The 56,472-nt window shown below is 60.3% G+C and carries 52 protein-coding genes, 1 tRNA gene and 2 pseudogenes (2 of these 55 cut by a window edge); 41 read left to right on the top strand and 14 right to left on the bottom strand.

The window, feature by feature from the left end; translation table 11 throughout:
• Positions 1-1,214, bottom strand: the 5' portion of a protein-coding gene (locus ACILSI_RS02290; protein ID WP_395720214.1) for a sulfatase. 214 nt of this gene lie to the left of the window's left edge; the window shows 1,214 of its 1,428 coding nt (coding positions 1-1,214); its start codon is at positions 1,212-1,214; its stop codon lies beyond the left edge, outside the window.
• A 175-nt stretch (positions 1,215-1,389) separates the two neighbouring features.
• On the opposite strand from ACILSI_RS02290, the gene nusA reads away from it, so the two are divergent.
• From nusA to secA, 5 genes are all read left to right on the top strand, one after another.
• Complete coding sequence (nusA, locus tag ACILSI_RS02285) at positions 1,390-2,649, top strand: transcription termination factor NusA (RefSeq protein WP_395720213.1); 1,260 nt, start codon at positions 1,390-1,392, stop codon at positions 2,647-2,649.
• Positions 2,650-2,738: 89 nt separating this feature from the next.
• Positions 2,739-4,985, top strand: a complete 2,247-nt coding sequence (gene infB, locus ACILSI_RS02280) for a translation initiation factor IF-2 (protein ID WP_395720212.1) — start codon at positions 2,739-2,741, stop codon at positions 4,983-4,985.
• Positions 4,986-5,055: 70 nt separating this feature from the next.
• Entirely contained in the window at positions 5,056-5,430 is a 375-nt protein-coding gene (gene rbfA / locus ACILSI_RS02275; protein WP_395720211.1) for a 30S ribosome-binding factor RbfA, read from the top strand.
• A 97-nt stretch (positions 5,431-5,527) separates the two neighbouring features.
• Entirely contained in the window at positions 5,528-5,785 is a 258-nt protein-coding gene (locus tag ACILSI_RS02270; protein ID WP_395720210.1) for a hypothetical protein, read from the top strand.
• Positions 5,786-5,869: 84 nt separating this feature from the next.
• The gene (gene secA / locus ACILSI_RS02265) at positions 5,870-9,094 is read left to right on the top strand and encodes a preprotein translocase subunit SecA (RefSeq protein ID WP_395720209.1); all 3,225 of its coding nucleotides are present in this window, start codon (positions 5,870-5,872) and stop codon (positions 9,092-9,094) included.
• A 231-nt stretch (positions 9,095-9,325) separates the two neighbouring features.
• On the opposite strand, the gene ACILSI_RS02260 is transcribed toward secA, so the two are convergent.
• From ACILSI_RS02260 to ACILSI_RS02250, 3 genes are all read right to left on the bottom strand, one after another.
• Positions 9,326-9,401 (bottom strand) — tRNA-Phe (locus ACILSI_RS02260).
• An 85-nt stretch (positions 9,402-9,486) separates the two neighbouring features.
• Entirely contained in the window at positions 9,487-9,861 is a 375-nt protein-coding gene (locus tag ACILSI_RS02255) for a DUF423 domain-containing protein (protein WP_395720208.1), read from the bottom strand.
• 78 nt (positions 9,862-9,939) lie between these two features.
• Positions 9,940-11,841 carry a potassium transporter Kup gene (locus tag ACILSI_RS02250; protein ID WP_395720207.1) on the bottom strand — a complete coding sequence of 634 codons (1,902 nt, stop codon included), beginning with the start codon at positions 11,839-11,841 and terminating at the stop codon, positions 9,940-9,942.
• Positions 11,842-12,033: 192 nt separating this feature from the next.
• Here ACILSI_RS02250 and ACILSI_RS02245 point away from each other — a divergent pair, with 192 nt between their 5' ends.
• The 30 genes from ACILSI_RS02245 (at position 12,034) to map (ending at position 32,895) form a co-directional block, all read left to right on the top strand.
• The gene (locus ACILSI_RS02245; RefSeq protein WP_395720206.1) at positions 12,034-12,813 is read left to right on the top strand and encodes a YdcF family protein; all 780 of its coding nucleotides are present in this window, start codon (positions 12,034-12,036) and stop codon (positions 12,811-12,813) included.
• 217 nt (positions 12,814-13,030) lie between these two features.
• Positions 13,031-13,738 carry a DUF1294 domain-containing protein gene (locus tag ACILSI_RS02240; RefSeq protein WP_395720205.1) on the top strand — a complete coding sequence of 236 codons (708 nt, stop codon included), beginning with the start codon at positions 13,031-13,033 and terminating at the stop codon, positions 13,736-13,738.
• Between the two features lie 189 nt (positions 13,739-13,927).
• Positions 13,928-14,554, top strand: a complete 627-nt coding sequence (locus ACILSI_RS02235; protein ID WP_395720204.1) for a DUF2726 domain-containing protein — start codon at positions 13,928-13,930, stop codon at positions 14,552-14,554.
• A gap of 7 nt (positions 14,555-14,561) precedes the next feature.
• Entirely contained in the window at positions 14,562-15,176 is a 615-nt protein-coding gene (locus ACILSI_RS02230) for a PIN domain-containing protein (protein ID WP_395720203.1), read from the top strand.
• A gap of 72 nt (positions 15,177-15,248) precedes the next feature.
• Positions 15,249-16,988 (top strand): DNA polymerase/3'-5' exonuclease PolX, encoded by a 1,740-nt coding sequence (gene polX, locus ACILSI_RS02225; protein WP_395720202.1) that lies wholly within the window; start codon positions 15,249-15,251, stop codon positions 16,986-16,988.
• Between the two features lie 252 nt (positions 16,989-17,240).
• Complete coding sequence (gene rpsL, locus ACILSI_RS02220) at positions 17,241-17,645, top strand: 30S ribosomal protein S12 (RefSeq protein WP_395720201.1); 405 nt, start codon at positions 17,241-17,243, stop codon at positions 17,643-17,645.
• Between the two features lie 33 nt (positions 17,646-17,678).
• A complete protein-coding gene (rpsG, locus tag ACILSI_RS02215) occupies positions 17,679-18,152 on the top strand; it encodes a 30S ribosomal protein S7 (protein WP_395720200.1) in 474 nt (157 codons plus the stop codon).
• Positions 18,153-18,197: 45 nt separating this feature from the next.
• The gene (fusA, locus tag ACILSI_RS02210) at positions 18,198-20,345 is read left to right on the top strand and encodes an elongation factor G (protein ID WP_395720199.1); all 2,148 of its coding nucleotides are present in this window, start codon (positions 18,198-18,200) and stop codon (positions 20,343-20,345) included.
• Between the two features lie 38 nt (positions 20,346-20,383).
• A complete protein-coding gene (gene rpsJ, locus ACILSI_RS02205) occupies positions 20,384-20,692 on the top strand; it encodes a 30S ribosomal protein S10 (protein WP_294398955.1) in 309 nt (102 codons plus the stop codon).
• 36 nt (positions 20,693-20,728) lie between these two features.
• Positions 20,729-21,382, top strand: coding sequence for a 50S ribosomal protein L3 (gene rplC / locus ACILSI_RS02200; RefSeq protein WP_395720198.1), 654 nt, complete (start codon positions 20,729-20,731; stop codon positions 21,380-21,382).
• Between the two features lie 17 nt (positions 21,383-21,399).
• Positions 21,400-22,011, top strand: coding sequence for a 50S ribosomal protein L4 (rplD, locus tag ACILSI_RS02195; RefSeq protein ID WP_395720197.1), 612 nt, complete (start codon positions 21,400-21,402; stop codon positions 22,009-22,011).
• A 2-nt stretch (positions 22,012-22,013) separates the two neighbouring features.
• Entirely contained in the window at positions 22,014-22,307 is a 294-nt protein-coding gene (rplW, locus tag ACILSI_RS02190; RefSeq protein WP_395720196.1) for a 50S ribosomal protein L23, read from the top strand.
• 48 nt (positions 22,308-22,355) lie between these two features.
• The gene (gene rplB / locus ACILSI_RS02185; RefSeq protein ID WP_395720195.1) at positions 22,356-23,195 is read left to right on the top strand and encodes a 50S ribosomal protein L2; all 840 of its coding nucleotides are present in this window, start codon (positions 22,356-22,358) and stop codon (positions 23,193-23,195) included.
• A gap of 24 nt (positions 23,196-23,219) precedes the next feature.
• Positions 23,220-23,498 carry a 30S ribosomal protein S19 gene (gene rpsS / locus ACILSI_RS02180; RefSeq protein WP_395720194.1) on the top strand — a complete coding sequence of 93 codons (279 nt, stop codon included), beginning with the start codon at positions 23,220-23,222 and terminating at the stop codon, positions 23,496-23,498.
• A 23-nt stretch (positions 23,499-23,521) separates the two neighbouring features.
• A complete protein-coding gene (locus ACILSI_RS02175) occupies positions 23,522-24,301 on the top strand; it encodes a hypothetical protein (protein WP_395720193.1) in 780 nt (259 codons plus the stop codon).
• Between the two features lie 30 nt (positions 24,302-24,331).
• On the top strand, positions 24,332-24,766 hold the full coding sequence (gene rplV, locus ACILSI_RS02170) for a 50S ribosomal protein L22 (RefSeq protein ID WP_395720192.1): 435 nt from the start codon (positions 24,332-24,334) through the stop codon (positions 24,764-24,766).
• Between the two features lie 28 nt (positions 24,767-24,794).
• Positions 24,795-25,589 carry a 30S ribosomal protein S3 gene (gene rpsC, locus ACILSI_RS02165; RefSeq protein WP_395720191.1) on the top strand — a complete coding sequence of 265 codons (795 nt, stop codon included), beginning with the start codon at positions 24,795-24,797 and terminating at the stop codon, positions 25,587-25,589.
• Positions 25,590-25,635: 46 nt separating this feature from the next.
• Complete coding sequence (gene rplP, locus ACILSI_RS02160) at positions 25,636-26,058, top strand: 50S ribosomal protein L16 (protein WP_395720190.1); 423 nt, start codon at positions 25,636-25,638, stop codon at positions 26,056-26,058.
• Between the two features lie 20 nt (positions 26,059-26,078).
• Positions 26,079-26,297, top strand: coding sequence for a 50S ribosomal protein L29 (rpmC, locus tag ACILSI_RS02155; protein WP_395720189.1), 219 nt, complete (start codon positions 26,079-26,081; stop codon positions 26,295-26,297).
• A gap of 36 nt (positions 26,298-26,333) precedes the next feature.
• Positions 26,334-26,612, top strand: a complete 279-nt coding sequence (gene rpsQ / locus ACILSI_RS02150; RefSeq protein WP_395720188.1) for a 30S ribosomal protein S17 — start codon at positions 26,334-26,336, stop codon at positions 26,610-26,612.
• Positions 26,613-26,658: 46 nt separating this feature from the next.
• Entirely contained in the window at positions 26,659-27,027 is a 369-nt protein-coding gene (gene rplN, locus ACILSI_RS02145; RefSeq protein WP_395720187.1) for a 50S ribosomal protein L14, read from the top strand.
• Between the two features lie 4 nt (positions 27,028-27,031).
• Positions 27,032-27,316, top strand: a complete 285-nt coding sequence (rplX, locus tag ACILSI_RS02140) for a 50S ribosomal protein L24 (protein ID WP_395720186.1) — start codon at positions 27,032-27,034, stop codon at positions 27,314-27,316.
• 90 nt (positions 27,317-27,406) lie between these two features.
• Positions 27,407-27,988, top strand: coding sequence for a 50S ribosomal protein L5 (rplE, locus tag ACILSI_RS02135; RefSeq protein WP_395720185.1), 582 nt, complete (start codon positions 27,407-27,409; stop codon positions 27,986-27,988).
• A 24-nt stretch (positions 27,989-28,012) separates the two neighbouring features.
• Positions 28,013-28,402, top strand: a complete 390-nt coding sequence (rpsH, locus tag ACILSI_RS02130; RefSeq protein ID WP_395720184.1) for a 30S ribosomal protein S8 — start codon at positions 28,013-28,015, stop codon at positions 28,400-28,402.
• A gap of 23 nt (positions 28,403-28,425) precedes the next feature.
• Positions 28,426-28,965, top strand: coding sequence for a 50S ribosomal protein L6 (gene rplF, locus ACILSI_RS02125; protein WP_395720183.1), 540 nt, complete (start codon positions 28,426-28,428; stop codon positions 28,963-28,965).
• Between the two features lie 15 nt (positions 28,966-28,980).
• Positions 28,981-29,340, top strand: a complete 360-nt coding sequence (gene rplR, locus ACILSI_RS02120; protein WP_395720296.1) for a 50S ribosomal protein L18 — start codon at positions 28,981-28,983, stop codon at positions 29,338-29,340.
• Positions 29,341-29,362: 22 nt separating this feature from the next.
• Positions 29,363-29,974: a 30S ribosomal protein S5 gene (gene rpsE, locus ACILSI_RS02115; RefSeq protein WP_395720182.1), complete on the top strand. Its 612-nt coding sequence runs from the start codon at positions 29,363-29,365 to the stop codon at positions 29,972-29,974.
• Positions 29,975-30,009: 35 nt separating this feature from the next.
• The gene (rplO, locus tag ACILSI_RS02110; RefSeq protein ID WP_395720181.1) at positions 30,010-30,453 is read left to right on the top strand and encodes a 50S ribosomal protein L15; all 444 of its coding nucleotides are present in this window, start codon (positions 30,010-30,012) and stop codon (positions 30,451-30,453) included.
• A 94-nt stretch (positions 30,454-30,547) separates the two neighbouring features.
• Positions 30,548-32,050: a preprotein translocase subunit SecY gene (gene secY, locus ACILSI_RS02105; protein ID WP_395720180.1), complete on the top strand. Its 1,503-nt coding sequence runs from the start codon at positions 30,548-30,550 to the stop codon at positions 32,048-32,050.
• Positions 32,051-32,076: 26 nt separating this feature from the next.
• Positions 32,077-32,895, top strand: a complete 819-nt coding sequence (map, locus tag ACILSI_RS02100; RefSeq protein WP_395720179.1) for a type I methionyl aminopeptidase — start codon at positions 32,077-32,079, stop codon at positions 32,893-32,895.
• 123 nt (positions 32,896-33,018) lie between these two features.
• On the opposite strand, the gene ACILSI_RS02095 is transcribed toward map, so the two are convergent.
• The 6 genes and pseudogenes from ACILSI_RS02095 to ACILSI_RS02070 all read right to left on the bottom strand — a co-directional run bounded on the left by ACILSI_RS02095 (position 33,019) and on the right by ACILSI_RS02070 (position 41,425).
• A complete protein-coding gene (locus ACILSI_RS02095) occupies positions 33,019-36,096 on the bottom strand; it encodes a type I restriction endonuclease subunit R (protein WP_395720178.1) in 3,078 nt (1,025 codons plus the stop codon).
• 12 nt (positions 36,097-36,108) lie between these two features.
• A complete protein-coding gene (locus ACILSI_RS02090) occupies positions 36,109-36,306 on the bottom strand; it encodes a hypothetical protein (RefSeq protein WP_395720177.1) in 198 nt (65 codons plus the stop codon).
• Entirely contained in the window at positions 36,290-36,769 is a 480-nt protein-coding gene (locus tag ACILSI_RS02085; protein WP_395720176.1) for a hypothetical protein, read from the bottom strand. Before ACILSI_RS02085 ends, ACILSI_RS02090 begins: the two co-directional genes overlap by 17 nt.
• A gap of 15 nt (positions 36,770-36,784) precedes the next feature.
• Positions 36,785-38,119, bottom strand: coding sequence for a restriction endonuclease subunit S (locus tag ACILSI_RS02080; protein ID WP_395720175.1), 1,335 nt, complete (start codon positions 38,117-38,119; stop codon positions 36,785-36,787).
• On the bottom strand, positions 38,116-39,006 hold the full coding sequence (locus ACILSI_RS02075) for an Abi family protein (RefSeq protein ID WP_395720174.1): 891 nt from the start codon (positions 39,004-39,006) through the stop codon (positions 38,116-38,118). The genes ACILSI_RS02080 and ACILSI_RS02075 overlap by 4 nt, the downstream gene beginning before the upstream one ends.
• Before the next feature lie 142 nt (positions 39,007-39,148).
• Positions 39,149-41,425, bottom strand: a pseudogene (locus ACILSI_RS02070) (N-6 DNA methylase).
• 1,108 nt (positions 41,426-42,533) lie between these two features.
• On the opposite strand from ACILSI_RS02070, the gene ACILSI_RS02065 reads away from it, so the two are divergent.
• The 3 genes and pseudogenes from ACILSI_RS02065 to ACILSI_RS02055 all read left to right on the top strand — a co-directional run bounded on the left by ACILSI_RS02065 (position 42,534) and on the right by ACILSI_RS02055 (position 48,138).
• A complete protein-coding gene (locus ACILSI_RS02065; RefSeq protein WP_395720173.1) occupies positions 42,534-43,622 on the top strand; it encodes an efflux RND transporter periplasmic adaptor subunit in 1,089 nt (362 codons plus the stop codon).
• 1 nt (position 43,623) lies between these two features.
• Positions 43,624-46,710: pseudogene (locus ACILSI_RS02060) on the top strand (efflux RND transporter permease subunit); the annotation flags it as partial.
• The gene (locus ACILSI_RS02055; RefSeq protein ID WP_395720295.1) at positions 46,684-48,138 is read left to right on the top strand and encodes an efflux transporter outer membrane subunit; all 1,455 of its coding nucleotides are present in this window, start codon (positions 46,684-46,686) and stop codon (positions 48,136-48,138) included. The pseudogene ACILSI_RS02060 and the gene ACILSI_RS02055, both read left to right, overlap by 27 nt.
• On the opposite strand, the gene ACILSI_RS02050 is transcribed toward ACILSI_RS02055, so the two are convergent.
• Positions 48,113-50,362 carry a redoxin domain-containing protein gene (locus ACILSI_RS02050; RefSeq protein ID WP_395720172.1) on the bottom strand — a complete coding sequence of 750 codons (2,250 nt, stop codon included), beginning with the start codon at positions 50,360-50,362 and terminating at the stop codon, positions 48,113-48,115. The two genes, ACILSI_RS02055 and ACILSI_RS02050, sit on opposite strands and share 26 nt — an antisense overlap.
• Before the next feature lie 66 nt (positions 50,363-50,428).
• Positions 50,429-51,292, bottom strand: coding sequence for a ThuA domain-containing protein (locus ACILSI_RS02045; RefSeq protein ID WP_395720171.1), 864 nt, complete (start codon positions 51,290-51,292; stop codon positions 50,429-50,431).
• A gap of 144 nt (positions 51,293-51,436) precedes the next feature.
• Between ACILSI_RS02045 and aroE the strand changes: the two genes are divergently transcribed.
• Together aroE and ACILSI_RS02035 are read left to right on the top strand one after the other, a co-directional pair.
• Entirely contained in the window at positions 51,437-52,315 is an 879-nt protein-coding gene (aroE, locus tag ACILSI_RS02040) for a shikimate dehydrogenase (RefSeq protein WP_395720170.1), read from the top strand.
• A complete protein-coding gene (locus tag ACILSI_RS02035) occupies positions 52,312-52,611 on the top strand; it encodes a hypothetical protein (RefSeq protein ID WP_395720169.1) in 300 nt (99 codons plus the stop codon). Before aroE ends, ACILSI_RS02035 begins: the two co-directional genes overlap by 4 nt.
• Before the next feature lie 21 nt (positions 52,612-52,632).
• Here the strand turns inward: ACILSI_RS02035 and cobA are convergent, their stop codons facing one another.
• On the bottom strand, positions 52,633-54,156 hold the full coding sequence (gene cobA, locus ACILSI_RS02030; RefSeq protein ID WP_395720168.1) for a uroporphyrinogen-III C-methyltransferase: 1,524 nt from the start codon (positions 54,154-54,156) through the stop codon (positions 52,633-52,635).
• 104 nt (positions 54,157-54,260) lie between these two features.
• Here cobA and tilS point away from each other — a divergent pair, with 104 nt between their 5' ends.
• Entirely contained in the window at positions 54,261-55,223 is a 963-nt protein-coding gene (tilS, locus tag ACILSI_RS02025) for a tRNA lysidine(34) synthetase TilS (RefSeq protein WP_395720167.1), read from the top strand.
• 174 nt (positions 55,224-55,397) lie between these two features.
• Here the strand turns inward: tilS and ACILSI_RS02020 are convergent, their stop codons facing one another.
• Positions 55,398-56,472, bottom strand: partial view of a DUF1015 domain-containing protein gene (locus ACILSI_RS02020; RefSeq protein WP_395720166.1) — the 3' portion only. 161 nt of this gene lie beyond the right edge of the window; 1,075 of the gene's 1,236 nt are visible here — the last part of the coding sequence; its start codon lies off the right edge, out of view; it ends in the stop codon at positions 55,398-55,400.

The following is a 56,472-nucleotide window of genomic DNA, read 5'->3' as shown; positions in this document are numbered from 1 at the left end:
GTGGCCTTCGGGATGTCGGCGGGGAGCCCACGGTATGAATGGGGAAGCTGGAGCTTCCAGCGGCCGTCACCAGAGGTGATGGCCTGGAGCTGGTTTTGCTCGTAATAGTAGGCGTAGAAGTCGTGCGGGTTCTTCGCGCCGGATTCACCGGCGACGATGGGCCAGCAGTTGAGGCCGTCGATTTTGTGATCGGGCAGTTTGGCATCAATGACATGGGCGATGGTGGGCAGGATGTCGATGGTCATCATCAGGGTGTCAGTGGTGGTGCCAGCGGGGATCTTGGCGGGCCATTTCATGAGGCCAGCGACGCGGGTGCCGCCCTCCCAGCAGGTGCCTTTGCCCTCGCGCAGCGGCCCGGCGCTGCCGGCGTGGTCGCCATAGCTGAGCCAGGGGCCGTTGTCGGAGGTGAAGATGACCCAGGTGTTGTCTTCGAGGCCGTTTTTCTTCAGCGTGTCAACAATCTGACCGACGGACCAGTCCACCTCCATCATGACATCGGCGAAGAGTCCTTTGCCGGACTTGCCCTTGTACTTGTCGCTCACAAACAGCGGCACATGCACCATGCTGTGCGCGAGGTAGAGAAAGAAGGGCTTGTCCTTGTTTTTCTCGATGAACTGCACGCCGTGTGTGGTGTAGTCGGTGGTGAGATGTGTCTGATCTTCAGGGGTGATCTCTTCATCGACGACGCGGTCGTTTTCGACCATGGGAAGCTTGGGGTAAGCGCCTTTCTTCGCCTGCGGGTGGTAAGGCCACATGTCGTTCGAGTAAGGGATGCCGTAGTATTCGTCGAAACCGTGCTTTACCGGCAAAAACTGGGGCAGGGAACCGAGGTGCCATTTGCCGACGGCGGCGGTGGCGTAGCCTTTTTGCTTCACGAGCTCGGCGATGGTCATTTCAGTGGAGTTGATGCCGTGTTTGGCCGAGGGACCGAGTGCGCCGTGGATGCCGACGCGGTTCGGATAGCAGCCAGTAAGCAAAGCCGTGCGCGAGGCGCTGCACACCGGCTGGGCGACGTGGAAGTTCGTGAACTTGCGGCCTGAGGCGGCCAGTCGGTCGATGTTCGGCGTCTGGTAGCCCTGTGCGCCGAAGCAGCCCACATCGGCGTAGCCCATGTCATCCATGAAGATGATGACGATGTTTGGCTGGGCGGAAGCGGCCCGGCTTGAAATCGTAAGGATGAGGACGGTGAAAAATGAAAGAATGAACTGGAACATGATTGGAGGTGGATCATCCAAACGCTGGCTGACGCCTCGGAATTCCACCCTTTTTCCGCTTGCCGATTGAGATGATGCCCGTATGATCCGCGCCTTCCCGGACAGAATTAGCGTTTTCACGGCGAGAGTGGGGCCTTCCCCGCTCTTTTTTGTCTGCGGGTATCACGATTTTCTTATGATCAGCGAACTTAAAGCCCTTTTCGACTACTACGAGAAAGAGAAAGGAATCGACCGTGGCAAAATGGTCGAGGCCCTCTCACAGGCATTGCTCGCCGCCTCCAAGAAAAGCATCGGTCCCGCGCGTGAACTGCGCATCGACATTGATCCTGACAAGGGAACGATCAAGGCCTTCGCCAAGCTGCTTGCCGTCGAAACGGTCACCAACCGCTGGGAAGAGCTTCCGCTCGCCACGGCCAAACGCTTCAAAAAGGACGCGGTCATCGGTGACGAGATCGAAGTCGAGGTCACACCGAACAACATGGGCCGCATCGCCGCTCAGACCGCGAAGCAGACGATGCTGCAGCGCCTGCGCATGGCCGAGAAGGAGAATCTCTATGAGGAGTTCAAGGATCGCACCGGTGACGTCGTCAGCGGCGTGGTGCGTCGTTTTGAAAAGTCTGATGTGGTTGTCGATCTGGGCAAGTTCGAAGGCGTGATGACCTCCAAGGAGCGCGTCTCCACCGAGGATTACACTCCTGGCGACCGCATGCGCTTCTATGTCAAGGCGGTCGAAAAGGACAGCGGACGCGGGCCGGAGATCATCCTGTCCCGCGCGCATCCGAATTTTGTGCGCCGCTTGTTTGAGTTTGAAGTCAGCGAGATCGGCGACCGCACCGTGGAGATCGCCAGCATCGCCCGCGAGGCCGGCTACCGCACGAAGGTGGCCGTTCACAGCGGTGACGAAAAAGTGGACCCCGTCGGCGCCTGTGTGGGCCTGCGTGGCGCGCGTGTGAAGAACATCGTGCGTGAGCTGAACAACGAAAAGGTTGATATCATCCGCTGGAAGTCCGATCCCGCCGAGTTTGTCCGTGAAGCGCTCAAGCCCATCAAAGTGCTCACCATCCAGGTCAACAACGAGAAGAAAGAAGCCCGCCTCACTGTCAGCGAAGAAGACCTGTCGAAGGCCATCGGCCGTCGCGGTCAGAACGCGCGTCTGACCTCGCGTCTGGTGGGCATGGATTTGATCATCGAGAAAGACCAGCATGCCACCGAGGTCTTTGAAGGCCAGATGGGCAGCGCGGTGCATCATCTCGTGGACGCCCTTGGCATCACCGAGGAGACCGCACGTCTCTTGACCCAGGGTGGCATGGGCGACCTTGCCACGCTGACCTCCGGTGTGGACGTGGCGGACATCGCCGACGTCCTCGGCGGTGACAGCGCGCTGGCCGAGCAGATTTTCGAAAAAGCCAAGGCACATGCTTCCCCCGCGAAGTAGCTCCCGTGCCGCCATGAAGACATTCAACACCAACCTACAGCCGCACGAACCGCCAGCCCCCCGCTCCGCTCGCCTGACAAATTTTCCACATGCCCAGCAAGTCCTCATCCTCCAAGCCACGCAAAACCTCGGACGACAAAGTCGTTGAGGAGCCGGCATCTGTCGAAAGCACCAAGCCTCATAAAGCGGAGAAGGAAAAGGTGCTCTCGTTGATCGAGGATAAAAAGCCCAGAACCCGGGTGCCACGCAAAGACGGAGGCGGATTGCCGCCGCTGGGGGCCAAGAAGGCCGCCCCGGAGCCGAAAAAAGAGGACGTGCCCGCCGCCCCCGCGAAGCCCACGCTGGACGAGCGAAAAGCCGCCGCGTTGAACCTGTTTGAGGACGACGACAAGCCCAAGGTGCGCCGTCGTCCTGCTGATGCCGGCCAGCCGAGCGCCCTGCCGCCGATTTCTCTTCTGGCTGAGGACAACACGCCGAAACCGATCGTTCCGATTGTTCACGCCCCTCCTGCCGAGGTGCCGGTGCCAGAGTTCGAGGTCGGAGAGAGTGGTGAAAAGATCATCCATCTCAAGCCGCCCATCGTGGTGAAGGATCTGGCGGACAAAATGGGCCTCAAGCCCTTCAAGATCATCGCCGATCTCATCGCCTTCCAGGTTTTCGCCAGCGCGGACAAGGCCATCGACATCGAGATCGCTGAAAAAGTTTGCGAGAAGCACGGCTTCAAGCTGGAGCGTGAAAAGCGCGAGAAAGGCGGCGGCGTTCATAAGGTCGAGGAAGTCATCGTCGAGCCTGTCGCACAGGTCGTGGCGGAGGTTGCCGAGGACAAACTCGAACTGCGCGCCCCGATTATTACCTTCATGGGGCACGTCGATCACGGCAAGACCTCGCTGCTCGATGCCCTGCGCAAGACGCAGGTCACCGCCGGGGAGGCGGGGGGCATCACCCAGCACATCGGTGCCTACTGCATCTTCCACAACGGCAAGCCCATCACCTTCATCGACACACCCGGCCACGCGGCCTTCTCGGCCATGCGCGCCCGTGGTGCCAACGTCACCGACATCGTCGTGCTGATCATCGCCGCAGATGACGGCATCATGCCGCAGACGAAGGAGGCTCTCAGCCATGCCAAGGCCGCCGGCGTCCAGCTCATGGTCGCCATTAACAAGTGCGATCTGCCCACGGCCAACGTCCTGCGTGTGAAAAGCCAGCTTCAGGACATCGGCCTCGCGCCGGTCGATTGGGGTGGTGAGATTGAGTGCATGGAGGTCTCGGCCAAAAGCGGCCTCGGTCTCGACAACCTGCTCGAAACCATGTCCCTCCAGGCCGAGGTGCTGGAGCTCAAGGCTGATCCCAAAGCCGCCCCCCGCGCCACGGTCATCGAATCCTCGATGGTTGCCGGCAAGGGGCCTGTGGCCACGGTCATCGTCGGTCAGGGCACCCTCACCGTCGGCCAGCCCTTCATTTGCGGTCCCTACTGGGGCAAGGTGAAGGCGCTCATCAACGACCGTGGTGAAAACATCAAGGAAGTGCTTCCAGGCATGCCCTGCGAGGTCATCGGCTTCAGCGACATGCCGCACGTCGGCGACGAGGTCGTTGTGATGAAAAACGAGCGCGATGTCAAAAAGCTCAGCGAAGAGCGACTGGAGGACATTCGCCAGAAGAAGCTTACCGTGCCTCGTCGTTCCACCTTGGAGCACCTCTTTGCCAGCATCGAGGACAGCAACAAGAAAGCCCTCAAGGTCGTTCTCAAGTGCGACGTGCAGGGCTCCGTCGAGGCCATCGCCAAGTGCCTTACCGACATCAAGAGCGACAAGTGCAACCTCGACATCCTGCACAAGGAGGTCGGCTCCATCAACGAGTCCGACGTGCTGCTCGCCAGCGCCTCCGACGCCATCATCCTCGGTTTCAACGTCAAGGTGGAGAACAAGGCTCTCACCGTCGCGAAGCGCGAGACCGTGCAGGTGAAGCTCTACTCCATCATCTACGAATTGATCGACCAGGTCAAAGAGTCCATGCAGGGCCTGCTTGATCCGCTCACCCGCGAGAAGGTGCTCGGCCACGCCCGCGTGAAGCAGGTTTTCAAGGTCAACAAGGGCTTTGTTGGCGGCTCCGTCGTCACTGACGGCATCATGAACCGCAAGCAGCGCGCCCGCGTGCTGCGTGACGGACAGGCCGTCTATGATGGTGGTTTCGAAACGCTGCGCCGCTTCCAGGACGAGGTCAACGAGGTCCGCAACGGCCTCGAATGCGGCATCAAGCTCAACGGCTTCAGCGATTACGAGGAAAACGACGTCATCGAGTGTTACGAGCTCGAAAAAATCGCCCAGACACTCTAACCCGATGCTGGATGCCAGATGCTAGATCAACCAAGCATCACGCATCTAGTCTCTAGCATCCAGCCATCCGATGTCCCTCCGAGTCCAAAAAGTCAGCGAACTGATCCGCCGTGAGCTGGCTACAATTCTTGAAAAGGATTACCGCTTCGAGAACTGCCTCGTCACCATCCATGAGGTGAGCCCTACGCCTGACATGCGGCAGTGCTTTGTTTATGTCGGGGTGATCGGCAAGCCGCATCAGCAGGAGAACGCCATCGAGAAGCTCACCAAGGCACGCGGCTCGATCCAGCGTGACCTCTACAAGCGCGTGAAGCTGCGTTGCAGCCCGCAGTTGTTCTTCCGCCTCGACAAGTCCGTCGAGCGTGGCGTTCCGCTGCTTAACATCATCGACAACCTGCCGCCGCCTCTTCCTGATGAGCCTGTGGCGGAAACGTCGAAGGATTGAGCGTGCGCGGGGCCGTACATTCGCGGCAAAATGAGAGAAATGGTTGGAGGCTGGCGATTTTCCCGGCAGAATCCGCGCATTCATTATTTCATCTGTCATGCCTCTTTCCGATCCCTTTGCGTTTCAGCTCGCCGGTTTCAGTGAAGGCGATGTTGATGAGATCCTCGCCGACCTCGACTACCTGCACCGCAACTCACGCTGGACGCACCGGCGGGACCAGGTTGAGCGCATGATCGTGGAGTCCCCAGTGATCCTTCTCGACTTTCTGCGCAGCGTGCGGCCTGACGTGGTGCGCAGCGCGATGATCCCGCGCCGGGTGAAAGATATGGTGCTGCGGTCGAAGGCGGCTGTTTGAGTTGTTGCGCCTGCGCTGAGTTCCGCCACATTCGGCCTCCCCCAAGACTCGGCCCATTGTGCGCCGGGCGTGCATTTCCCTATCATGTTCAACTGGATCATCAGAAAAATCATCGGCACCAAGAACCAGCGCACTGTGCGCAGGCTCACTCCCACAGTGACCGAGATCAACCGCATCGAGGCCCAGCTTCAAAACGAGCCTGAGGAAGCGCTGCGCGAGCGCACCCAGAAATGGCAGGCACAGTTCCGTGCATTCCACACACCGCCATTCCTCGGAGGGGTCTCATTGCGCATTGCGGATGAAGCGGCCGTGGATGCCTGCCTGGAGCAGGTGGAGCATTACTTCGCCGCCTTGAAGCAGCATTTCCCGTCCTTGGAGGATGACTACATCGCCCAGGGCCGCTGGCGCACGGTGGGTTTTGACGAGAAGAAGCAGCACATCGACCGCGCCCGCGAGGCATGGAACACGATCCAGCCTGACTTCGATGCCATCGAGCAAAAGATGCTGAACGATATCCTGCCAGAAGTGTACGCCGTGGTGAAAAACGCCGCGCGTCGCATGTGTGGCCGTGAGATCGTCGTCTGCGACCAGCCGCTGGGCTGGAACATGGTTCACTTCGATGTGCAGCTCGTCGGCGGCATCGCCCTGCATCGCGGCATGATCGCTGAAATGGCCACGGGTGAAGGCAAGACGCTTGTCGGCACACTGCCGGTGTTTCTCAACGCGCTCACCGGCCGCGGAGTGCATGTCATCACGGTGAATGACTACCTCGCCCGTCGCGACAGCGAGTGGATGGGCAGCTTGTACAAATTCCTCGGCCTCACGGTCGGCTGCATTCAAAACGACCAGCCCAGCCACATCCGCGCCGAGCAGTACCGCTGCGACATCACCTACGGCACGAACAGTGAGTTCGGCTTCGACTACCTGCGTGACAACGGCATGGCCTCCAGCAAGGAGCAGCAGGTGCAGCGCGGCCATTACTTCGCCATCGTTGATGAAGTGGACTCCGTGCTCATTGATGAGGCGCGCACGCCTTTGATCATCAGCGGTCCGGTCATGGCCGCCGAGAGCAATCATCAGTACGAGCGCTACAAGCCCCTCGTGGAGCAGCTCGTGCGCCGCCAGAACACGCTGTGCAATCGTCTGGTCACCGAGGCCAAGGAAGCCGCCGCCGCAGGCGAGTTGGAGCAGGCCGGCTTGAAGTTGTTCCAGGTTCACATGGGGCAGCCAAAGAACCGCGCCCTCACACGCTGCATGGAGGAGCCGGAACTCCGCCGTGCGATGGAAAAAGCCGAGCTGAGCCTCTACGCGGACACGCAGAAGGTCGAGTTCTTCAAGCTCAAGGAAGAGCTATACTACTTCATCGAGGAAAAAAGCCACGATGCCGATCTCACCGAGCAGGGGCGCAATTTCCTCAGCCCCGACGAGCCGGACGCCTTTGTGCTGCCGGACATCGCCACCGTGTATTCCGAGATCGACGGCGACACCTCGCTTTCTGAAGAAGCCCGTCAGCGCAAGAAGACCGAGATGCAGGACCGCCTCTCCCATCAAGGCCAGCGCATCCATCAGATCAGCCAGTTGCTCCGTGCCTACTGCCTGTATGAGAAGGACGTCGAGTACGTCGTCGAGGAGAACAAGGTCATCATCGTCGATGCGCAGACGGGCCGTAAAATGGCCGGTCGCCGTTGGAGCGATGGTCTGCATCAGGCCGTGGAAGCGAAGGAAGGCGTGCAGATTGATGCCGAGACGCAGACGCTCGCCACCATCACGATTCAGAACTACTTCCGCCTTTATCAAAAGCTGGGCGGCATGACCGGCACGGCGGAAACAGACGCGGCCGAGTTCCACGACATCTACCATCTCGATGTGCTCACCATCCCGACCAACCGGCCGGTGAAGCGCAAGGATCACAACGACAGCATCTACAAGACACGCCGCGAGAAATTTGCCGCCGTGATCGAGTTGATCCGCGAATTGAACGCCAAAGGGCAGCCCGTGCTCGTTGGCACCGCCAGTGTCGAGGCCTCTGAAATGGTCTCGCGCATGCTGAAGCTGCAAAAGATCACGCACAACGTGCTCAACGCGAAGTATCACCGCCAAGAGGCCGAAATCGTCGCCCGCGCCGGTCATCGCGCCGCTGTGACGATCTCCACCAACATGGCCGGTCGTGGCACCGACATCAAACTGGGTGAAGGGGTTTCCGAACTCGGTGGTTTGTTCGTTTTGGCCACGGAACGTCATGAATCACGTCGTGTGGACCGTCAGTTGCGTGGTCGTAGTGCTCGTCAGGGCGATCCGGGCGAGAGCAAATTCTTCCTCAGCTTTGAAGACGACCTCATGCGCAACTTCGGCGCCGCCGAGCGCATGACGAAGATGATGGAGCGCTTCGGCATGAAGGAGGGCGAGGAGCTTCAGCACCCCTGGCTCAACCGCAGCGTCGAAACCGCCCAGAAGCGCGTCGAGCAGCGCAACTATGTCTGGCGCAAGCGCGTCCTCGAATACGATGACGTGATGAATCAGCAGCGTGAAGTCGTCTATGAGTGGCGCAACGACGTGCTCAACAGCAACGACACCCGCATTCTCATCAACGACGCCGTCGAGAAAGGCATCACCGAGCGTCTCAGCGTCTTCGTGCCGAAGGATCTCAAGGACGACGCCGAGGCTGACTACGACAACCTGCTCCAGTGGGTGAACACCACCTTCCCGATCGGTCTGCGCGATTTTGACGATGCGTTCAAGGCGCTCGATTTCGACGCCAAGTCCGCCTGGCTGAAGGAAAAAATCCTCAACGCCTACGAGGTGAAGGTCGGCAACGCCAACCCGACCGCCTTGCAGGAGATCGAGAAGATGATCCTCCTAAACGCCATCGACCGCCTGTGGCAGGAGCATTTGTATGCGCTGGATGCCTTGAAGGAAGGCGTCAGCCTGCGCACCTACGGCCAGAAAGACCCGCTGGTGGAGTTCAAGCAGGAGGCCTTCACGATCTTCGCGGAGCTAATGAACAACATCAACGGCGAGGTGCTCGGCAACCTCTTCCGCAGCACGCAGCAGCTTGCCGCGTTTGAGCAGTTCCTCGCCCAGCTTGCTGCCCAGCAGAGCGGAGCCCCCGCGCCGCAGCAGCGCCGCGAACAAATCGAGGAGGAAAGTGAGGAGGAGACGGCCCCCAATCCAGGCAGAGACGGTCCGCGTCTCATCATCCCCACCGCCACGAACAAGCCCAAGCCCAAAGCCACCAACATTGGCCGCAACGACCCTTGCCCCTGTGGCAGCGGGAAGAAGTACAAGCAGTGCTGCGGACGCATCGCGTAAAAACAAGGTCGCGTTGACTGTGGGGGGGGGGCGTGCAGGCATGGTTTTCCATGCGTCTGATCCCATGGCTCATCCTTTATTGTGGATAATGCTGCTCTCCGGTTGCGGCGAGCCAGCGGCGGATGTGGCCTTGCCTCAAAAGGACGACATCGCGTCTCTGTGAGCATCACGAAGTGATGCAATCAAAACCTCGCTTGTTTTATCGCCTACTGAAGAACCACTTCTTTGAAGTGGTGGCTCGGGACGGGATCGAACCGCCGACACTAGGATCTTCAATCCCATGCTCTACCAACTGAGCTACCGAGCCTCTGACTTCGAGGGCCGCTATTGGAGCATGCTTCAATCCTGGCGCAACGGGTTTTTCACCTTGCCCCAAGATTGATTTCAGCCGCTCATTTTCCCTTCGCTGACAGCGCGATGAGCGTCCACCCGGCCATCAGGCTCAGGCCGCCCAGCGGGGTGATGGCTCCGAGCCATTTGGTGCCGGTGTAGGCGAGCAGATAGAGCGAGCCGCTGAAGAGCAGCACGCCGGCTAGGATCATGCGCCAGGCCCAGACCATCGTTCGTTTGCTGCTGGCAAAGAAGGTGAGCAGCAAGAGCACTACGGCATGCGGTAGATGGTATTGCAGGGCGGTCTCCCAGTGTTCCAGCTCTCCGGCGGCCTTCAGTTTCTCATGCACCGGGCCGTGAGCACCGGAGGCGCCCAGCGAGATGGCGAGGAAACCCAACAGGGCGGAGACACGGAGGCGCAGGGGATCGGGGGACATGGTGGAAAGTGGATGCTGGTTGAGAGGCGGAGGAATGACGAATGCTGTTACGCTCGCTCTGGTGGCGTCCTTCGGGGCTTAAACCTCCAACTGAATGCCGAGTTCGATGACCTGGCGCGGCGGAAGCTCAAAGTAGCCGGTGGCGGGGCGGGAGAGGCGGGAGAGCATGACGAAGAGTTTCTTGCGCCAGGCGGCCATCTTGCCGGGACCGTTGGTCAGCAGCACCTCGCGGCTCTGGTAGAAGGTGATTCCGTTGCGCTTCACCTTCGTCTTCTCGCTCAGAGCCTGGCAGAGGTCGTCAAACACATTCGGGGACTCGGAGAAGCCGTAGCGCAGGACCACGCGGTAGAACTCGTCGTGGTACTCGCTGATCTCATGGCGCGTCTCGTCCTGGATGTAGGGCACCTGCTCAAAGCGCACGGTGAGCAGCACCACCTGCTGGTGCAGCGCCTTGTTGTGCTTCAGATGGTGCAGCAGCGCCAGCGGCAGGCCGTCCGCGCTGGCAGACATGAAGACGGCGGTGCCTGGCACGCGGATGATGCGGTCTTTCTTGATCTCATCCACGAGGAACTGCACCGGCAGGCGGCCGCGCTGCATGGCCTGGAAGAGGATGGCCCGTCCGTCCGTCCACGTTTTCATGATGATCCAGATGCTGAGGCCGATGACGAGCGGGAACCAGGCGCCGGCCATGAACTTGAGCAGGCTGCCGGAGACATAGCCGATTTCAGGGATGAGGAAGATGATGACCGGGATGCCCGCTTTCCAGAGCGACCACTGCCAGACCTCGCGGGCGACGAGGAAGAACAGCAGGCTGGTGAAGGTCATGTCGAGCGCCACGGAGAGGCCGTAGGCGGCGGCGAGATTGGTGGAGGACTCAAAATGGAAGACCAGCGCGAGGCAGGAGACCATGAGGAGGTAGTTCACCTGCGGCATGTAGATCTGGCCGCGCACGTCGGGATTGGTATGGATGATCTTCAGGCGTGGCAGGTAGCCGAGCTGCACGGCCTGCTGCGTCAGCGAGTACACGCCCGTGATCATGGCCTGGGAGGCGATGATGGTGGCTGCCGTGGCCAGGATGATGACGGGGATCAGCGCGGCCTTCGGCACGAGGCTGAAAAAGTGGTGGTACCCCGGCTGGAGCGCTGCATTCACATCTGAAAGGACGAGCGCTCCCTGCCCGAGGTAGTTCAGCATGAGCGCCGGCAGCACGATGAAGTACCAGCTCCGCACCAGCGGCGGCCGGCCAAAATGGCCGATGTCCGCATACATGGCCTCACACCCGGTCACGGCCAGCAGTACGAGCCCCATGAGCACGAAGCTCTCGTGGCCATGGTGCAGCAGGAAGTTGATCCCATGATGAGGTGACAGGGCCGAAAACACGCCGGGGTAGCTGCTGATGTTGATGATGCCGAGCACGGCGAGGGTGAGGAACCAGAGCACCATGATCGGCCCGAAGGCCTGGCCGATGCGGGCGGTGCCATGCCGCTGCACAAGAAACAGGCTCATGATGATCCCGGCGGAGATGGGGACGACGTAATGCGCCAGATCGGTGCCCAACTTGGCGTCCAATAGGGCTAGGCCCTCCACGGCGGAGAGCACCGAGATGGCCGGGGTGATCATGCCGTCGCCGTACAGCAGGCAGGCACCGAAAATGCCGATCAGCACGATGGCACCGCTGGTCTGCGGTTTGAATCGATCCTTGGCGGAGCGGAAAAGGGTCAGCAGGGCAAACATGCCGCCCTCGCCTTGGTTGGTGGCACGGGTGATGAAGCCAAGATATTTGAAGCAGACCATCACGATCAGCGACCAGAACATCAGGGAGAGCGGACCGAGTACGCCGAGAGGATCACCCGGCGTGGGTTTGGCGTGATGCAGGCATTCCTTGAGCGCGTAGAGCGGACTGGTGCCGATATCCCCGAAAACCACTCCCAGCGCTACCAGCGCGAGGGACCAACTGTTTGAGTTTTTATGTTCTGACATGAGGCGTCTTCGGAGAAGCTTCCGAAGCCCGTTTGTTGAAGGGACTGCTGTTGTTACCCAGCCGCCCGCATCATGCAAGAGGCAGTTCGGCACAGTCAGGGAGGCGGATGAACAGCGCCAGAGGGAGGAAAGCGCCTGCAAACGCCCCTTGTAAATCAGTCGGAAGGCGGTACTGGCGGGCTTTCTCTCCCGATGATCCCTTTTCTCAAAGCCTGGGTCGATTTCATGGAGCCGGTCGGCCTCGTCTGGATCGTGCTCACCCTTTTGACGATCCTGCCGCTGCGTCACCGGCGCTGGCGTGCCGCTCTGCTGCCCGGCGCGGCCTGGCTGCTCCTTACCGTCACCGCTGCGCTGCCCGTGCCGCATCTCCTCCTCGCCTCCCTGGAGGACGACTGGCCGTCGGTCGATCTCGCCACGCTGCCGGAGTGTGATGCCATCGTGGTCCTTGGAGGCGGCTTGGAGCCGTCGGCCAGGGAGCCCTCCGGCATGCACCTCAAAGACGGCGCGGATCGCCTGTTCACCGCGCTCACCCTCGCCCGGCAGGGGAAGGGGAAGCGCCTCATCATCGGCGGCGGCCTGTTCCAGACCACCGATGGACGCATCGTCGCCGAGGCTGACGGTGCCAAGGAGTGGCTCCAGGCCTGGCAGTTGACCACCGTTCCCGTGGAGAGCCTCGGTGGCTGCGCCGACACCCATGACGAGGCCGTTAAAGTGGCCGCGCTCGCCAGGGAAAACGGCTGGCAGCGCGTCGCTCTCGTCACCTCCGCCTATCACATGACCCGCACGCACGCGGTCTTCGCTAAAGCCGGCGTTCCCGTGCTCCCCGTGCCCTGCAACTACGCCAGCGCCCCCATGCGCGGCCGTCCGCTGCACTGGATCGGGGTCCCGAACGCCACCCACCTCCTCCATTTCGAGACCTGGCTGCATGAAATTATCGGCTGGTACGCCTACCGCCTGCGGGGGTGGATTTGAGGGCGCAGCGGGCTTCCGGCGGGTCATTCCTGCGCGTCCTTGCGCCTTGGCTGCGCAGTTTTGCCAAAGTGCAGAGCAGGATTGTCGTTGTACAGCGGTCCTCTTTCGGACGGCAGAAGCGCTCCGCTTCTGAAATCCGCGTCACAAACAATGGAAGGAAAGTCGCGTGACAGCATGAAGACCGGTGCGGAGATTTACCACCTGTGATGTGCCACCCATGAGACGCCGCCCCCGAGCAATGCCGAAGCCTGACTGGCGCGCCAAAGTCGTCGAATGGAACACGGAGAAGGGCTATGGCTGGCTGCAATGGGCGGACAAACAGGTGTTCTTGCATCGCCGTGAGTACTCCGGTCCCAACCGCACGCCGGAGGTGGGTGAGGAAGTGCATTTCATCCTCGGCAAGGACGCCCAGGGGCGGCATTGCGCGAAGAACGCTGTTTCCGATCTCGGCAGAGGTTATGGCACGGGCTTTCTGAGTTTGCTGCTGCTGTGTGCCATGCTGGGACTCCCTGCGATTGCCGTTCAACGCCTGCCCATCGAGCTGTGGAAGACTACGGCCTATGCGCTGACGATCTCGCTGATCACTTACGCCGCCTATGCCAGCGACAAACGGCGTGCCCGCACGCGAGCCTGGCGCATCCCCGAGGCGCATTTGCATGTGCTGGAACTTCTCGGCGGTTGGCCGGGGGCCTGGCTGGCGCAGCGCCACTTGCGGCACAAGTGCTCCAAGGGCAGCTACCAGTTCATCTTCTTGCTGATCATCCTCATCCACCAGTTCGCCGCCTACGACTCGCTTCAGAACTGGCGGCTTTCGCGTGCCTTGATCAAGCACGTCGCGGGCACTTCGATCAGCACACACATCAACGACTTCTCGTGGGGGCTCACGGAAACTCGAAAACACCCGCAGATGCACAGGAACGAATGACAATTCTGCGAGTGTTTGAAGGACTGAGAGGAATGAGTCCGGTGCTTGGGTGCTGATACGAGAAAAGTGAAAAGCCAAGCGGTCATTTGCTTGCACGATTTTCATCGCATGCAGATCGTACCGGATGCCGCGAAATTTTAATCCTTTCACTGAACCCGAGGGCTTGCGCGAGCACTCCGGTGCCAACACTTGTCCATCCATCCAATTATGAGTCAAGGAGTTCGTGGCATAGAAGAAGCCACCAAACAAATACACACTTGGTTGCCCTTGCTGATTGGTGTGGTGTTTTTCGTCTTTGTTCTAGTGGTGGCTTTGAAGATCGCGTTCCGCTTTCTGATGCCTGCGAAGAAATCGTCTCAGAACGAGAGCGCGGAGACGATGACCGTGCAGTCCTTGAAGCCGGGCAAGGTGGTGGCTTATCCTTATGGCATTCGTGATGAGTTTCTCACGCCTGCGGAACTGTCGTTTCATCATGTGCTGCGTTCGGTTTTGTCTTCGGATGCCACCATTGCCATGAAGGTTCGTTTGAGTGATCTGCTGTTCACGCGCCAGCCCAACTCGAATCAGGGCGCGATGAATCGCATTCACATGAAGCATGTGGACTTTGTGATCTGTGAAACTGCGACGATGAAGCCACGCTTGGCAATCGAACTGGATGACGCCACTCACGGGCGGAGTGATCGCAAAGAAAGAGATGAGTTTGTTGACGAAGCATTCAAGGCCGCCGGACTGCCAGTCCTGCATGTCAAAGCCGCTCATGGCTATAATCCACCCCAGCTATTCGCTGACATTCAGAAGGCGATTACGAGCGCCTGATCCTGGCATGAGCAAAAACAACTACATCTTCGTCGATTACGAGAGCGTGCAGGAGATTGATCTGGCTCTCATCGAAGGCAAGCCGGTCAAGGTCTGGCTGTTTATCGGCGTGCAGCAGAAAAAGGTGCCGGTGGAACTGATGACACAGGTCCATCGACTCCACGCTCAGGTGGAGCTCGTTCAAGTCGAACGTGTGGGCAAGAACGCCCTCGATTTCATTCTGGCTCACCACACCGGCGGGCAGGCGGCGGCCGATTCAGAGGGCTTTTTTCACATCCTCTCCAAGGACAAAGGTTTTGACGCGCTCGTCGCCAATTTCAAAAGCCGGAAAATGATGGCGGCGCGCAGTGAGGTGTTTGCCAGCCTTCCGATGCTAGTGGATGTTCGGTCTTTATCACTCCAGGAACGTGTGCAGCAGGTTAGGAGCAAATTGACGGGCATGTTGGCCGGCGGCCTTCCCGGTAAGCTCAAAAAACTCCGCAGCACAATCAGCGCGCACTTTCGCGAGCAGTTGTCGGAAAAGGACGTGGAAGCCGTGCTGCAAGAGCTGCGTCAATCCAAAGTCATCAAGGTTTCCAATGAGTCGGTGAGCTATTTGATGGCCGGTAGCTTGACCGCATAGCATGAACGCGCGTTCTCATGTGCGCGTCACTTTTCCCTTCACCCGCCGTGATCCTGCGTCATGGTGCGCGGCATGACCCGGGAAGACGCCACCGCCATCTTTGAACGCATTGCCACGCTGCTTGAAATGCAGGGAGAAAACCCTTTCAAGGTGCGGGCTTACCGCACGGGGGCGGAGGTGGTGGAGAGCTTCAGCGGGGACATCATGAAACTGGCGGCGGAGAACCAGCTCGCGGGTATCAAGGGCCTGGGCGAGGCGCTGCGTGACAAGCTGCACGAGATGGCCACGACGGGTCGGCTGGAGTTTTACGAGAAGCTGAAAGCGGAGTTCCCGGACACGATTTTCGAGCTGTTCGATGTACAGGGCCTCGGGCCGAAGAAAATCGCCGCGCTGCATGCGGAACTCGGCGTCTCGTCCATCGCCGATCTCCGGCGCGCCTGTGAAAGCGGTGAGGCGGCCAAACTGTCTGGCTTCGGAGCGAAGACGGTGGAGAAAATCCTCGAAAGCATCGCTTTCCGTGAGCAGCATGCTTCGGAGTTCAAGCAGGACCAGGTGCATGCGCTGGTGCAGCAGATTTTGGAGGCGCTGCGGGAGCATCCGAATGTGTCGCAGGCGGAGATTTGCGGCAGTTTCCGGCGCGGGAAGGAGACGGTGCATGATCTCGACTTCCTCGTCTCCACCAAGCAGCCGGAGAAGGTCATCGAGTTCTTTGTGACGCTCCCGCAAGTCGTCGATGTCATCGCCCAAGGGCCCACCAAGGCCAGCATTCATGCCACGCATGGCGTGCAGTGCGATCTGCGGGCGGTTGCGAGCAAGGAGTTCCCCTTTGCGCTGATGTATTTCACCGGCAGCAAGGAGCACAACGTCGCCATCCGCCAGCGGGCGCTCAATCGCGGCTGGTCGCTCAACGAATATGCCTTTACCGAGGTGCCGGATCACGCGGACGCGCCGGTCATCCCGCCGGTGCATGACGAGGCGGACATTTACCGTGCTCTCGACCTCGACTTCATCGAACCCGAGCTGCGTGAGAACAAAGGCGAGATCGAGGCGGCGGAGCACGGCGGCCTGCCGCGACTGGTGCAGCTCGAAAACCTCCGGGGCGTCTTCCACAACCACACCACGGCGAGCGATGGCAAGGCAAGCCTGCGTGAGATGGCGGATGCCGCGCGTGATCTCGGTCTGCAATACCTTGGCATCTCCGACCACAGCAAATCGTCCTTCCAGGCCAACGGTCTCGATGAAAAGCGCCTGCTGGCGCAGATCGAGGAAATTCAGGCGCTCAACGCCGAACTCGATGACCTTCACGTCTTCGCCGGCTGCGAGGTGGACATCCTCAAAGACGGCAGCCTCGATTTCAGCGACGAGATCATGGCGCGGCTCGATTTCGTCGTGGCCTCCGTTCACAACGTCTTCAACCTGCCGGAGGCCGAGATGACGAAACGCATCATCCGCGCCATCGAAAACCCGCATGTCACCATGCTGGGCCATCTCACGGGCCGCTTGCTGCTGCAACGCCCCGGTTATGCCATCAACGTGCCCGCCGTGATCGACGCGGCCGCCGAGACGGGCACGATCATCGAGCTGAATGCCAGCGCGTGGCGTCTGGACATGGACTGGCGCTGGTGGCGGCTGGCGAAGGAGAAAGGGGTCAAATGCAGCATCAATCCCGACGCCCACAGCACGCAAGGCTTGCAGGCCGTGATCTACGGCATCAAAGCCGCCCGCAAAGGCTGGCTCACCCGAAACGATGTCATCAACTGCCTGCCTTTGGCGGACGTCAAAACGGCCTTGGGAGCGAAGCGGCAACGTTGAGCGCGTCGCTCTGGAGGCAGATTTCTTTTAAAAAGACTGAATTACTGCTTGCGGAGTATCCGGGACTCGCCAAGATGCGCGCTCCCGCCGCCCGACCTCCTTTGTGAGGTTGGACGAACAAGGTCCACCACGGTGCGCCTTACTTATCGGAGCCAGAACCGGAAAAGTCTGCGCCAGCTCGTTGAGAGCATGGTGCGCTGTCTTCCAGAACCGGCTTTTGATAAACGCCTCGGAATTCAGCTCTTTCACACCATGCCCACCATCAATCAACTCGTCAGACACGGCCGCAAAGACAAGGCGGTGAAGTCGAAGTCTCCCGCGCTCGCCAAATGCCCGCAGCGCCGCGGCGTCTGCCTCCAGGTGATGACCCGCACGCCCAAGAAGCCGAACTCGGCTCTTCGTAAGGTTGCCAAGGTTCGTCTGACCAACGGTTTTGAAGTGATCGCCTACATTGGCGGTGAAGGCCACAACCTTCAGGAACACTCCATCGTCCTCGTGCGTGGTGGTCGCGTGAAAGACTTGCCCGGTGTGCGTTACCACATCGTTCGTGGTACTCTCGACTGCCTGGGCGTGGAAGCCCGCCGTCGTGGCCGTTCCAAATACGGCGCGAAGCGTCCGAAGGCCGGTGCTGCCGCCGCCACCGCTAAGAAGAAGTAATTTCTCTGATTTCACCCTCCATCTCATCACGTCATGGCCCGCAGAAAACGCGTTTATAACAAAGAGGTTCGCAAGGACAGCCGCTACGATAGCGAGCTCGTCGCAGCGCTCATCAGCAACATCATGCTGGACGGCAAGAAATCGCTCGCCGAGCGCATTGTCTATACCGCCATTGAGCAGCTCAACGACAAGACCGACAGCGTCGATCCGCTTGAGCTTTTCAACCGCGCCATTGAAAACACCAAGCCGCGTGTTGAGGTCAAGGCCCGCCGCGTCGGTGGTGCCACCTACCAGGTGCCGCTCGAAGTTTCTCCTCGCCGTCAGGAATCCCTCGCCATGCGCTGGATCGTTGGTTACGCCCGTGGCCGCAAAGGCCAGGCGATGCACCGCGCCCTTGCCAACGAGCTGAAAGATGCTGCCCAAGGGCAGGGGAACGCCGTCCGCAAGCGCGACGACGTTCACAAGCAGGCCCAGGCCAACCGCGCTTTCGCCCACTTCCGCTTCTAATCTCTCCCATCTCGTTTTTCGTCCTCTTCACGTTTTTCCGACCCCATGTCGAACCCCAACTCCCCCAACCGCGAATACCCTCTTGAGCGCACCCGGAACATCGGGATCTGCGCCCACATTGACGCGGGCAAGACGACCCTGACCGAGCGTATTCTGTTCTACACCGGCATGATCCACAAGATCGGCGAGGTGCATGACGGCGCTGCGACCACTGACTGGATGGAGCAGGAAAAAGAGCGCGGTATTACGATCACCTCCGCCGCCGTGACGGCGCGCTGGAAGCAGCTCAAGGAAGAAGGCATCTACAAGTCCCGCGAGATGGAAGACCTTCGCGTGAATATCATCGACACCCCCGGGCACGTTGATTTCACCGCTGAAGTGGAACGTTCCCTCCGCGTGCTCGACGGCGCGATCTTCGTGCTTTGCGGCGTGGCCGGTGTGCAGCCCCAGTCTGAAACCGTTTACCGTCAGGCTGAGAAGTATGGCGTGCCTCGCATCGCCTTCGTTAACAAGATGGACCGTACCGGAGCCAACTTTGCCAACGTGGTGAAGGATGTGCGTCAGAAGCTGGGCGCTCCAGCCTTCCCAATTCTGGTTCCGATTGGTGCTGAGGAAAACCTTATCGGACAGATCGACGTGGTGAACCAGAAGGCTATCATCTACTCTGACGATGAAAAGTTTGGCTCCAAGTACACCGTCCGTGACCTTCAGGGCGACGAAATCGCCACAGCCAAGGCCGCTTATGATGAACTTTTGGACGCGGCTTGCAGCGCTGATGACGAGTTGGGCATGATCTTCCTCGAAGAGCGTCCGATCACTCCGGTGGAACTCAAGGCTGGCATCCGTCGCGCTGTGATCGCTAACAAGATCATCCCGATGGCCGGTGGTTCCGCCTTCAAAAACAAGGGCGTGCAGTATCTGATCGACGCCGTGATCGACTATCTTCCCGGCCCGCTCGACATCGCTCCACAGAAAGGCCACGTCATTGACGAGCCTGAAAACGAAGTTGTCGCCGTGCCAGATGACAACGGCAAGTTCATCGCCCTCGGCTTCAAGCTCTGGTCCGACAAGTTTGGCCGCCTCGTCTTCTTCCGAGTGTATTCCGGCTGCGTCCGCAAGGGGGACACCATCTACAATCCCCGCACCCGCAAGTCTGAGCGCGTGGGCCGCTTGATCCAGATCCAGGCCAGCGTGCATAAGGACATCGACTGCTGTTACTCCGGTGACATCGCCGCCCTCGTGGGTGTGAAAGATGTCCGCACGGGTGACACTTTCTGCGATGAGAGCCTCGACGTGCTCCTTGAGCCTCCGACCTTCCCAGAGCCCGTGATCTCCATGGCCGTCGAGCCAAAGACCAAGGGCGACCAGGAAAAGATGGGCAACGCCCTCCAGCGCCTCTCGGAAGAAGATCCGACCTTCTTCGTCAAGACCGACGAAGAAACCGGCCAGGTCATCATCGCCGGCATGGGCGAACTGCATCTCGAAATTCTCTGCGACCGCCTCAAGCGCGAGCACAAAGTCGAAACCAACACCGGCAAGCCGCAGATCGCCTACCGCGAGACGCTCACCATCCCTGCGGATGGCGAAGGCAAGCTCGTCAAGCAGTCCGGTGGTCGTGGTCAATACGGCCACGTCGTCATCAAGGTCCGCCCTGGTGAGAAGGGTTCCGGCGTCGTCGTCGAAAACAAAGTGGTCGGCGGTACCATCCCGAAAGAATTCATCAATCCTGCCAAGGCAGGTTGTATTGAGGCCGCTCTCAATGGCATCATCGCCGGTTATCCGGTGATCGACCTTCACATCGAACTCGTCGATGGCTCCAGCCACGAAGTCGATTCCAACGAAAACGCCTTCAAGATGGCCGGCATCTTCGCCGTCAAAGACGCGCTCAAGAAAGCCAAGTGCATCCTGCTTGAGCCGATCATGGCTGTGGAAGCCTCCACACCGGAAGATTACCAGGGCGACATCATGGGTGACCTTAACCGCCGCCGTGGCAAGATTCAGGGCATGGACAGCCGCGGTACCACCGCCATCCTCCGCGCTGAAGTGCCACTGGCCGAAATGTTCGGCTACTCCACGGCCATCCGCACCCTTTCCTCCGGCCGCGCCAGCTATTCGATGCAGCCTTCGCACTTCGAGCAGGTGCCGTCCCAGATTGTTGAGCAGATCGTCGAGCAACGCGGCGGCTCCAAGTAACCCACGCGCACTGAACCCCTTTACCCACGGATCACGTCATGACCAATCAACGCATCAGAATCCGCCTCCGCGCGTATGACTACCGCGTGCTCGACAAGAGCACTGCCGACATCGTCGAAACAGCGAAGCGCACCGGCGCCCGCGTCGCCGGCCCCATCCCGCTGCCAACCCGCATCGAGAAATTCACGGTGAACCGCTCCCCGCACGTCGATAAGAAGTCGATGGACCAGTTCGAAATCCGCACGCACAAGCGCCTGCTGGACATCGTCGATCCAACCTCCCGCACCGTGGATGAGCTGAAGAAGCTCAACCTCCCTTCCGGCGTGGACATCACGATCAAGATCTAACGCGGATACCCCATTTTACCCCAGGAGGACACACTCATGAGTCTCGGATTGATCGGCAAAAAATTAGGAATGACCAAGGTCTATGACGCCAAAGGCGACGCCGTGGCAGTCACCGTGGTCGATGTCAGCGGCAACACCATTCTTCAGGTGAAGCGCAGCGACGGCAAAGACAAGTACAGCGCCGTGCAGATCGGTTATGGCGACCAGCTCAAGGAATCCCGCGTCAGCAAGCCGCTGCTCGGCCACTTCAAGAAGCACGGTTGCACCACCGCTAAGCGCATCGTCAAAGAATTCCGCCTCACCGGCGACGACCAGCTCCCCGCTGAAGATGCCAAGCTTGACGCCGGCCTCTTCACCGCCGGACAGATCGTCGATGTGATCGGCACCACCAAGGGCAAGGGTTTTCAGGGCGTTGTGAAGCGTCACGGATTCGCCGGCCAGCCAGCCACTCACGGTCACATGATGCACCGTCGTCCTGGCTCCATCGGCTGCCGTTTGACCCCTGGTCTCGTCTGGAAGAACCAGAAGATGCCCGGCCATGACGGTGTCTCCCGCCGCACCACGCAGAATCTCGTCGTCGTGCAGAGCCGCCCTGAAGAAGGCGTCCTGCTCATCAAAGGCGCCCTCCCCGGCAACACAGGCAGCATCGTTGTGGTGCGCCCCGGCAAAAAAGCCGTCGTCAAAAAATAATCACGAGGAACTGAACCATGTCCGCGACCATTCTCTCAGCCGACGCCGCCAAGGCGGCCAACATTCAACTCACCGAGGGCTACAAAGGCTCCCAGGCGCTGAATGATGCCGTGGTGGCCTACCGCGCCAACCGCCGTCAAAGCAACGCCCACACTAAAAACCGTTCTGAAGTTTCCGGCTCCGGAAAGAAGCTCTGGAATCAGAAGGGAACCGGCAACGCCCGTATGGGCAGCAAGCGTTCCCCCATCTGGAGCGGTGGTGGCGTCGTCTTCGGCCCTCGCAACACCACTGTCTATGCGAAGAAGCTCCCCAAGAGCACCAAGAAGCTCGCCCTGCGCGCTGCTTTGACCGCCCGCATCCTGGACGGCGAGGTGCTCACCACCGCCAGCTTCGCCATCGCTGATGGCAAGACCAAAAGCTTCATCGCCGCCATCAACGGCCTAACCACCGCCAAGAAAGTGCTCCTCATCGGCAAAGGCTTTGATGAAGTCACCTTCCGCGCCGCCCGCAATGTCCAGAACGTCCAGCTCATCTCTGCTGACGACGTGAATGCCGAACACCTGCTGCTCTACCCGAGCGTGGTTGTCACCGGTGACGCTCTCGAAACCCTTGCCAAGAGGACCGCCTGATCATGAAAGACCTTCATAAAGTCATCAAAACCATCCGCCTGAGCGAAAAAGCCACGCTGCTTGGCGAACGGAACAACGAGTACGTGTTTTCCGTCGATGTCGATGCCACCAAGATCGACATCAAGCAGGCCGTCGAGAAGCTTCTCGGCAAAAAAGTCACTGGAGTGCGCACCGCCAACTACTTCGGCAAGGCCCGTCAGGAGCGTCGCGCCACCCGCGGAGGCATCGGCCGCACCAATCATTGGAAAAAAGCCATCGTTCGCCTCAAGGAGGGCGAAAAGCTCGATCTCGCTTAATCAGGGCCTTCCGCCCGCTGGTTCAACCTTTTAACTTACCTTACCGTCATGGCGCTGAAAACATTCAAGCCTACTACGCCCACCAATCGCTACAAGGAGTGGAACTCCTTCGACGAGATCACCAAGCACTCGCCGGAGAAAAGCCTCACTGTGGCCCTCCGCAAGTCCGGTGGTCGTAACAACACCGGCCGCATCACCACCCGTCACATCGGCGGTGGTCACGTCCAGCGTTACCGTCTCATCGACTTCAAGCGCACTCGTCGTGACGAGGCCGCCAAGGTCGTCGGCATCGAATACGATCCGAACCGCTCCGCCCGTATCGCCCTGGTCGAATACAAGGACGGTCAGCGCGCCTACATCCTCGCTCCAAACGCCCTCGGCGTGGGTGCCTTGGTGATGGCCGGTGAAAAAGCCGCTCCTGAAGTCGGCAACGCCCTTCCTCTGAGCAAGATCCCTCTCGGCACCTCGATTCACAACATCGAGCTCTCCCCCGGCAAAGGCGGCGTCGTCGCCCGTGCCGCCGGCCAGGCCGCCGTGCTCTCCAACCGTGAAGGCGAGTTCGCCCTCGTTCGCATGCCTTCCGGTGAAATCCGCAAGATCCTTTCCACCTGCTACGCCACGATCGGCCAGGTTGGCAATGTGGAGCACATGAACGTCGTCAGCGCCAAGGCGGGCCGCACCCGTTGGCAGGGCACCCGCCCGACCGTCCGTGGCATGTGCATGAACCCCATCGACCATCCGAACGGTGGTGGTGAGGGCCGTTCCAAGTCCGGTGGTGGTCGTCAGCATCTTCTCAGCCCCTGGGGCCACGCGAAGGGCGAGAAGACCCGCAACAAGAAGAAGGCCACGAACAAGCTCATCGTGCAGACCCGTCACGCCAAGAAGTAATCCATTCCTCACTCATCCCTTCACATGGCACGCTCCCTCAAAAAAGGCCCCTTCGTTCAGCAAGCCCTCCTCGAAAAGGTGGACAAGCTCAACGACGCCAAGCAGAAACGCCCTATCAAGACCTGGGCTCGTTCCTCCATGGTCACTCCTGACCTTGTTGGTCACACCTTCCTCGTTCACAACGGCAAGGACTTCGTGTCCGTGTATGTGACTGAAAACATGGTCGGCCACCGTCTCGGCGAATTCGCCCTCACCCGTCTCTTCAAGTCCCACGGTGCCGTCACCGTCAAGGCCGCCAAGTAATTCCTGAAGCACTGAGCACACCGATGTCCATCCGCCCCTCCATCACCCGGTTCACCCTCTCACTGCTTCTCGCGGTGGGTGTGGCTGGCGTGCGTGCGGATGACAAGCTCGAAAACCAGGAGCTGCTCATCTCGCTGCAAATCGCTGCGGCGAAGATTCAGGCGCTTGAGGCTGCGGCAACGTCCGCCAAGGACAAGAATGACGCGCTTGCCCAAAGCGCCGCCGCCGCCAATGCCGAAAGCAACGAGTTGAAGGACCGCTACGAAAAACTGCGCGGCCTGCTCGAAGGTCTCGGAGTCGGCGCCCTCGAAAACTCCAAAGATCAGACGCAGGAGCGCCTTCTGGCGGCCCTTAGCGACCTGCGCATCATGAAAGAGCAGCGCGACTCCCTCGCTGAGGCTCTCATTGAAGTGGCCGAGGCCGGCATGGGCCTCATGAACGCCGCGCCAAACGCCGATCCCGCCGCCAAGGACCGCGTCAACAAATCCATCAGCCAGGCAGATGCAGCGCTCGTCAAAGCAGGCGGCGGTCAGGACCAGCAGGCCGCTGGCGACCTGCAAAACGCCCGCGTGGTCAGCTTCAAGACTGAACTCGGCATCGCCGTCCTCTCCATCGGTGCCAAAGACGGTGTGAAGCCTGGAATGCCCTTTGAAATTTACCGTGAGGACAAGCCCATCGCCAAAGTCCTCATCACCGAAGTCCGCAACTCAGTCTGTGGTGCCGTGGTCCAAGAACTGGCCAGCAACAGCGATCCCGTCCGTGTGGGCGACCGGGGCCGTGTCGATCTCAACAAATCCCTCTAAAGAAGCAGCAAGTCTCGAACCCTCCGATTTATGTCCGTCCGTTCCGTCCTTAAATACGCCAGGATCTCCTCGCAGAAAGCCCGTCAGGTCACTCGCGCCATCACCGGCATGCCAGTCTCCCAGGCGCTCAGCGTTCTCGACTTCACTCCAAAGAAAGCAGCCTTCCTCGTGGGCAAGACTCTCCGCTCCGCCATCGCGAACGCTGAGAACAACCACGAGCAGGATGCTTCCGAGTTCATCGTCGAGTCCGCCATCGCCACTCCTGGCCCGTCCCTCGCCCGCATTATGCCGCGCGCCCGTGGCTCGGCTTCCCCGATCAAGAAGCGCATGACGCACATCACCGTGATCATCGGCGCTCCGAAAGTGGAAGAAGCGACTGAAGGCGCCAAGAAGGCTCCGAAGTCCGCCCGCCGTGACGCGCCTGCCAAAAAGAAGGCCGCCAAAGCCAAGAAAGTTTCCGAATAACCGCCCCCGAACCGCACCACCTCATTTTATGGGACAGAAAGTAAATCCGATCGGCTTCCGCCTCGCAGTCACCAAAGACTGGCGCTCCAAGTGGTATGCTCCTGAGAAAGAATATGCCGATTCGCTGCACAGCGACCTCGCCATCCGCTCCTACCTCAAGGAAAAGCTCATGCAGGCCGCGATCTCCAAGATCGTGATCGAACGCGCCTGGAACCAGGTCCGCGTGACCTTGCACACCGCCCGCCCCGGCCTCGTCATTGGTCGCAAAGGCCAGGAAATCGACGTGATGAGCCAGAAGGTCTCCGAAATGTGCGGTGGGAAGCAGGTCAAGATCGACATCTTCGAAATCAAGCAGCCAGAACTCGACGCCCAGCTCGTGGCTGAAGCCGTCGCCGTCCAGCTTGAGCGCCGTATCTCCTTCCGCCGCGCCATGAAGCGCTCCGTGCAGACCGCTATGGACATGGGTGCTGATGGCATCCGTCTCCGCTGCGCCGGCCGCCTCGGTGGTGCTGACATCGCCCGTGCCGAATGGTACCGCCAGGGCAAGGTGCCGCTTCAGACCCTGCGTATCCCGATTGATTATGGTTTCGCCGAAGCCAAGACCGTTTACGGCATCATTGGCGTGAAGTGCTGGATGAACCGTGGCAACGCCCCTGAAGGTGTCTCCCGTCCGTCCGGTGACCGTCGCCCTCGCAACAACGACCGTGGTGATCGTCGTCCAGGCGCTCCCGGCCCTCGTGGCGGTGAGCGTGGTCGCGGTCCTGGTGGTGGCGGCGGCGGCTACGGTGCCCCCGCCCCGGCTCCTGCGCCTGCCCAGGCATGATCTGATCCCACTTTTGAACTAACCCCTTTTCACCGGACCGAGACCTATGGCCCTTCTACCCAGCAGAGTAAAATATCGCAAGCATCAGCGCGGCAACCGCGGTGGCAATGCCACCAGCGGCAACAAGCTCGACTTCGGCGAGTTCGGACTCCAGACCCTTGAGCGCGGCTGGATCAAGAACATCCACATCGAAGCCTGCCGCGTCGCCATCACCCGCTATCTGAAGCGCAAGGGGAAGGTCTTCTGCCGCATCTTTCCCCACAAACCCGTCACCCAGCGCCCGCCGGAAGTCCGAATGGGTAAAGGCAAAGGCGCTCCGGAATTCTGGGTGGCCGTCGTCCTCCCCGGCCATGTGCTTTTTGAAATTTCCGGCGTGAACGAGGCTACCGCCCGCGAGGCCTGCCGTCTGGCCGCTACGAAGCTCGGCCTCCGCTGCCGCTTCGTCACCCGCGAAAGCCTGCACAAATAACACCCCTGCGAACTGAATTTATGAAGATCAAAGAACTCCGTGAATCGACTGTGGAAGAACTTTCCGCACGCCGTCGCGAACTGAAGCAGGAAGCCCTCAATCTGCGCATCCAGCAGAGCGCCGGTGGCGGCCAGCTCGAAAACCCAGCGCGCCTGACCCACATCCGCAAGGAGATCGCCCGCATCGAAACCATCATCACCGAGCGTACCCACGCCGCTGCCGCGAAGAAGGCCGCCTGATTCCGGCCCTAACCCCCTGAAGCATTTTCCAATATCATGAGCGAGGCCACAGCCCCCACCGTCCCCGAAAAGAAAGCCGTGCGCAAAACGCGCGTCGGCGTCGTGGTGTCCGACAAAATGACGAAAACCATCGTCGTTGAAGTTGAGCGCCGCGTTCCTCACCCACAGTTCAAAAAGATCGTGCGCAAGACCTCCAAGTTTTACGCCCATGATGAGAGCGAACAGGCCAAGGAAGGGGACAAGGTGCTCATCGCTGAGACCCGTCCGCTCTCGAAACTGAAGCGCTGGGAATTGGTTGAAGTGCAGAAGCACTAGGCCGTTTATTTTTTCAAACACGAACTCTTAGAAGGAGAAACAGCTTATGTTGCAAATGGAGTCCTCAATCCCGGTGGCTGACAACACCGGAGCCCGCCTGGCCACGATGATCGGCGTGCTCGGCAAGAAAAACACCCGCTTCGCCTACGTCGGCGACATCATCACCGCCCACGTCCGCGAGTCCACCCCGACCGCCGCCGTGAAGAAGGGTGAGGTCGTCCGCGCCGTGATCGTTCGCACCTCGCATCCGATCCGCCGCACCGATGGCTCGATCCTGCGCTTCGACAAGAACGCCATGGTCATCATCGACAAGGACAACAACCCGCGTGGCACCCGTATCTTCGGCCCCGTGGCGCGCGAGCTGCGCGACAAGAACTTCATGAAGATCGTCTCCCTCGCCCCCGAAGTGCTGTAATACCATGAGCCGAATCAAGACCCACGTCAAAAAAGGCGACACCGTCGTCGTCATCTCCGGAGCCGCCAAAGGCGCCCAAGGCACCGTGCTTGAGGTGCAGCCTTCCAAGAACCGCGTCCTCGTCGAGGGCGTCCGCATGATCAAGAAGGCCATCAAGCCCACCCAGCAGAACCAGAACGGCGGCTTCCAGGAAAAGGAAGGCCCCATCCACATCTCCAATGTCAAGCGCGTGGACGCGCCCGTAAAAGAGAAGAAAAAGAAAGTTGCCAAGAAGAAGGTGAAAGCCTAAATCCACGCCCCCCATTTGCCTCCCCCCTCGATCCGGTGCCACCAACGGCCCGGGCGGCGAGGGAAAGGCGGCACAGCCCGAAACTGAACCATGGAACACACCCTCCAGACCCTCTACAAACAGAAACGCACCGAACTGCAGACGCAGCTCGGCCTCACCAACATCCACGAAGTCCCCAAGCTTGAAAAAATCGTCGTTAACTGCTCAGTCGGCAGCCAGGGCGAACGCAAGCAGGCGATGGAGGACGCGGTGAACGAAGTCACTCTCATCACCGGCCAGAAGCCCATCATCACCAAGAGCAAGAAGGCCATCGCCAACTTCAAGCTTCGTGAAGGTGAAAACATCGGCGTCAAGGTGACCCTGCGCGGAGGCAAGATGTATGACTTCATGATGCGTCTCGTGCGCACCGCCATCCCGCGCATTCGTGACTTCCGTGGTGTCGCCCCCCGTTCGTTCGATGGTCGTGGCAATTACACCCTTGGCGTCTCCGACCAGTCCATCTTCCCTGAGATCGAGCTCGACAAGATCAAGCGCCCCCTCGGTTTCGACATCACTTTCGTCACCAGCACCAACAGTGACGATCATGCCCGTGAGATGCTGCGCGCGCTCGGCATGCCCTTCCGCACCCGCACCGTCCAGCCCAAGCAAGAAGGTGCTGAGGCCGCCGCCTAACCCGAACCGATTTTTTCCAGCGTCATGAACGACCCGATTTCAGATTTTCTCACGCGCATCCGCAATGCCTGTTCCGCCCAGCAGGAGCAGGTGTTCATCCCCTTCAGCAAGATGAAGGCCGAACTCTCCCGCATCCTTCAGGAAGAAGGCTACATCTGGGGCTACGAAGTGGACACCAACACCACTCACCCGCGTCTCAAGCTCAAGCTCAAGTACCAGGACAAGACTCCCGTCATCCGCAAGATCGACCGCGTCAGCAAGCCTGGTCTGCGCAAATACGTCGGCCATGACGAGATCCCCCGCGTGCTCGGCGGCCTCGGCATTTCCATTCTTTCCACCCCGCGTGGCATCATGACCGGTGCCAAGGCCCGCAAGGCCAATGTGGGTGGCGAACTTCTCGCCACCATCTGGTAAACCTCCAAACCGTCACAACCCTCATGTCACGCGTAGGCAAACAAATCATCAGCATCCCTGACAAGGTCAGCATCAAGCTAGGCGACGACCGTTCCGTTCAGGTCAAAGGACCGAAGGGCGAACTCGCCTGGACCCTCCCTCTTGGCGTCAAGGTCGCCACCGAGGCCAACCAAATCAACGTCACCCGCGAGTCCGAAGACCGTCGTGTGCGTGCCCTTCACGGCACCACGCAGCGCCTGATCACCAACATGATCGTTGGCGTCAGCCAAGGCTACACCCGCAACCTCGAGATCCATGGCGTCGGTTTCCGTGCCACCGTCAAAGGCAGCCACATCGACCTCCAGCTTGGCCAGTCCCATGACCGCCTGCACCCCATTCCGAAAGGCGTGAAGGTCACGGTCACAGAAAACACCAAGATCGCCATCGAAGGCATCGACAAGCAGATCGTCGGCCAGCTTGCCGCTGACATCCGCGCCTACTACCCGCCGGAGCCTTACAAGGCCAAGGGCGTCCGCTATGCGGGCGAACACATCCGCCGCAAGGCCGGCAAGTCCGTCAAGTAATCCCAGGAGACACCCATCATGGCCCTCACCAATCGCAAAGACATCCGCGCCCGCATCCACAAGCGCATCCGCCGCAAGCTCAGCGGCACCGCCGAGCGCCCCCGCCTCGCTGTGTATTTCTCCAACACGAACGTTTACGCCCAGGTCATCGACGACGCTGCTGGTAAGACAATCGTTTCGGCCTCCACCAAGGAAAAAGGCTACGGAGCTGGCAAGGCCAACGTCGAGAACGCCACCAAGGTCGGTGCGCTTCTCGCCGAGCGTGCCCTCGCCAAGAATATCTCCGAAGTGGTCTTCGACCGCGCTGGTTTCATCTATCACGGCAAGGTCAAAGCCCTCGCTGACGCCGCCCGTGAAAAGGGCCTGAAATTCTAATCCACCCGCATCCTTTTCTATTATGGCTGATGAAACAGTAGTTACCGAGACCGAAGCGGCCCCCGCCGTCGAGGCTCCGTCCCCAACCCCGGCTCCTGCCGCAGCCCCTTCTTATGGCGGCTTCCGTGGTCGTGATGACCGTGGTCCGCGTGAAGTGGATGGCATTGAAAAAGTCGTTCACATCAATCGTTGCGCCAAGGTCGTCAAAGGCGGCCGCCGCTTCAGCTTCAGCGCCCTCGTTGTCTCTGGCGACGCCAAAGGCAAGGTCGGCTGGGGATTTGGCAAGGCCAATGAAGTGTCCGACGCCATCAAGAAGGCTACCGAGGCTTCCCGCAAGAACCGTTTCTCCGTTCATCTCAAGGAGAGCACCATTCCTCATGAGGTCACTGGCGCCCACGGCGGCGGTTTCATCATGCTGAAGCCAGCCACGGCTGGTACCGGCATCATCGCCGGTGGCGGTGCACGCGCCGTGCTCGAAGCAGCCGGTGTGAAGGACGTGATCGGCAAGTCCCTCGGCTCCAGCAATCACGCCAACGTCGTCAAGGCCACGCTCGCCGCCCTCGGTGCCCTGCGTCCGGCTGACGAAATCCTCCGCGCCCGCGGCAAGGAGATCAAGGAGCGCAAGGCGCTCTAAACATTGAACTCTGAACAACGAACTTTCACATTCGAATGAGACTCCAAGACGTTAAACCCCGCCCCGGTGCCAAGAAGCGCCGCAAGCGCATTGGCTGCGGCGAAAGCTCCGGCCACGGCAAAACCTCCGGCAAAGGCAACAAGGGCCAGATGGCCCGTGCCGGCCGCGGCATCCGCCCAGGCTTTGAAGGCGGCCAGATGCCGATGCATCGCCGTCTTCCCAAGAAGGGCTTCAACAACACCGCTTTCCAGGACTTCATCGAAGTCGTGAACGTGGGCGAGCTCAATGAAGCCTTCCAGGACGGCGCTGTCATCAACGAGGCCGCTCTTCGTGAAGTGGGTCTCGTCAGCCGCAAGGCCGATGTCATCAAGATCCTCGGCACCGGTGATCTCACCGTCAAACTCACCATCCAGGGCGCGAAAGTCAGCGCCACGGCCCGTGAAAAAATCGAAAAGGCCGGCGGTTCCATCGCCGCCTGATTTTTCCTGACCCCAACCGCTTGATGGGCCGGTCCCCGCGCAGTCTCCAGGCTGCCAGGATAACCGGCCCGTTTTTGCTTATCAGCCTCCTCCCATGATCTCCGCCTTCGCCAACAGCTTCAAAGTCCCGGAACTTCGCTCGCGCATCCTTTTCACGCTGGCGATGATCGTCATCGTCCGCATCGGCACCTCCATCACGCTGCCCGGCGTCGATCCTGCCGTCCTCGGTGAATGGATCAACAACAAGGCGGGGGACAACGCCTCCGGTGCCGCCCAGGTCGCCGCCTTGCTCAACATCTTCAGCGGTGGTGGCATGCAGAACGTCGCCATCTTCGCCCTCGGCATCATGCCTTACATCAGCGCCAGCATCATGCTGCAGCTCCTCACCGCCGTGTGGCCGCCGCTCAGCAAGCTCGCTCGTGAAGAAGGTGGACGCCAGAAGATCACCCAGTACACCCGCGTCGCCACCATCGTGCTGTGCGTGTTCCAGGCCACGCTGCTCGCGCAGTCTCTCGCCGACCCCGGACAAAATTACCTCATGGCCGGTTTGCAGGACGCCATCGACCGTCTTGGCGGCAGACCGCTCGTGCCGAACTATGGCATCGGCTTTGTCTTCACCAGTGTCATCACCATCACCGCCGGCACCATGCTCATGATGTGGCTGGGCGAGCAGATCACCGAGCGTGGCATCGGCAACGGCGTCTCCATCCTCATCTGCGTGAACATCGTTTCCGACCTTCCGGGTGCTCTCATCCAGGTCTGGCAGACCTTCGTGGGCAGCGAAAAGGCCGATCCGAAGAGCGCTTTCACCCTTGTGCTTCTCATGGGCTTCATGATCATCGTCATCGCCGGCGTCATCGCCCTCACCCAGGCCACCCGCCGCATTGCCATCACCTACGCGAAGCGTGTCGTCGGCCGCAAGGTCTATGGCGGCCAGACGCAGTATCTCCCGCTCAAGATCAACTATTCCGGCGTCATGCCGATCATCTTCGCCCAGGCCATCCTGCTCTTCCCCTCCACCATCCTCGCCTCCCTCTTCAAGGATGTGAACTGGGTCCAAAAGCTCGCTCTCTACATGAGCAGCGGCTGGGTTTACTACGTCGCCTCCGCTCTGTTGATCTTCTTCTTCAGCTACTTCTGGGTCGCCACCATGTTCCAGCCCACGCAGATCTCGGAAGATCTCAAGAAGAGCGGCGGTTATGTGCCCGGCATCCGCCCAGGCAAGCCCACGGCTGACTTCCTCGACTTCACCATGAGCCGCCTCACCTTTGCGGGCGCCATCTTCCTCACCGGCTTGTACGTCATGCCCGGCATCGTCAGCAGCCTCATGCAGATCTCCAGTTCCGCCGCCCAGTTCTTTGGCGGCACCAGCCTGCTGATTCTGGTCGGTGTGGTGCTTGATGTCATGCGCCAGGTCGAAACCCATCTTCTGCAGAGCCACTACGACGGCTTCCTCAAGAAAGGCCGCATCCGTGGTCGTGTGGACCGTCTTCAGCAGGGCACCCGCACCATGGACGCCACCACGCTGGTGTGGATGTGGGTGGGCCTTGCCATCATCGTGCTCGTGGGCGTTGTGTACAAGCTGACGATTCAGTGACCTTCATTGACCGCGTCATGGCTCTCATGAAATCGGGGAACATCCCCATCCGCCACGGCGCACAGCGGCAGTCCATCCGCAAAGCCTGCCAGGTCGCCCGTGATGTCTTGCTCAAATCCGCCGCCCAGATCCACGCTGGCGCCACCACGGCCGAGATCGACCGTTTCGCCGCCGCTGAAATGAAGGCCCTCGGTGCCACCAGCGCCTTCCTCAACTACCGCCAGTTTCCCGGCAACATCTGCATCTCCATCAACGAGGAGGTCGTGCATGGCATCGGCGGCCCTCGGGTCATCCAGGACGGGGATGTCGTCAAAATCGACGTCGGCGTGTATTACGACGGCTGGGTCGGCGACAACGCCCTCACCGTGCCCGTGGGCAACGTCGCCCAGGAGACGATGCATCTTCTCGCCGCCACCGAGGAATCCCTCATCAACGCCGTCAACTACGCCCGAGACGGCTGGATGCTTGGCGACCTCTGCCACAGCGTCGAAAATCACGTCAGCCAGTACGGCTACACCGTCGTGCGCGAGTTCGTGGGTCACGGCGTCGGCCGCAAACTGCACGAGGAGCCCCAGGTGCCCAATTACGGTAAAAAAGGCGACCGTCCCCGTCTCAAGGCCGGCATGACCCTTGCCATCGAGCCCATGATCAACATGGGCACCGAGAAGACACGCATCCTGGCCGACAAGTGGACCGTCATCACCTCCGACCGCAAGCCTTCCGCCCACTATGAGCACGTCGTGCTCGTTACGGAAGACGAGCCGGAGATCCTCACCGCCCGAGGCCGCATGTTCCCGAAAGGCACCGCCGATCTCACGCCGCGTCCGGTTTCCGAGCTGGGTTGAGGTCCGCTTCTGAGTCGCCCAGCACGCTTGGCCTCACCAATGCGAGGCGCGTGGTTGTTCTAAACGGGCTTGGCATCTTTGGCCTGGATATGCACCTGCCCGCCTGGAAGGGGCCGTTGAAGCTTAGGCTGCCTTCTCATCCTTCGGATTCTTCAGCGCTCCATAGACCTTATGCAGCAAGTGCTCGACGGCGAGCTTCCGAAACTCCCCATCGGCCATGAGTTTCCCGAAGATCTCTTCGTTGCCTTCCATGCGGTCGATGACGAGCCCCTCGAAGGCTTTCTCGAAGACATAGCGGAAGTCGTCTTTCGAGTTCGCGGCGGCAGCCTTTTTGAGTGCGTCGCTCTCGATGGCCTCTTCCTGAATCTGGTCGAAGAAGAGCTGGTCAGCTTGAGTGAAGTCGGTGCCGAAGCGCTCGTTGAGGATGTCGATCAGTTCGGAGAGTTTGATCTTGGGGTCTTCCTGCCCGGTACCGACGTCGTTGGGGCCTTTGAGCGGCTTGCCGTCGCCAGTGTTAAGGTCGATCTGGCCTTCGCTGATCTTCTGGAGCCGGTAGTATTGCAACTCGACTTCGTCTTCGAGGTGATAGCCCGGGCCAGTGTCGCGCTTGGGCAGCTTGGTGAGCAGGAAGCGGAGGTAAGTGTAGAGCTGTTCCAGGTCCGAGTCCTGATACGGGATCACCTGCGAGAGGAAGCCATACATGTTGCGGAAGTTGACGAGCAGCGTCTTCACCGCTTCGCGTTCTTCCTCGTCTCGCTCTTTGAATCTCTCCACGGCCTGATCGAGGATGCCGCTCATCTCCGCCTGATCGTTGACGGTCTCCTTGCGGCGCGGCCTGAAATACACCGCGCAGAACGCCTTCACCTCTTCCTTGTGAATGAGCTGCGTCTCTTCGATCTGGTGCTGGAGACGGTAGAGGTGCTGCGCATCCGTCAGCGGCTCGGAGGGCGTGTCCTCATAGTAGGGTTTGAAAGCTTTGAAGATTTCCTCCGGCGTGTTGCGGAAATCGAGGATGAAGGTGTCTTCCTTGCCCGCACAGGTGCGGTTAAGGCGTGAAAGTGTCTGCACGGCCTGCAAGCCGGTGAGCTTCTTGTCCACATACATCGTGTGTAGAAGCGGCTGATCGAAACCGGTCTGATACTTCTCCGCCACGAGCAATACCTGGTATTCGTGGCTGTCGAAGCGCTCCGGCAGTTCGCTTTCCTTGATGTCGCCATTCATCCCCACTTCCGTGAAGCTCTTTCCCGGCGCTAGAGGGTCTTCGACGATGCCGGAGAAGGCCACCAGCGTCTTCACATCGGTATAGCCCTTCTCGGCAATGTAGGCATCGAAGGCCTGCTTGTAGCGCACGGCATGGAGCCGTCCATCCGTCACCACCATAGCCTTGGCGCGGCCGCCGATTTTGTGTTTCACATGGGTGCGGAAGTGCTCCACGATGACTTCCGTCTTGGTGCGTAGGTTCACCGCATGGAAAGTCAGCGTCCGTGCCAGGGCCCGCGCCGCTTTCTTCCGCTGCACATGCGGATCATCATCCCCCACCTGCACGAGGCGGAAATACGCCTCGTAGGTGATGTAATTCTTGAGCACGTCGAGGATGAACTTCTCCTCAATGGCCTGTCGCATCGTGTAGAGATGGAAGGGTGCCTGCCCCGTGGGGCCGGGTTCATCAAAGACCTTCAGCGTTTTGTATTTCGGCGTCGCGGTGAAGGCGAAGAAGCTCAAGTTCGGCTGCTTTCCGCGTTTCATCATCTCCCGCACCACACCGGCCAGATGATCCGCGTCGTCGTCCGGGTCCAATCCCTGATCGACCACGTATTGCGCAGCTTCTTCCTGCAATCGGTCCGCGTTGAGCACGCCTTTCAGTTCCATCGCGCTCTCGCCGGACTGCGAGCTGTGCGCTTCGTCCACGATGACGGCGAATTGTTTGTCCTTCGTGGAAATAGCAAGACCAGGGAGGCTCTCCTCCTGTAGCTTCTCCAGCGTCTCGGCAATGAAGGGAAACTTTTGCAGCGTGGTGATGATGATCGGCGTGCCGTTTGCCAGCGCCTGCACGAGCTGCCGCGTGTCCTCGTCCACCTTCTGCACCACGCCTTGCTTGTGGTCGAACTGGTAAATGGTGTTCTGGAGCTGCTGATCCAGGATGCGGCGATCCGTCACGACAATCACGGAATCAAAGACCTTCTTATCTGCCTCGTCGTGTAGGGAGGAAAGTCGGTGCGCCAGCCAGGCGATGGAGTTGGACTTGCCCGAACCAGCAGAGTTCTGGATCAGGTAATTGTGTCCCGGCCCGTGAGCTTTCGCGTGGCCTACCGTCCGCCGCACACAGTCGAGCTGGTGATACCGAGGGAAGATCATCGTCTCCTTGGTGATCTTCTTGATGCTCTCATCCGTCAGGATGCGCTTCTCCTCCACTTGCAGGTGCATGAAGCGCCCCAAGATGTCCAGCAGGCTGTCCCGCTGCCACACCTCACGCCACAGGTAGGCGGTGCGGTAGCCGCCATCCGCAGCCGGGGGATTCCCGGCATGGCCGTGGTTACCCAGGTTAAAGGGCAGGAAGTGCGTCTTGTCCCCGCTCAGCCGCGTGGTCATGAAGACCGCATCCTGATCCACGGCGAAATGCACCAGCGTGCGCTTGGTGAAATCAAAGAGCAGCTCCCGGCCATCACGGTCCTTCTTGTATTGCTTCTTGGCGTCCTCCACCGTCTGGCCGGAGAGCGGGTTCTTGAGTTCTGCTGTCGTGATGGGCAGGCCGTTGAGGAAGAGCACCAGATCGAGCGACCTGGAATGCTCCGTGCCGTAGTAGAGCTGCCGCGTCACGCTGAGCACGTTCTTGCCGTAGAGCGCCAGCGTGTCCGGGTTCATCCGGTTGTTCGGGGCAAAGACCGCCACGCGGAGCAGCTTGCCGTAGCATTTGAAGCCTTGGCGCAGCACCTTGAGCATGCCCTTCGTCTCCAGTTCCTTCACCAGATGATCCAGCACCACCTTGCCCGTCTCGTCCCCGTGGATGGCGTGCAGGCTCTTCCACATCTTCTCCTGTGTGGATTGGATGAAACCCAGCACCAGTGCGGGATCGAGCGCCCGCGACTTGTCGTAGCGGTCCTTCGCCACGCCCTCGCGGTAATCGACGAAGACATAGCCGCCCTGCTTGGTCAGGTGCTCAATGATCGCATCTTCGAGCCGGGCTTCGGTGTGCTTCTTCATGCGGCGGCTGGCTCAGGGCTTCCCCGCGCCGTATTCCGGCGGCTCTTCCCGCAACACCAGATCGTCGGCGGCCTGCGCTGCTCCTCCACCTGCGTGGATATGCCCGTTGAGCAGCGCCATTCGCTGCTCGCGGGTCAGCGCCGCGAGTTTGCGGCCGGTCTGCTCACGCAGGCGGCGCGACATCTCGACGGCATCAAAGGTCTTGGTCATCGTGGCTGGCATAGATCAACTCCTTGGGATTGATGATACTGACAGGCGCGTAACCTTGCAAGAGGTTCACCGCATTGAACCCGGCGGCGCGCCGCACGTTCACCAGGTGCTTGAAGTTCCAGCTCACCAGGTGATCCACCCGGTGAACCGTGCAGATGGCCACATGACGCGCGTCGTCCTCGAACTTTGTGCTCACCACTCCCGCCTTGAGATACTCCAGGGCCAGGTCTTCGATCTCGCCGGTGATGGGGAGCAGGTCTTTGGCGCGGTCAAAGGTTTCCTCAAACGTCTGCCTCACTTCCGGCGGCGCATCCGAGATTTCCTGCGCCACGAGACCCGAACTCAGGAACACCCACAAGCCGCCGGCGCGTTGCGCCCAAAGCTCGCGCGTGTCCGCCATCCATTCCGTGTCGTGGTAGCCGCCGATGACGGAGGTGTCGAGGTAGAGCGTCGGGATGTGCATGGCGGTCGGTGAGAGTTAAGCGGGAATCTTCACCCCACGCACGTCGATCTTCCCCGTCGTCGCGGCGGTGATCAGCGCGTTGCGGTATTCGGTTAGGCGGTCGATGGCCGTCTGGGTCTTCAGCGCAAGCTCATCAAGCTTTGCTGTTTCTAAATCGAGGTGAGCGACTATCGCCTCTTGTTCCGATTTAGGTGGTATCACTGCCTTTATTTGGCCGTAGCGGCTCGGATTCAAATTACATTGCCCGATTGCAATGAATGCGTTCGAACGAGCGACGCCAAGCATCCCTTCGGTGTTCAAAAGGTATGCAAAATACTCTGGCACACAGCTCGCCTCGGTCCGAATGCGAACAAGGTAAGAGGCAAAGCTCACCTCGAACTCTGTTTCCCCTGTAAACATTCCGACTTTCCCAATCAGGTCCAAACTGTTGGTCCGGTTGTATAGTAAGTCGCCACGGCGAAGCAGAAGATCGGCTGGGACTTCATCAATGAACTTCAGTCCCTCCAAGACTACTTTCCCGTTTTCAATATTGCCCATGCGAAGGATCGCTATCGCTCCTTCTGGTTCAAGCGACTCGGATATGCCGTAGTCAGTAGATAGAAACTTTCTTTTTATCTGACAGACTTCCCAATGCTTTGGCACTTGGCCGAGCCAGGGGATGCCGGAGTCTTTGAGGGGGGCAGCGGGGTTGAGGCCGCGGGTGACGGCTTGGGTGATGACCGCGAGGCGCTTCTCCTTGAGCTTCTCCAGCAGCTCCTTCTTCTTCCCGATCAGCCCGTCAATCTGCCCCGTCTTCCAGTCCAGAAACGCCGCGATTTGCTGCTGCTCGTCTTTCGTGGGCAATGGGAGCGTGAGGTCTTTGTATTTCTCCGCACTAAAGTTCTCAATGGTCGCCTGTATCAGTGTCGAACGAATGCAGGCCCAGTAGCACTCAGTCTGGAAGTAGTAGTTCGCGAAGCGTGGGAAAATGATGCTCTTGTCTGGTCGGCAGCGGATCAAATAACCGGCATACGCAGCCCGGCCCCAGCTCGCCAAATATTGAAAGCTCTTGCCCACAGTCGCTCCACTGCGAGCAAGGAGAATGTCTCCGTCTTGGAGCAGGTAAGGAGCCGCAACACTTTCCTCCAATGAACGGAATGTGTCGTCGTGAAGCGTGCCATCAGCTTTGACATCCGTGATGCGGATGTATCGGGGAAGAGCCGGATCATCCAAAACAGCCGCCTCATTTGCGCCATACATGAGCGGTTCAGATGCCACGAAGCGGAGCCGCCTAGCCGACCAGTGCTCCGGCAGATCGCCGAGCCATGCGACACCGCTGGGTCTGTTTTTTGGGTAAGTCGGATGTTTCACAGCCAGATGGGTGATTGCTCCCAGCCGACAGGGAAGCCCATGTCGGCGGTGGGAATGTCGTGGTAGGCAACCAGCAGGGCGATGAGGCGCTGCGGCCAGTGACTGGCGGGCGCGGCCTGTCGCAGGAGATAGCGCAGCACGCTGAGGAGTCCGAACAGCCGGTCATCCCGGATGGCAACGGGCTGATGCCACTGCGGGTGTTTGTTGGCCCGGGGAATCTGCGGGCGCAATCCGAAGACACGGTTCCAAACCCGTGCGTGATGGGCGCAGAGATTGCGCGCTTGATTGAGCGCGCGCAGCCAGGACTCAAACACGGTGTCGGCAACGCCGAACTGCGCGGCGAGCTTTTGCTGGAGCGGCTTCGCGAGGCCGCGATACAGGGTGAACATGCTGCCGAAGGTCATCAACTCGCAGGCCATCCAGAGGGGAAGGTCCGTCTCGGACGTGTATTTGCTGAAGAAGTGGGTGACGAAGGTCTCGCGGCTGCGACGTGCCTCCTCGCGGATGCGGTCCAGCATTTCCCGGTGTTCATGCACCTGGAGGCCGGGAAGGTTGGCGCGGTCCAGATAGCCGAAAGCACCATGCAAGAGGGTGTGATCGTTCACGATGCGGGTGCGGATGAGCACCTCCGCGCGCTCGATGGCGTCCAGCAGAAGGAAGCGCATCTGGCGATCAAAGGTGTAGCGTCGCCAGATGATCTCCAGAGTCGTGCCAGGAGCGAATGTGTCATCGGGCTGGCGGAAGGGCACCCAATAGGCACTCAGCCGGTAGTAACTGACGGCCTGCAGCTTCTCTTCAATTTCGGCCTTGGATGCCGCCTGCAATCCACGCGCCAGCAACTGGTCGGCTTGATCGCCAAACGTGAGGGCTGATTTCGTGTATTTCATGCTTCCGGCCCTCCGTTCGCAGGCATAAAAAACCCGCCAGTATTGAGCTTGTCCTTGCGGATAGAGGCTTGGCGGGTGTGCTGCTGTGACAAAGCCACGGCATGATCGACCGTCAAGCGCTTATTGTTGCCGTCTGAAATAGTCACGCCGTGACCTCCTTCAGCATGGTCATGATTTCCTTCTCCAGTCCGTCGATGTCCTGCTCGATGTGTGCCAGCGGGCGCGGGGCTTCATACTCGTAGAAGTGGCGGTTGAAGGGGATTTCGTAGCCGACCTTGATCTTGCTGTGGTCGATCCAGGCATCCGTGCGGTAGGGCAGCACCTCGGTCTTGAGGTAGGCTTCGCAGTGCTCCTGCACGAGCGCGAGCAGCGGCCCGACATCCACTTTGCCCTTGTTCTTCTTCCCCTCGTAGTCGAGCGGCAGCGGCAGCTCGATGCCGCTCGGAAAGGGCACGTTTTCGGTGTCGCGCAGGTCGGCATCGGGCTCGGGGTTGCCTTTCTTGTCGCGGCAGATTTCCGCCGAGGGATCGCGCTCGCCAAGACTACCGGGGGCCAGCAGAGCGCTGCGCAGTGCGCCCTCCAGGGTGATGTCCGCCGCACTGAACGCGGCGGCCAGGGCTTTCTCAAACTCGGCCCGGTCCTTGATGAGCGCCCCGGCTTCAAACATGGGTTTCAGGCCATCCAGCACGGCCAGGATGGCTTTTTACGCTTCCTCTCCCAGCAGCATTTCCTCAATGATTTTCTTCTTGTCCTTCCGCTTCCGGGAGATGGCGAGCTCCAGGAAGGTGCTGGTCTTCTTGAAACGGGCGATGCGTTCATCCGTCACAGCAAAGTTCAGCCGCAGCGGGCGCTCGACGGTGATCTTCAGATAACCGAAGTCCTGATTGTCGAAGATATTGCTGACGAAGAGGCTCTTCGTCTGATCACGCTTGGGGTCCACGTTCGTCTGAATCTGGCCCACGGTCTGACGGACATCATGGGCGAAGTCGCCATAGAGCTTGGCGAGCACATTGATGTGATTCGGCGTGCCTTCGGTGCCGTCGCCGATGCGTTTGCGTTTGTCCCCCAGGCTTTTCTTCATCTTCCAGGCGAAGTCGGTGCCGTTGATGAGCTGCACCTTGCCCCGGCGCTCCTTGCGTTTCCGGTTGGTGACGATCCAGACGTAGGTGGAGATGCCGGTATTGTAGAAGAGCTGGTCAGGCATGCCGATGACCGCCTCCAGCATGTCATTCTCGATGATCCAGCGGCGGATGTTGCTCTCGCCACTTCCCGCATCGCCCGTGAAGAGCGGCGAGCCATTGAAGACAATGCCGATGCGTGAGCCTTCACCGCCCTTGCCACCTTTCGCGGGCGCTGGCTCCATCTTGGAAATCATGTGCAGCAGGAAGAGCAGCGCGCCGTCATTGATGCGCGGCAGGCCGGGGCCGAAGCGCCCGCTGAAGCCAAACTTCTCGTGCTCCGTGGTGACGTGGTCCTTCTCCGGCTTCCACTCCACGCCGAAGGGCGGATTCGCCAGCATGTAATGGAACTTTTCCTTCGGATGGCCGTCACCATCGGTGAAGTCGCCCTTGGCCTTGCCGGTGCCGAGGGTGTTGCCGTAAATGATGTTGGTGGAAGTCTCCCCCTTGATCATCAGGTCCGAGCCGCAGATGGCATAAGCCTCCGCGTTGTATTCCTGACCGAAGAGTTCGACGTTGGCGCTGGGGTTCAGACCGGTATCAGGATCACTGATGAACTTCTCCGACTCCGAGAGCATGCCGCCGGTTCCCGCCGTGGGATCATAGATATTGATGACCTTGCCCTCCTTGTAAGCCAGGTCGTCATAGGTGAAGAGCAGCGTCACCATGAGCTTGATCACCTCACGCGGCGTGAAGTGGTCCCCTGCCTCTTCGTTGGCCTGCTCATTGAAGCGGCGGACGAGATCCTCGAACACATAGCCCATGGCGATGTTTGGGATGGTGCTCGGGTGAAGATCGACGGCGGCAAGCTGCTGGACGACCTGGAAGAGGCGGTTCGCCGTGTCCAGCTTCTCGATTTCCTTCTCGAACTCGAACTTCTCGATGATCTTCCGAGCACGGGAGGAGAACCCGGCCATGTAGTTGCCCAGGTTGGCCGCGAGCTTGTCCGGGTCGCCCAGGAGCGTCTGGAAGGTGAACTTGCTGATGTTGAAGAACGGCACCTTGATCTTGTGCGTGATGATCTTCTCGATGGTGTCGGCATCCTTGCCCTCCGCCTTGAGCTTCTTGTGCAGCGAGACCACCTCGTCTTTGGTCTTTTCCAGCACGCAATCCAGGCGGCGCAGCACGGTGAGCGGGATCATCACCCGGCGGTATTGTGGCGGCCGGTAGGGCCCCTTGATGAGATCGGCGATCTTCCAGATGACATCACCGTGTTCTTTGAAGGCGTCGAAATTCTTCATGAGATGGGACTGTCCCCTCTGATGGAGGAGCCGGAGTCGGGCTTGGAAGATGCTTGGCGGGCCATGCGGGTAATTTCGCCTATCCAAGCCGGGGAGGATGCGGAAGGCAAGGAATGCTGGATGCTGATGGCTCGATTCTTGAAGCTGGATGCTGGATGCTGGATGTGGTCTCCGTTGCCTCTGTTACCTCCTGTTCCAGCTCGGGGCACAGCCCGCCGGGCCGTTGCTGGTGGTAGGGTTCGAGGCGGCGTGGCGGGGCGTGGTCCGGGTCGCGGGAACGGAAGTCGTCGGTGCGGTGGAGGACGCCTCCGGCCAAGCTGGCTTTTAGACTGTTCAGCGAAACAGTTGTTGGGACGGTTCAACCTCACTCTGAGGGCTTTATGGGGGTGGGCTGTCCGCGATCCGCCGTCAGGGTGCCCTCGCTATGAGGTCATCTTGAGACCAACATGAGGTCATCTTGAGACCAACATGAGGGCATGTTGCGGGCAACATGGGGTCATGTTGCCCACGATATGAGGTCATTGTGCCCGCAATATGAGGGCATGTTGGGATAAACATGGGGGCATGTTGCCCACGATATGAGGGCATGTTGGGGTAAACATGGGGGCATGTTGCCCGCAATATGAGGGCATGTTGGGATAAACATGGGGGCATGTTGCCCACGATATGAGGTCATGTTGGGGTGAACATGGGGGCATGTTGCCCGCGATATGAGGTCATGTTGGGGTGAACATGGGGGCATGTTGCCCACGAAGTGAGGTCTCTGTGCCCGCACATAAGGGTCTATGTGCCCACGAAGAGAGGGCAGAATGACGACGGCGGCTGGGAGGTAGGGCGCGTTGTCCTCAACGCGCTGCCGATCCTCCCGGCGGCTGGGGACCAGCCGCCCTACCTTGACCGTGGTTTTCAAACCACCGCAAACAACCTGCCCGCAGTGCTTCGCCTAGCGATGCAGGCGGGCAGTCAACCACAGCAAACCATCGCAAACCCGCCGAGGCGTGAACACGCCGCGAATCACTCGCTTTCTTGCTAGTGAATTTCGTCGGTCTGCGTTTGTTTCTGCCCCCTCATGCCAGAAGCCAGGCCCAGCGCATTTTTACGTCTTTTCATGTTCCTCCTCGTCACCGGAGGGGTGGTGGCGGGTGGCTGGGCATTTCTGAAGCGGAATGCGCCAACGGGCACCAAACCGTCTGCCGCCGTCAAAGGCGCGGCTCCCGTGTTGTCCGCCAAGGTGGCCAGGGAAAACTACGCGCTCGATCTCGACGCCATCGGTACGGTGCGGTCCTTTGAATCCATCGACATCAGCTCGAACGTCACCGAGTCCGTCACGCAATTGTCCTTCAACGACGGCGACTTCGTCAAAAAAGGCACGCTGCTCGCCCGGTTGAGCGATTCCGAGGAGCAGGCGATGCTCGCCTCGGCCAAGGCGACGCTCGCCGAGGAAGAGCGCGAGATCGAGCGTCTCAAAAACCTCGTCAAAGACGGCGCGGCCCCCGAGGCGCGGCTGGCGGAGCGCAAAACCCTCGCCGACATCGCGAAACAAAAGATCTTCGAGGCTGAGGCGAAACTCGCGGACCGCCGCATCACGGCGCCATTCGACGGCTGGCTCGGCCTGCGCCGCATCAGCGTCGGCGCGCTGGTCACTCCCGGCACGGTCATCGCCTCGCTGGACAAGATCGACGTGGTGAAGATCGACTTCTCCGTGCCGGAAACCTATCTCGGCACCGTGAAGCCTGGAACGCTGATCGCCGCGCGCACGGATTCGGACCGCGAGCGCAGATACGAGGGCAAGGTTTCCCATCTCGACTCGCGCATTGACCCGGTGACGCGTTCCATCCCCACGCGGGCGGAGGTGCCGAATCCCGACCTCGCGCTCAAGCCCGGCATGCTGGTCATGGTGCGGCTCGTGGTGGAGCCGAAGATGTCGCTCTCCATCCCTGAACGTGCGCTGGTTCCCATCGGGGCCAAAGCCTATGTGTTTGCGATTCAGGACAACAAGGCGAAGCGCACCGAGGTCAAAACCGGCCGTCGCAAGCCGGGCTTTGTCGAGATCATCAGCGGACTCAGTGAAGGGCAGTTGATCGTGGCCGATGGCATCGTCGGTTTGCAGGACGGAGCCGCGCTGAAGGTCGCGGGTGACTACGGCGGCCCGGTGAAGGCCTTTAATCCTGAACAGCCCGCAACGACGACTCCCTGACATGTGGCTTTCGGATACATCGGTGCGTCGTCCCGTGCTGGCGATGGTGATGAACCTCATCCTCATCGCCTTTGGCGTCGTGGCCTACACGCGACTCCAAGTCCGCGAGTATCCCGACATCGAACCGCCCATCGTGACGGTGGAAACCTACTATCGCGGCGCTTCCGCCAGCGTGGTTGAGCGTCGCATCACCCAGCGCCTTGAAGACCGCATCTCGCAGGTCGAATCCATTAAAAACATCTCTTCCATCAGCGTGGATGGCAAATCGGAGATCACCGTTGAGTTCAGCCTGGGGCGCGATCTGGATGCGGCGGCCAATGACATCCGCGAAGCCATCAGTCCGATCCTCGCCACGATGCCGGAGGAGGTGGAGCCGCCGAATGTCGGCAAAACCGAGCTCAGCGCCGAGGTGCTGATGTATTTGAACCTCGCCAGCGACACGCGCAGCACGCTGGAGCTGAACGATTACGCCGAACGTTACCTCGTGGACCGCTTCTCACGCCTGCCAGGCATCGCGCGCGTGCGCATTTCCGGCGCGGCGCGTTATGCGCTGCGCATCTGGCTGGATCGCGAGGCGCTGGCTGCGCGTGGACTGACCGCGCTGGATGTGGAGGAGGCTCTGCGCCGCGAAAACGTCGATCCGCCCGCCGGAACCGTGCAGTCGCTCGATCGCCAGTTCACCGTGCGCATCAACCGGCAGTATGAGACGACGCAGGACTTTGAAAAACTCGTCATCGCACGCGGAGAGAACGGCTACCAGGTGCGTCTGGCCGAAGTGGCGAAGGTGGAGCTCGGCGCCGATGAGGCGCGAACTTCGTTCAAGGGCAACCGCGTGCGCATGGTGTCGCTCGGCATGGTGCGCCAGTCACGTGCGAATCCGCTCGATGTGGCCAAGGCCGTGCGTGCCGAGGCGGACAAGATCCGCGCCACGCTGCCGAAGGACATGCGGCTCGACAACAGCTACGACATCAGCCAGTTCATCGAGGAATCGCTCAACGAGGTCTATCGCACGCTCGTCATCGCCCTCGCGCTCGTGGTGGCGATCATTTATCTCTTCCTGGGCAACATGCGCGCCGTGCTCGTGCCCACCGTGGCCGTGCCAGTCAGCGTGTTCGCCACCTGCATCGTGTTGTATGCCTTGGATTTCTCGATGAACACGCTCACGCTGCTCGCGTTCGTGCTCGCCATCGGTCTCGTGGTCGATGACGCCATCGTGGTGCTCGAAAACATCCACCGCCGCATCGAGCTGGGAGAAAAACCGCTCGTGGCATCGTTCCTTGGCACACGGCAGGTCGGTTTCGCCGTCATTGCCACCACGTTGGTGCTGCTGGCGGTGTTTGTGCCCGTCACCTTCATGCCAGGGGACACGGGGCGCATGTTTGCCGAGTTCAGCGTCACCCTGGCGATCTCGGTGGGCTTCAGTGGTTTCGTGGCGCTCACGCTTTCGCCCATGCTGGCCTCCAAAATCATGCGGGATCGCGATGGCGATGGTTTCGTGGCCCAGTTGCTCCAGCGCATCTTTGAATTCGTGCAGCGCCTCTATCGTAAAGTGCTCGACCTGCTACTGAACTTTCCCGCCACAGCCATACCGGTCGTGCTGGGCCTCACCGCTTTGTGCTGGTGGCTTTTGAAGAACATCCCGGAGGAATTCACGCCGCGTGAGGACCGCGGCTCCTTCTTCGTCACCGCCACCAGTCCGCCGGGCACGACTTTTGCCAACACGATGGAGACGCTCGACGTGCTCAACGAGCGTCTGATGTATCTCGTCGAGGAAACGCATGAGGCCACGCGTGTGAACGCCCGCGCGCCGCGCAGCTTCGGTGCTGCCGCAGATTTCAACGAGTCCATCGCCGTGCTCACGCTCTCGCCCTTTGGCACTCGAAGAAACGGCTTCGACATCATGGCCGAGGTGCGCAAGAAGACCGCCGACCTGCCCACGGCCAAAGTTTCCGTCATCATGCGGCAGGGCATGATGCGCGGCCTGAACAAGCCGATGGAGATCGTCGTCAGCGGCCCCACCTTTGAAGAACTGGCCGCCTGGCGCGACATCATCCTCAACAAGGCCAGGGAAAATCCGAAGCTCGTCGGCTTCGACTGCGATTACCGCGACACGAAGCCGCAGCTCCGTGTGAGCATCAACCAGGCGCGTGCCGCCGATCTCGGCGTGTCCTCGGCCAACATCGGCCGCACGCTTGAAACACTCCTCGGCGGCAGACGTGCCACCACCTTCATCTACAAGGGCGAGGAATACGATGTGATGCTCGAAGGCAGCTATGCGGACAAACGCAGCCCGCTGGACCTCAACAACATCTTCGTGCGCAGCGAACGCAGCAAGGAGCTCATCCCGCTGGCAAACCTCGTCACCATGGAAGAGTTCGCCGACAGCGGCACCCTGAACCGTTACAACCGCATGCGCAGCATCACCTTCGATGCCGAGCTCGCCACCGGCTACAGCCTCGGCGAGGCTGTGGAGTACATGGAGCAGCTCATTCGTGACAACCTGCCTCCCGGCGCCATCATCGGCTACAAGGGGAACGCGCTGAAGATGAAGGAGAACAGCGGCAGCATCGGATTGATCTTCGCGCTGGCCATGCTCATCGCCTTCCTCGTGCTGGCGGCGCAGTTCGAGAGCTTTGTGCATCCGCTGACGATCATGCTGACCGTTCCCGTGGCTGTCGCGGGTGCGTTGATCGGTTTGCAGGTCATGGGCATGAACCAGAGCATCTACAGCCAGATCGGACTCATCATGCTCATCGGTCTGGCGGCGAAGAACGGCATTCTCATTGTCGAGTTCATCAACCAGCTCCGTGATGAAGGCATGGAGTTCCGCGAGGCCATTCTCACCGCCAGCGAGCAACGTTTGCGCCCCATTGTGATGACTGCGCTTGCCACCGTCATGGGTGCCTTGCCGCTCATGCTCGGTCACGGGGCCGGTTATGAGACACGCATGGTCGTCGGCGTCGTGATCGTGTTTGGTGTCTCGCTCGCCACCATCGTCACGCTGTTCCTTGTTCCCATGGTTTATGCCCTGATCGCCCGTCACACCGGCTCTCCACTGGATGTGAGCCGCAAGCTCGAATCTGCGCTCACGGGTGAGGAGCCGAAGCCCAAATCAAAGTACCCGGCGCTGCTGCATCTGCTGCTGTTTGCCTTCCTTCTGCTGCCTTCCTGCAATCTCGCGCCGAAATACCTCGTGCCGCAGCCCAAGCTGCCCACCGAGTTCAAAACCAGCGGCCCCTGGCGCACCGCGAAACCGCGCGATGATGCCCACAAAGGAAACTGGTGGAGCTTGTTTGGTGACGCGCGTCTGAACGCCCTCATGAAGCAAGCCGAGGCCGGCAGTCCGACGCTGGAACTCGCCGCGCATCGCGTCACCGAGGCCAAAGCGCTCGCACGAGCGGATCGCGCCAATCTGTTTCCGTTTCTCACGCTCAACGGCTCCGCGAACCGCAGCCGTGGCTCCGGCAACATGCAGTTCCAGTTTGCTGGAGGTCGCACGCGTAACGTGTTCGGCAGCACGCTCGATTTTGACTATGAACTCGATTTCTGGGGCAAGCTCCGCAACCAAAGCAGTGCTGGATTGGCGAGGGCCGAGTCGGAGCAGTCCGATTATCAAAACGCGCTGCTCGGTCTGCAAAGCGAGCTGGCCATGAACTACTTCGCGCTGCGTGCGCAGGATGCGCAGATCGCCTTGCTCAAGCGCACCGTTGCTTTGCGAAAAAAGACCGTCGATCTCGCCCGCACCCGATTCGCGCAGGGAGACATCGCCCAAATCGACGTCGCACAGGCTGAAACGGACATGGCAGCGACGGAAGCCGAGGCCATTGGTCTGGAGAAGCGTCGCGCAGAGCTGGAGCACGCCATCGCCCTGCTTCTCGGCACCACGCCCTCGCAGTTCAACCAGCCCGCGCATGAGATCAGCGGCGCTCCTCCTTCCATTCCATCCAGCGTGCCGAGTGATCTGCTCGAACGTCGCCCTGACATCGCCGCGGCGGAACGCCAGATGGCCGCTTTGAACGCGGAGATCGGTGTGGCGAAGGCGGCGTTGTTTCCCAGCGTGAGTCTCGGCCTCACCGGCGGCACGCAGACGAGCTATTTCTGGAAACTGGCCGATGCGCCGAGCCGCGTGTGGGGTTTGGGGCCTGCCGCCATTGAATGGCCGCTGCTACGCGGCGGTGGCGTGCGGGCGAACATTGAAGCCACGAAAGCGCGCTACGATCAATCCGCCGCCAGCTACAAAAACACTGTCCTCAGCGCCGTGCGTGATGCCGAGGATGCCTTGAGTGGTCTTTCCATTCTCAAACGCCAGTCAGCCGCGCAGGACGTTACCGTCGCTTCTGCCAGCAAAGCGCTCGAACTGGCCCAAAAGCGCTACGATTCTGGCCTCGTGGCCTACTACGAGGTGCTCGACGCGCAGCGCACCATGCTCCGCTCCGAACAAGAAGCCACTCGCATCCAAGGCGAGCGCTTCCTCGCCGCCGTGCTGCTCATCAAGGCGCTGGGCGGAGGCTGGTGAGTTCTTTGACGGTGTTGAGTTCAAGCAGGCGCTTGGCCTCGGCCAGAATGAACTTGGTGTCGCTGAAGGGCTGCCAGCTCACGTCCTGCCAGCGCTGCTTGCCGCTGGTGTCGATGAGGAGCGTGGCGTGCAGCAGCTCGTTCTCGAAGTCATCGTGAGCGCGGACGGCTTTGAAGGCTGCTTTGGAGCTGTCGCTGAGAATGGGGAAGGGCAGGGGGGCGTCGGGCTTGAGATTGAGCTTGGCGCGGATGTTTTTCGCCACAGGGGTTGGCTCGATCGTGACGGCGACGAGTTGAATGCCGGCTTTGTCGAAGTCGGCGGCGGCTTTGGAGAAGGCCTGGATCTGCTCGACGCAGTGACTGCAATCGTGACCGAGGTAGAACATGAACAACGTCGGCTTCTTGGAGGTGAAGTCGGTGCTTTTGACGGGCTTGTTGTCGAGCGTGAGGGCTTCAAACACTGGAGCCGCAGGCGGATGCCAGTGAACGGGTCCGAGACTTTCAATAGACGGACGCGTGCCGCTGTCCGTGCGTTTGGGAGTGGGAGCAGGCCAGTCGCCGGTGATGGCGAAGGTCTTGGCGAGCGTGTCGAGGCGTTTGGCGAGGGGAAGGTCGCGATCCATCGCAAAGGCGAGCTTGCGGGTCTCCTCGAAAGCTTTTTTGGCGTCGTCGGTTTTGCCGCAGGCCTGGAGGACTTCGGATTTGGCCGCCAGACCGGCGAGGTCTTGGATGAAGTTTTTGGTGAGGTCGAAGGCCTTGGTTTTGTCGTCGAGCTTGAGCCAGTAGCTGGCGAGGCGTTCTTTGGGGACGTCGGTGTCTTTGAGAGACTCCAGCAGCTTTGTTTTGTCCGCCTTGGGTTTTTTGGCGTCGAGAAGAGCGGTGAGAGCCTTCAACTCGGCGATGGCGCTGTTTTTGGCCTTCACCTCGGGCTTCTCGGCTGGCTTGGAGGCTTTGGATTTGTCTGACTTGGCAGGCGTTTCGTCTTTTTTCCGCGCCAGTTTGCTGGTGTCGATGTTGACGAGCTTGGTCTCGGTTTTGGCGGCTTCGAGTTCTTTGAGAACTTGGGAGAGCCGTTGGGTGTCGTTTTGATGATAGGCGGCGAGTCCGGCGGCACGCAGGCGGGTGATGTCGTGCGCAAGATGACCTGCTGGGGTGGCGGTGAAGGCCTTCAAGTCGTCCCACAGCTCCCATTTGATGAGTGTCTCGATCAAACGTGTGCGGCCGTAGCTGGCAGAGGTACTTTGCTTGTCGAGGGTGTTGTAGGTTGGATGACGTGGATTGCCAATGAGGCTGCGGGCGAGGGCGAGGGCATCTTTGGCGCGGCCGAGGTCGTTGTAGGTGCGGACGAGCCATTCCTCGTTGTGCGCGTAGTTGTGGATCTGGTCCGGTAGAATGAAGCTGCGGATCATGTAGGCATGATCCACGCGGGTGCTGGCTTCCTGCTGCCAGGCGGCGTCATCGGGGCGCTTCAGTTTGGAGAAGGTGTGTCCGGGCATGTGCCACATGTGGGCGATGCCGGGCGCGGCCTGGCCGCATTGCGCGCCTGAGGCGAGGGCGCGGATGGGTTTGCTCTGGTCCCACAAATGGATGCGGTAGTGATGCGCGGGATGATTCGGTGAGGCGGCGAAAATTTGATCGAGCAACGCATCGACGGCCTGGTTGCTGGAGATGGGGGCTTCGGTGCGGGAAAACCAGATGCGCCAGACGAGGAAAGCCTTGGCCTCGATGTCCTTGGGATCGTCCTGCACGAGGTTTTCGAGGTCGCGGATGCAGTCGAGGCTGCGCTGCTTTTTGTCGCGCTTGTCGTCCTTGTAGAGTGTCTCCAGCATGCCGATCCACTGCTTCTCGCGGGCATTGGCCTTGTCCTTGAGCTTCACGGCCTTTTCGGTGAAGGCCTTGGCGCGCTTCTCGGTGTTCACGTTCGCCATGGCCATGCCCCAGTAGGCCATGGCGCAGTCAGGATCGAGCGCGGCGACCTGACGGAAGCTGCGCTCCGCTTCGTAATACCAGAACCCGTGAAGCTGGCCGACGCCCTGGGTGAAGAACTGCTGCGCCTCCGGCTTCTTGGTGCTGATGGGAAACTTCACCGCGTCACCACAGCCAGGAATGAGCACGGCAGCCTGGCGCGGGCCTTCGTTGAAGGCCTCACCATGCGCGGAGTGGCCGGGCAGTTCGTCGGCATTGAGCGGCAAAGCGAGGCAGAGGAGGATGAGGGCTGGGCGCATAAGAAGAATGGGCCACATGGGAGGCATGTGGCCCGGGATGTTGAATCGCTGCAAGAGCTATACGGCTTACTTGCCGTAACCTTGTTCCGGCTGGCCGTTTTCGTTGATGTGGCCGGTGGCCCAAAGGATACCGCGGGTGATGAGGCTCAGGTAGCGGGCGTCGCTGACCGTGGCGGTGTTGTGACCGATGGTGGTGGAGAAGATTTTGGTCTTGTTCGGGCCGAACTCATTGGTCCAGGCGACAATTGCGGTGGCCTCGGTTGGTTTGGCATCAGGCGGCAGAGTTTCGCCCTTTTTGGCCTTGGGCGGGACGATTTGCACCCCGGTGGCAAGTGGCTTGCCGGTGAGGACCTGAATGTTGTTGTACAGCTCCTCGTTGATGGTGGTCCAGTCTTCGAGTCCCTGCGTGATCGGGTGCGTCTTGTCGGTGAAGGTGATGGAGATGGGCTGCTGAGGGCCGTGGCCGGTGGACTGGATGCCGAGCATTTCATACCAGCCGGCATTGTCCGCGCCCGGCTTCACTGGCTCGCGGAAACTGCCCCAGCGGTAGCTGTGCATGGCGCAGTGGAGGTTCACGGCGGGCTTGCCCGCCTTGTGGGCGTCGAGAATGGCGTTCACATAAGCCGGGTCGGTCACATCGGCGCTGCATTCGTCGTGGACGATGATGTCGAAGTCCTTGGACCAGTCCTTGGCTTTGTAGATTTCAAAGGTGGCCTTGGTGGACTTGTCCGGGTTGTAGGCGACATCGACGATGGCGTTGAGGCGGGCCTCGATGCCTTCCTTGAGCGCCATGGTTTGCTTGTCATACTCATGGCAGCAGCCACCGGCGACGATCAGGACGCGCAGCGGTTTGACGGCGTTGTCGGCGGCCTGGAGGAAAAAAAGACCCCCGGCAAGTGCGAGGGTGGCGAGGGGCAGGAGTAGTTTCATGGTTGGAATGGCGAGATTTGGAAGGGGACTGAATGCAGCGTGTTTACAACGAGGTGTCGAGGGGAAAATTGCGGCGTGCTTTGACAGCGCAGGCTTCCGCAGCATGACTGCGGCGTGGGTGATTTTTTAACGTTTGATGAATTGATGAACTGGGACGCGGGGCGCTTCACGCCGCCCGCACGGCTGGCTGTGATCGGCGATCCCATCGCGCACTCGCGCAGTCCGCAGATGCACAATCCGGCGCTGCGAGCCTGCGGCATTGATGCGCAATACATCCGTGTGCAGGTGCCGGTGGGCCATGTGGCGCAGGCGTTCCGGCAGTTCGCGGCCTGCGGTTTCCTCGGCGTGAACATCACGATCCCGCACAAGTTTGAGGCGCTGGACGCGGTGGACGTGCTCGACCCGCTGGCGCGACAGCTCGGCGCGGTGAACACGCTGGCGATTCGCGATGGCAAACTCCATGGCTACAACAGCGACGGCCCCGGCTTCCTACGCAGCGTGAAGGAGGCCTTTGGAGCCGAGGTGAAGGATCTGCGCGTGCTTATTCTCGGTGCCGGTGGCGGTGCCGGGCGGGCGGTGGCGGTGCAATGCGCGCTGGAGGGCTGTCCGCAGCTCGTTTTGGCGAACCGCACGACCGCGAAAGCCGAAGCCCTGGCGGCTGAGGTGTCCAAACTCTCGCCGCAGACGAAAGTGAAGGTCATTGCCTGGACAGATGAAGCGGTGGCGGCCGAGATGGACGGGACCGACCTGTTGGTGAACGCCACCTCACTCGGCATGAAGTCTGGGGATGCGAAGTTGCTTCCGGCGGAGGCCGTGACGGCCCGTCATCACTGCTTTGACATGGTGTATCGTGCCGACGGCGAGACGCCCCTGCTGGCGGACGCAAAACAGGCCTGTGCCAAGGTGGTGGACGGCCTCACGCTGCTCCTGCACCAGGGCGCGATTTCCTTTGAGCACTGGTTTGGCCGCCCCGCGCCGTTGGAAGCGATGCGTGCGGGCTTGCGCGATGCGGTGATGGCGTGAATGATTCCGAATATCGCATGACCTCGTCGCGGCACTTCGCTTTCTGCTTTTTCGGCCCGATCATCATGGGGGCGGTCTACTGCGGGTTGATTGCCCTGATCTGGGACTGGCTGGAGCGTCATCGCATCACGCCTTTGATCACCATGACGGTGGGTTGTGTGCTGGTGGCGGTGGCCACGCGCTGGTTCCTGCGTAACTTCGTTTCCGTGAAATGCCCGTTCTGCGGCGGAAAAACGTATGAAATCCGGGGACGCGGCAACCGCTTCATGTGCAGCGTCTGTGGCAAGGACCACTGAACTGCGCAAAGACGCGCGAACCTATTTCCAAAACGTTTCCACCGCCGCCACGAGGCCGGGGATGTTGTTCTCCTTGGCTTCGACATCGACGTTGAGACCGTGCTCCTTGATGGCGGCACTGGTGACGGGGCCGATGCTGGCGATTTTGATGCCTTCGGGCAGGGCGACCTTGAGATTGAGGAAGTGCTCGACCGTGGAGGCGCTGGTGAAGGTGATCATGTCAGCGCCCTCGGCCTTCAGGCGGGCGAGGGCTTCGAGATTGTCCTCAGTTTCGGCGACGGTGCGGTAGGCGATGGCCTCATCGACGATGGCCCCCATGCCGGTGAGTTCGTTGGCGATGACTTCGCGCGTTTCCTCGGCGCGGACCCATAGCACTTTGACGTTCTCCATGTCCTGGTGGTCCTTGAAAGCTTTCACGAGGCCTTCGGCGACGAAGTTTTTGTCGGGCATCAGATCGACGGCCAGGAAGCGGGCTTTCACTTTCTCAGCCGTGCCGGGTCCGATGCAGGCGATGCGCACGCCGCCGATGCAGCGCGCGTCGTTGAAGAGCTTGTCGAACATGGTGAAGAAGGCATCCACACCGTTCGGGCTGGTGAAGATGATCCAGTCGTAGGTGTGGCAGTCGTTGACGAGTTCGCCGAAGGTTTTCTGATCGGTGGCGGGTTCGGTGCGGATGGTTGGCAGCTCGATGACATCGGCTCCGAGTTGTGAGAGCTTTTTGCTCAGCACTCCGGCCTGCTGTCGCGTTCGGGTGACAACGATCTTCTTGCCAAACAACGGGCGGTCTTCAAACCAGTTCAACTGTGGGCGCTCGGTGACGACATCGCCGATGATGGCGACGGCGGGTGCTTTAAAGCCAGCGGCCTTCACTTTGGCGGCGATGTCGGCCAAGGTGCCGACAAGCGTCTGCTGATGGCTGTGCGTGGCCCAGCGCACGAGGGCGACGGGCGTTTCTGGCTTCGCGCCGTGCTTCAAGAACTGCTGGGTGATCTCGTCGATGCGCTCGACGCCCATGAGGAAGACCTTGGTGCCGTCCGCCTGCGCGAGCTTGGCGTAATTGAGCGAGGTGTCGGGCTTCGTGGGGTCTTCGTGGCCGGTGAAGATGGTGAGCTGGGACGCATGCGAACGATGCGTGACCGGAATGCCCGCGTAAGCCGGTCCGGCGATGGCGGAGGTGATGCCGGGCACGATTTCAAACTTTACGCCGGCTTCGTAAAGCTCGGCGGCTTCCTCCGCCCCGCGTCCGAACAAGACCGGATCGCCGCCCTTCAAGCGCGTGACCGTTTTGCCCTCCTTGGTGAGTTTGACGATGAGCTTGTTGATCTCCTCCTGCGGCAGCGTGTGATCGCCCGCCTTCTTGCCGACGTAGATGCGCTCGGTGCCGGGCTTGGCGTAGCGCAGGTGCTCGGGGTTGCAGAGGTAGTCGTAAACCAGCACGTCAGCGGCCTCGATGCATTCCTTGCCCTTGAGCGTGAGAAGTCCGGGATCGCCGGGACCGGCGCCGACGAGGTAACAGATGCCAGGGGTGGTTTTCTTGGAGGCCATGGTGGGAAAAGGGCGGCCAAGGTGTCGAAACCACGGCCCACCGCAAGGATGGATGGCATTGTTTCCCTTTTGCCGAGGATTCCACAGCGCTCCATAGTCGGCCAATGCCTTCCATCCTTCTCCAGCTTCCCACGGCCTGCGATCCTTCTTTGCCAGTGCTGCTGGCGATTTCCGGAGGACGGGACTCGGTGGCGCTGCTGCACCTGTTGCGAGAGGCCGGATTCACGAATCTGATCCTCTGCCATCTCAATCACGGTCTGCGCGGGGACGAATCGGACGGCGACGCGATGTTTGTGCAGAGGCTGGCGAAGAAGCACGACCTCAAATGCGAGATCGAGGCCGCGCATGTGGCGGCGCTGGCAAAGGAACGGAAGATTTCGGTCGAAACCGCCGCCCGTGAGGCGCGGCATGCCTTTTTGCTGCGCATGGCCGAAAAACACGACACCTGGGTCGTCTTGCTGGCGCACCACGCCGAAGATCAGGCGGAGACGATTCTTGCCAATCTCTGCCGGGGCAGCGGTCTGGCCGGGCTGGCAGGCATGCACGCGGTGCAGCGGCTTGATTCGGGTCTGCATCTCGTGCGCCCGCTGCTGCAAGTCCGCCGCAGCGAGATCGATGCCTATCTCAAATCAAAGCGCTACAAGTTTCGCGAGGATTCGAGCAACACATCGCCCAAACACCGCCGCAATCGACTGCGTCACGAGGCGCTGCCGCTGTTGAACGACATCTTCGCCCGCGATGTGGTGCCACAGGTGCTTCGTCTTGGATCACTGGCGGAACAAGATGACGACTGCTTGCAGCGTCAGGCTTTTGCGTTTTTGACCGCTCCACAGCAGGTGAATGAGGATCGCTCGCTTTCCATCACCAAGGAGTTGCTCACCCTGCATCCTGCCGTGCTCTCACGCGTTTTCGCGTTGTGGTTCCGTGAGGTGATGGAACTGCCCGGTATCGAGCATGACGAGATTGAAGCGGCCATGACGATGCTGGCCCCGGACGGACCGGCGAAGATCAATCTGCCACATGACCGCCACCTGCGCCGCAAAGCGAAACGGCTGTGGGTGGAGTAGTCTTTTGCAAACGGTCGGCTGGATCTCAAAGTAGTCCGCACAGTCCTCTGTGCGGCGCTCCGCGACTCTCGATGACTCCGCGTTTCCCCAGAACCATCCTTGTGCGGAGCGCCTTGGCGTTAATTTCACCAGGAGACTGCCACGCCCGCACAGAGGACTGTGCGGACCACTCTCTTAACCCTCCAGCGTGTGGATGAACAAGCCTGAGCGCAGCTTGGGTTCAAACCAAGTGCTCTTCGGCGGCATGATCTGGCCGACGTCGGAGATCGCCATGAGCTGATCGACGGTGGTGGGGAACATCGAGAACGCGACACTGAAGTCGCGGCTGTTCACGAGTTTTTCGAGCTCCGCGGTGCCACGGATGCCGCCGATGAAGTCGATGCGCTTGCTGGTGCGTGGGTCGTCAATGCCGAGGAGGGGCTTGAGCAAACGGTCTTGCAGGATGCTGACGTCGAGCTGGTCGATGGGGCTGGCGTCCTTGGCGGGTTCCCAGTTCAACTCATACCACTGGTCCTTGAGATACATGCAGCACTGACCCGGCTTCGTGGGCGTTTTGAGTGTGGTCGGCTTCAGGGTGAAGATTTCGCCGACCTTTTTGATGAACTCCTCGCGGTCGTTGCAGTTCAGATCCTTCACGGCCCGGTTGTAGGGCAGAATCTTTAGCTCGTTGCCAGGGAACAGCACGCTGAGGAACCAGTTGTAGTTTTCTTCTCCCGTATGGTTCGGATTGGCCTCACGGCGCAGCTTGCTCACGCGGAAGGCGCTGGCGGCGCGGTGATGACCGTCGGCGACGTAGGCAAAGGGCACCTGGCTTTCAAACAGGCCGGTCAAAGAGACGCAAAGGCCGAGCGAGAGACGCCAGACTTGGTGGCGGACGTTGTCGGGCGCGGTGATGTCGTAAATCGGTTTTTCACTCTTGGTGAAGCCGTCAATCAAGGCGCTGATGCCCGGACGCTGGCGGTAAGTGAGGAAAATGGGGCCGGTGTTCGCGTTCAGCGAGTCCACGAGGTTCGTGCGGTCGTCTTCCTTGTCCTGGCGCGTTTTCTCGTGCTTTTTGATGATGTCCTTCTCGTAATCCTCCGTGTGGCAGACAGTGACGAGGCCGGTCTGGCTGTGGCCGGCGACGGTCTGACGATACAGATACATCGTGGGCTTTGCCTCACGCGTCAGCACGCCTTCTTTCTGCATGCGCTCAAAGCTTTCACGGGCCTTGGCATACACGGGGGCGGAATACGGGTCGATCTCTGGA

It is taken from the genome of Prosthecobacter sp. (genome assembly GCF_044232965.1).
Lineage (GTDB): Bacteria > Verrucomicrobiota > Verrucomicrobiia > Verrucomicrobiales > Verrucomicrobiaceae > Prosthecobacter.
Note: the sequence above shows the minus strand (reverse complement) of the source record. Positions and strands in the feature narration are given on the sequence as shown.

Bases quoted from the DNA above. Each gene is read 5' to 3' on its own strand.
- rpsG (WP_395720200.1), top strand. From the start codon at position 17,679: ATGGCCCGCAGAAAACGCGTTTATAACAAAGAGGTTCGCAAGGACAGC.
- fusA (WP_395720199.1), top strand. From the start codon at position 18,198: ATGTCGAACCCCAACTCCCCCAACCGCGAATACCCTCTTGAGCGCACC.
- rpsJ (WP_294398955.1), top strand. From the start codon at position 20,384: ATGACCAATCAACGCATCAGAATCCGCCTCCGCGCGTATGACTACCGC.
- rpsC (WP_395720191.1), top strand. From the start codon at position 24,795: ATGGGACAGAAAGTAAATCCGATCGGCTTCCGCCTCGCAGTCACCAAA.
- ACILSI_RS02050 (WP_395720172.1), bottom strand. From the start codon at position 50,362: ATGCGCCCAGCCCTCATCCTCCTCTGCCTCGCTTTGCCGCTCAATGCC.
- aroE (WP_395720170.1), top strand. From the start codon at position 51,437: ATGAACTGGGACGCGGGGCGCTTCACGCCGCCCGCACGGCTGGCTGTG.
- ACILSI_RS02085 (WP_395720176.1), bottom strand. From the start codon at position 36,769: ATGCACATCCCGACGCTCTACCTCGACACCTCCGTCATCGGCGGCTAC.
- rpsS (WP_395720194.1), top strand. From the start codon at position 23,220: ATGGCACGCTCCCTCAAAAAAGGCCCCTTCGTTCAGCAAGCCCTCCTC.
- rplD (WP_395720197.1), top strand. From the start codon at position 21,400: ATGTCCGCGACCATTCTCTCAGCCGACGCCGCCAAGGCGGCCAACATT.
- rpsQ (WP_395720188.1), top strand. From the start codon at position 26,334: ATGAGCGAGGCCACAGCCCCCACCGTCCCCGAAAAGAAAGCCGTGCGC.
- ACILSI_RS02250 (WP_395720207.1), bottom strand. From the start codon at position 11,841: ATGTCAGAACATAAAAACTCAAACAGTTGGTCCCTCGCGCTGGTAGCG.
- rplP (WP_395720190.1), top strand. From the start codon at position 25,636: ATGGCCCTTCTACCCAGCAGAGTAAAATATCGCAAGCATCAGCGCGGC.
- cobA (WP_395720168.1), bottom strand. From the start codon at position 54,156: ATGGCCTCCAAGAAAACCACCCCTGGCATCTGTTACCTCGTCGGCGCC.
- rplX (WP_395720186.1), top strand. From the start codon at position 27,032: ATGAGCCGAATCAAGACCCACGTCAAAAAAGGCGACACCGTCGTCGTC.
- ACILSI_RS02045 (WP_395720171.1), bottom strand. From the start codon at position 51,292: ATGAAACTACTCCTGCCCCTCGCCACCCTCGCACTTGCCGGGGGTCTT.
- rplN (WP_395720187.1), top strand. From the start codon at position 26,659: ATGTTGCAAATGGAGTCCTCAATCCCGGTGGCTGACAACACCGGAGCC.
- ACILSI_RS02175 (WP_395720193.1), top strand. From the start codon at position 23,522: ATGTCCATCCGCCCCTCCATCACCCGGTTCACCCTCTCACTGCTTCTC.
- ACILSI_RS02065 (WP_395720173.1), top strand. From the start codon at position 42,534: ATGTTCCTCCTCGTCACCGGAGGGGTGGTGGCGGGTGGCTGGGCATTT.
- map (WP_395720179.1), top strand. From the start codon at position 32,077: ATGAAATCGGGGAACATCCCCATCCGCCACGGCGCACAGCGGCAGTCC.
- secA (WP_395720209.1), top strand. From the start codon at position 5,870: ATGTTCAACTGGATCATCAGAAAAATCATCGGCACCAAGAACCAGCGC.
- polX (WP_395720202.1), top strand. From the start codon at position 15,249: ATGACCCGGGAAGACGCCACCGCCATCTTTGAACGCATTGCCACGCTG.
- rpsH (WP_395720184.1), top strand. From the start codon at position 28,013: ATGAACGACCCGATTTCAGATTTTCTCACGCGCATCCGCAATGCCTGT.
- rplF (WP_395720183.1), top strand. From the start codon at position 28,426: ATGTCACGCGTAGGCAAACAAATCATCAGCATCCCTGACAAGGTCAGC.
- rplV (WP_395720192.1), top strand. From the start codon at position 24,332: ATGTCCGTCCGTTCCGTCCTTAAATACGCCAGGATCTCCTCGCAGAAA.
- rplE (WP_395720185.1), top strand. From the start codon at position 27,407: ATGGAACACACCCTCCAGACCCTCTACAAACAGAAACGCACCGAACTG.
- rbfA (WP_395720211.1), top strand. From the start codon at position 5,056: ATGTCCCTCCGAGTCCAAAAAGTCAGCGAACTGATCCGCCGTGAGCTG.
- ACILSI_RS02240 (WP_395720205.1), top strand. From the start codon at position 13,031: ATGAGACGCCGCCCCCGAGCAATGCCGAAGCCTGACTGGCGCGCCAAA.
- infB (WP_395720212.1), top strand. From the start codon at position 2,739: ATGCCCAGCAAGTCCTCATCCTCCAAGCCACGCAAAACCTCGGACGAC.
- ACILSI_RS02075 (WP_395720174.1), bottom strand. From the start codon at position 39,006: ATGAAATACACGAAATCAGCCCTCACGTTTGGCGATCAAGCCGACCAG.
- rpsE (WP_395720182.1), top strand. From the start codon at position 29,363: ATGGCTGATGAAACAGTAGTTACCGAGACCGAAGCGGCCCCCGCCGTC.
- rplB (WP_395720195.1), top strand. From the start codon at position 22,356: ATGGCGCTGAAAACATTCAAGCCTACTACGCCCACCAATCGCTACAAG.
- rpmC (WP_395720189.1), top strand. From the start codon at position 26,079: ATGAAGATCAAAGAACTCCGTGAATCGACTGTGGAAGAACTTTCCGCA.
- rplO (WP_395720181.1), top strand. From the start codon at position 30,010: ATGAGACTCCAAGACGTTAAACCCCGCCCCGGTGCCAAGAAGCGCCGC.
- rplW (WP_395720196.1), top strand. From the start codon at position 22,014: ATGAAAGACCTTCATAAAGTCATCAAAACCATCCGCCTGAGCGAAAAA.
- rplC (WP_395720198.1), top strand. From the start codon at position 20,729: ATGAGTCTCGGATTGATCGGCAAAAAATTAGGAATGACCAAGGTCTAT.
- secY (WP_395720180.1), top strand. From the start codon at position 30,548: ATGATCTCCGCCTTCGCCAACAGCTTCAAAGTCCCGGAACTTCGCTCG.
- ACILSI_RS02270 (WP_395720210.1), top strand. From the start codon at position 5,528: ATGCCTCTTTCCGATCCCTTTGCGTTTCAGCTCGCCGGTTTCAGTGAA.
- rpsL (WP_395720201.1), top strand. From the start codon at position 17,241: ATGCCCACCATCAATCAACTCGTCAGACACGGCCGCAAAGACAAGGCG.
- nusA (WP_395720213.1), top strand. From the start codon at position 1,390: ATGATCAGCGAACTTAAAGCCCTTTTCGACTACTACGAGAAAGAGAAA.
- ACILSI_RS02245 (WP_395720206.1), top strand. From the start codon at position 12,034: ATGATCCCTTTTCTCAAAGCCTGGGTCGATTTCATGGAGCCGGTCGGC.
- tilS (WP_395720167.1), top strand. From the start codon at position 54,261: ATGCCTTCCATCCTTCTCCAGCTTCCCACGGCCTGCGATCCTTCTTTG.
- ACILSI_RS02090 (WP_395720177.1), bottom strand. From the start codon at position 36,306: ATGACCAAGACCTTTGATGCCGTCGAGATGTCGCGCCGCCTGCGTGAG.
- ACILSI_RS02095 (WP_395720178.1), bottom strand. From the start codon at position 36,096: ATGAAGAAGCACACCGAAGCCCGGCTCGAAGATGCGATCATTGAGCAC.
- ACILSI_RS02230 (WP_395720203.1), top strand. From the start codon at position 14,562: ATGAGCAAAAACAACTACATCTTCGTCGATTACGAGAGCGTGCAGGAG.
- ACILSI_RS02255 (WP_395720208.1), bottom strand. From the start codon at position 9,861: ATGTCCCCCGATCCCCTGCGCCTCCGTGTCTCCGCCCTGTTGGGTTTC.